The 57671-nt window shown below is 41.0% G+C and carries 59 protein-coding genes, 2 pseudogenes and 3 other annotated features (1 of these 64 running past the window's edge); of the genes and pseudogenes, 46 read left to right on the top strand and 15 right to left on the bottom strand.

What is annotated here, in order from left to right; genetic code table 11:
* The first annotated feature begins 448 nt into the window (after window positions 1–448).
* From MKX49_RS19450 to MKX49_RS19440, 3 genes are all read left to right on the top strand, one after another.
* Window positions 449–940 (top strand): DUF6773 family protein, encoded by a 492-nt coding sequence (locus MKX49_RS19450; protein WP_340877411.1) that lies wholly within the window; start codon window positions 449–451, stop codon window positions 938–940.
* 28 nt (window positions 941–968) lie between these two features.
* A complete protein-coding gene (locus MKX49_RS19445) occupies window positions 969–1166 on the top strand; it encodes a helix-turn-helix transcriptional regulator (protein ID WP_034309784.1) in 198 nt (65 codons plus the stop codon).
* A gap of 108 nt (window positions 1167–1274) precedes the next feature.
* Entirely contained in the window at window positions 1275–1529 is a 255-nt protein-coding gene (locus MKX49_RS19440) for a sigma-G-dependent sporulation-specific acid-soluble spore protein CsgA (RefSeq protein ID WP_034309781.1), read from the top strand.
* Window positions 1530–1572: 43 nt separating this feature from the next.
* Here MKX49_RS19440 and MKX49_RS19435 read toward each other — a convergent pair whose 3' ends face one another.
* Window positions 1573–2232, bottom strand: coding sequence for a hypothetical protein (locus MKX49_RS19435; protein WP_034309777.1), 660 nt, complete (start codon window positions 2230–2232; stop codon window positions 1573–1575).
* A gap of 146 nt (window positions 2233–2378) precedes the next feature.
* On the bottom strand, window positions 2379–3242 hold the full coding sequence (locus MKX49_RS19430; protein WP_340877410.1) for a LysR family transcriptional regulator: 864 nt from the start codon (window positions 3240–3242) through the stop codon (window positions 2379–2381).
* A 129-nt stretch (window positions 3243–3371) separates the two neighbouring features.
* Here MKX49_RS19430 and MKX49_RS19425 point away from each other — a divergent pair, with 129 nt between their 5' ends.
* From MKX49_RS19425 to MKX49_RS19385, 9 genes and pseudogenes are all read left to right on the top strand, one after another.
* On the top strand, window positions 3372–3653 hold the full coding sequence (locus MKX49_RS19425; protein ID WP_340877409.1) for a DUF2798 domain-containing protein: 282 nt from the start codon (window positions 3372–3374) through the stop codon (window positions 3651–3653).
* Window positions 3654–3798: 145 nt separating this feature from the next.
* Window positions 3799–4017, top strand: coding sequence for a DUF1659 domain-containing protein (locus MKX49_RS19420; RefSeq protein WP_063594617.1), 219 nt, complete (start codon window positions 3799–3801; stop codon window positions 4015–4017).
* Between the two features lie 43 nt (window positions 4018–4060).
* Window positions 4061–4279 (top strand): DUF2922 domain-containing protein, encoded by a 219-nt coding sequence (locus MKX49_RS19415; protein WP_053536155.1) that lies wholly within the window; start codon window positions 4061–4063, stop codon window positions 4277–4279.
* Between the two features lie 41 nt (window positions 4280–4320).
* Window positions 4321–4476, top strand: a complete 156-nt coding sequence (locus tag MKX49_RS19410; protein ID WP_034309764.1) for a YvrJ family protein — start codon at window positions 4321–4323, stop codon at window positions 4474–4476.
* A 156-nt stretch (window positions 4477–4632) separates the two neighbouring features.
* A pseudogene (locus tag MKX49_RS19405) lies at window positions 4633–4836 on the top strand (KGG domain-containing protein); the annotation flags it as partial.
* A 169-nt stretch (window positions 4837–5005) separates the two neighbouring features.
* A complete protein-coding gene (gsiB, locus tag MKX49_RS19400) occupies window positions 5006–5452 on the top strand; it encodes a glucose starvation-inducible protein GsiB (RefSeq protein ID WP_048883183.1) in 447 nt (148 codons plus the stop codon).
* 135 nt (window positions 5453–5587) lie between these two features.
* The gene (locus tag MKX49_RS19395; RefSeq protein ID WP_340877407.1) at window positions 5588–6934 is read left to right on the top strand and encodes a DUF3238 domain-containing protein; all 1347 of its coding nucleotides are present in this window, start codon (window positions 5588–5590) and stop codon (window positions 6932–6934) included.
* Between the two features lie 544 nt (window positions 6935–7478).
* A complete protein-coding gene (locus MKX49_RS19390; RefSeq protein ID WP_340877406.1) occupies window positions 7479–8303 on the top strand; it encodes a hypothetical protein in 825 nt (274 codons plus the stop codon).
* 69 nt (window positions 8304–8372) lie between these two features.
* On the top strand, window positions 8373–8831 hold the full coding sequence (locus tag MKX49_RS19385) for a hypothetical protein (protein ID WP_063594613.1): 459 nt from the start codon (window positions 8373–8375) through the stop codon (window positions 8829–8831).
* 222 nt (window positions 8832–9053) lie between these two features.
* On the opposite strand, the gene MKX49_RS19380 is transcribed toward MKX49_RS19385, so the two are convergent.
* A complete protein-coding gene (locus MKX49_RS19380; RefSeq protein WP_340877404.1) occupies window positions 9054–9449 on the bottom strand; it encodes a thiol-disulfide oxidoreductase DCC family protein in 396 nt (131 codons plus the stop codon).
* A gap of 374 nt (window positions 9450–9823) precedes the next feature.
* Here MKX49_RS19380 and MKX49_RS19375 point away from each other — a divergent pair, with 374 nt between their 5' ends.
* From MKX49_RS19375 to MKX49_RS19365, 3 genes are all read left to right on the top strand, one after another.
* The gene (locus MKX49_RS19375; RefSeq protein WP_340877403.1) at window positions 9824–10795 is read left to right on the top strand and encodes an acyltransferase family protein; all 972 of its coding nucleotides are present in this window, start codon (window positions 9824–9826) and stop codon (window positions 10793–10795) included.
* Window positions 10796–11574: 779 nt separating this feature from the next.
* The gene (locus tag MKX49_RS19370; RefSeq protein ID WP_053087427.1) at window positions 11575–12684 is read left to right on the top strand and encodes a D-alanyl-D-alanine carboxypeptidase family protein; all 1110 of its coding nucleotides are present in this window, start codon (window positions 11575–11577) and stop codon (window positions 12682–12684) included.
* Window positions 12685–12907: 223 nt separating this feature from the next.
* A complete protein-coding gene (locus tag MKX49_RS19365; protein WP_202186842.1) occupies window positions 12908–13420 on the top strand; it encodes a DUF3189 family protein in 513 nt (170 codons plus the stop codon).
* Window positions 13421–13622: 202 nt separating this feature from the next.
* On the opposite strand, the gene MKX49_RS19360 is transcribed toward MKX49_RS19365, so the two are convergent.
* Complete coding sequence (locus tag MKX49_RS19360; protein WP_048686532.1) at window positions 13623–13802, bottom strand: small acid-soluble spore protein H; 180 nt, start codon at window positions 13800–13802, stop codon at window positions 13623–13625.
* A gap of 228 nt (window positions 13803–14030) precedes the next feature.
* On the opposite strand from MKX49_RS19360, the gene MKX49_RS19355 reads away from it, so the two are divergent.
* The 4 genes from MKX49_RS19355 (at window position 14031) to MKX49_RS19340 (ending at window position 16516) form a co-directional block, all read left to right on the top strand.
* The gene (locus MKX49_RS19355) at window positions 14031–14483 is read left to right on the top strand and encodes a GNAT family N-acetyltransferase (RefSeq protein WP_340877401.1); all 453 of its coding nucleotides are present in this window, start codon (window positions 14031–14033) and stop codon (window positions 14481–14483) included.
* A 103-nt stretch (window positions 14484–14586) separates the two neighbouring features.
* Window positions 14587–15459 (top strand): AraC family transcriptional regulator, encoded by an 873-nt coding sequence (locus tag MKX49_RS19350; RefSeq protein WP_323598164.1) that lies wholly within the window; start codon window positions 14587–14589, stop codon window positions 15457–15459.
* Between the two features lie 154 nt (window positions 15460–15613).
* Window positions 15614–16069: an SRPBCC family protein gene (locus MKX49_RS19345; RefSeq protein ID WP_340877400.1), complete on the top strand. Its 456-nt coding sequence runs from the start codon at window positions 15614–15616 to the stop codon at window positions 16067–16069.
* A gap of 111 nt (window positions 16070–16180) precedes the next feature.
* Window positions 16181–16516: a ribonuclease E inhibitor RraB gene (locus tag MKX49_RS19340; protein ID WP_340877399.1), complete on the top strand. Its 336-nt coding sequence runs from the start codon at window positions 16181–16183 to the stop codon at window positions 16514–16516.
* Window positions 16517–16914: 398 nt separating this feature from the next.
* On the opposite strand, the gene MKX49_RS19335 is transcribed toward MKX49_RS19340, so the two are convergent.
* Both MKX49_RS19335 and MKX49_RS19330 read right to left on the bottom strand, forming a co-directional pair.
* On the bottom strand, window positions 16915–17718 hold the full coding sequence (locus MKX49_RS19335) for a hypothetical protein (RefSeq protein ID WP_340877397.1): 804 nt from the start codon (window positions 17716–17718) through the stop codon (window positions 16915–16917).
* Between the two features lie 148 nt (window positions 17719–17866).
* Entirely contained in the window at window positions 17867–18664 is a 798-nt protein-coding gene (locus tag MKX49_RS19330) for a hypothetical protein (RefSeq protein WP_340877395.1), read from the bottom strand.
* A gap of 763 nt (window positions 18665–19427) precedes the next feature.
* On the opposite strand from MKX49_RS19330, the gene MKX49_RS19325 reads away from it, so the two are divergent.
* Window positions 19428–19616: a DUF4083 domain-containing protein gene (locus MKX49_RS19325; protein WP_445670136.1), complete on the top strand. Its 189-nt coding sequence runs from the start codon at window positions 19428–19430 to the stop codon at window positions 19614–19616.
* 207 nt (window positions 19617–19823) lie between these two features.
* Here the strand turns inward: MKX49_RS19325 and MKX49_RS19320 are convergent, their stop codons facing one another.
* A complete protein-coding gene (locus tag MKX49_RS19320) occupies window positions 19824–20174 on the bottom strand; it encodes a hypothetical protein (protein WP_340877392.1) in 351 nt (116 codons plus the stop codon).
* 282 nt (window positions 20175–20456) lie between these two features.
* On the opposite strand from MKX49_RS19320, the gene MKX49_RS19315 reads away from it, so the two are divergent.
* On the top strand, window positions 20457–20639 hold the full coding sequence (locus MKX49_RS19315) for a YjcZ family sporulation protein (protein WP_264639326.1): 183 nt from the start codon (window positions 20457–20459) through the stop codon (window positions 20637–20639).
* A gap of 71 nt (window positions 20640–20710) precedes the next feature.
* Here MKX49_RS19315 and MKX49_RS19310 read toward each other — a convergent pair whose 3' ends face one another.
* Together MKX49_RS19310 and MKX49_RS19305 are read right to left on the bottom strand one after the other, a co-directional pair.
* The gene (locus tag MKX49_RS19310; protein WP_340877390.1) at window positions 20711–21550 is read right to left on the bottom strand and encodes an alpha/beta fold hydrolase; all 840 of its coding nucleotides are present in this window, start codon (window positions 21548–21550) and stop codon (window positions 20711–20713) included.
* 292 nt (window positions 21551–21842) lie between these two features.
* Window positions 21843–22619, bottom strand: coding sequence for a 3-hydroxybutyrate dehydrogenase (locus MKX49_RS19305; RefSeq protein ID WP_340877389.1), 777 nt, complete (start codon window positions 22617–22619; stop codon window positions 21843–21845).
* Window positions 22620–22874: 255 nt separating this feature from the next.
* Between MKX49_RS19305 and MKX49_RS19300 the strand changes: the two genes are divergently transcribed.
* The 6 genes from MKX49_RS19300 (at window position 22875) to MKX49_RS19275 (ending at window position 30110) form a co-directional block, all read left to right on the top strand.
* Window positions 22875–23822 (top strand): 3-hydroxyacyl-CoA dehydrogenase family protein, encoded by a 948-nt coding sequence (locus MKX49_RS19300; RefSeq protein WP_340877387.1) that lies wholly within the window; start codon window positions 22875–22877, stop codon window positions 23820–23822.
* Window positions 23819–24994 carry an acetyl-CoA C-acetyltransferase gene (locus tag MKX49_RS19295; protein ID WP_340877386.1) on the top strand — a complete coding sequence of 392 codons (1176 nt, stop codon included), beginning with the start codon at window positions 23819–23821 and terminating at the stop codon, window positions 24992–24994. The genes MKX49_RS19300 and MKX49_RS19295 overlap by 4 nt, the downstream gene beginning before the upstream one ends.
* Window positions 24995–25058: 64 nt before the next feature.
* The gene (locus MKX49_RS19290) at window positions 25059–26729 is read left to right on the top strand and encodes a sigma-54 interaction domain-containing protein (RefSeq protein ID WP_340877385.1); all 1671 of its coding nucleotides are present in this window, start codon (window positions 25059–25061) and stop codon (window positions 26727–26729) included.
* 603 nt (window positions 26730–27332) lie between these two features.
* The gene (locus MKX49_RS19285) at window positions 27333–28718 is read left to right on the top strand and encodes a GntP family permease (protein WP_340877384.1); all 1386 of its coding nucleotides are present in this window, start codon (window positions 27333–27335) and stop codon (window positions 28716–28718) included.
* 32 nt (window positions 28719–28750) lie between these two features.
* Window positions 28751–29446: a CoA transferase subunit A gene (locus tag MKX49_RS19280; RefSeq protein ID WP_340877383.1), complete on the top strand. Its 696-nt coding sequence runs from the start codon at window positions 28751–28753 to the stop codon at window positions 29444–29446.
* Between the two features lie 16 nt (window positions 29447–29462).
* On the top strand, window positions 29463–30110 hold the full coding sequence (locus MKX49_RS19275) for a 3-oxoacid CoA-transferase subunit B (RefSeq protein WP_323599387.1): 648 nt from the start codon (window positions 29463–29465) through the stop codon (window positions 30108–30110).
* A gap of 365 nt (window positions 30111–30475) precedes the next feature.
* On the opposite strand, the pseudogene MKX49_RS19270 reads toward MKX49_RS19275, so the two are convergent.
* Window positions 30476–31050 (bottom strand): annotated as a pseudogene (locus MKX49_RS19270) (DUF6434 domain-containing protein).
* Between the two features lie 632 nt (window positions 31051–31682).
* Between MKX49_RS19270 and MKX49_RS19265 the strand changes: the two are divergent.
* Window positions 31683–32600, top strand: a complete 918-nt coding sequence (locus MKX49_RS19265; RefSeq protein WP_445670135.1) for a M15 family metallopeptidase — start codon at window positions 31683–31685, stop codon at window positions 32598–32600.
* Between the two features lie 81 nt (window positions 32601–32681).
* Here MKX49_RS19265 and MKX49_RS19260 read toward each other — a convergent pair whose 3' ends face one another.
* Window positions 32682–33530 carry an HAD-IIB family hydrolase gene (locus MKX49_RS19260; RefSeq protein ID WP_340877378.1) on the bottom strand — a complete coding sequence of 283 codons (849 nt, stop codon included), beginning with the start codon at window positions 33528–33530 and terminating at the stop codon, window positions 32682–32684.
* Between the two features lie 137 nt (window positions 33531–33667).
* Between MKX49_RS19260 and MKX49_RS19255 the strand changes: the two genes are divergently transcribed.
* A complete protein-coding gene (locus tag MKX49_RS19255; RefSeq protein WP_340877377.1) occupies window positions 33668–34657 on the top strand; it encodes a LacI family DNA-binding transcriptional regulator in 990 nt (329 codons plus the stop codon).
* A 241-nt stretch (window positions 34658–34898) separates the two neighbouring features.
* Here MKX49_RS19255 and MKX49_RS19250 read toward each other — a convergent pair whose 3' ends face one another.
* Window positions 34899–35384, bottom strand: coding sequence for a GNAT family N-acetyltransferase (locus MKX49_RS19250; protein ID WP_340877376.1), 486 nt, complete (start codon window positions 35382–35384; stop codon window positions 34899–34901).
* Window positions 35385–35570: 186 nt separating this feature from the next.
* Between MKX49_RS19250 and MKX49_RS19245 the strand changes: the two genes are divergently transcribed.
* From MKX49_RS19245 to MKX49_RS19190, 12 genes are all read left to right on the top strand, one after another.
* Window positions 35571–37052 carry a sigma-54 interaction domain-containing protein gene (locus MKX49_RS19245; protein ID WP_340877375.1) on the top strand — a complete coding sequence of 494 codons (1482 nt, stop codon included), beginning with the start codon at window positions 35571–35573 and terminating at the stop codon, window positions 37050–37052.
* Between the two features lie 505 nt (window positions 37053–37557).
* Window positions 37558–38994 carry a lysine 2,3-aminomutase gene (gene ablA, locus MKX49_RS19240; RefSeq protein WP_048688615.1) on the top strand — a complete coding sequence of 479 codons (1437 nt, stop codon included), beginning with the start codon at window positions 37558–37560 and terminating at the stop codon, window positions 38992–38994.
* Window positions 38995–38996: 2 nt separating this feature from the next.
* Window positions 38997–39263, top strand: a complete 267-nt coding sequence (locus MKX49_RS19235) for a YokU family protein (protein ID WP_048688594.1) — start codon at window positions 38997–38999, stop codon at window positions 39261–39263.
* 65 nt (window positions 39264–39328) lie between these two features.
* The gene (ablB, locus tag MKX49_RS19230; RefSeq protein ID WP_340877374.1) at window positions 39329–40192 is read left to right on the top strand and encodes a putative beta-lysine N-acetyltransferase; all 864 of its coding nucleotides are present in this window, start codon (window positions 39329–39331) and stop codon (window positions 40190–40192) included.
* A 12-nt stretch (window positions 40193–40204) separates the two neighbouring features.
* Window positions 40205–40444 carry a ferredoxin gene (locus tag MKX49_RS19225; protein WP_063594590.1) on the top strand — a complete coding sequence of 80 codons (240 nt, stop codon included), beginning with the start codon at window positions 40205–40207 and terminating at the stop codon, window positions 40442–40444.
* A gap of 44 nt (window positions 40445–40488) precedes the next feature.
* Window positions 40489–41856, top strand: a complete 1368-nt coding sequence (locus MKX49_RS19220; protein ID WP_048688598.1) for an aspartate aminotransferase family protein — start codon at window positions 40489–40491, stop codon at window positions 41854–41856.
* Between the two features lie 10 nt (window positions 41857–41866).
* Window positions 41867–42565, top strand: a complete 699-nt coding sequence (locus MKX49_RS19215) for a CoA transferase subunit A (protein ID WP_340877373.1) — start codon at window positions 41867–41869, stop codon at window positions 42563–42565.
* The gene (locus tag MKX49_RS19210; protein ID WP_340877371.1) at window positions 42550–43212 is read left to right on the top strand and encodes a 3-oxoacid CoA-transferase subunit B; all 663 of its coding nucleotides are present in this window, start codon (window positions 42550–42552) and stop codon (window positions 43210–43212) included. The genes MKX49_RS19215 and MKX49_RS19210 overlap by 16 nt, the downstream gene beginning before the upstream one ends.
* Window positions 43213–43231: 19 nt before the next feature.
* Window positions 43232–44413, top strand: a complete 1182-nt coding sequence (locus MKX49_RS19205; RefSeq protein WP_340877370.1) for a thiolase family protein — start codon at window positions 43232–43234, stop codon at window positions 44411–44413.
* An 11-nt stretch (window positions 44414–44424) separates the two neighbouring features.
* Complete coding sequence (locus MKX49_RS19200) at window positions 44425–45750, top strand: peptidase (RefSeq protein ID WP_340877369.1); 1326 nt, start codon at window positions 44425–44427, stop codon at window positions 45748–45750.
* A 121-nt stretch (window positions 45751–45871) separates the two neighbouring features.
* Complete coding sequence (locus MKX49_RS19195) at window positions 45872–47365, top strand: amino acid permease (RefSeq protein ID WP_340878576.1); 1494 nt, start codon at window positions 45872–45874, stop codon at window positions 47363–47365.
* A gap of 259 nt (window positions 47366–47624) precedes the next feature.
* Window positions 47625–48275 carry a DUF7010 family protein gene (locus MKX49_RS19190; protein WP_340877368.1) on the top strand — a complete coding sequence of 217 codons (651 nt, stop codon included), beginning with the start codon at window positions 47625–47627 and terminating at the stop codon, window positions 48273–48275.
* A 1-nt stretch (window position 48276) separates the two neighbouring features.
* Here MKX49_RS19190 and MKX49_RS19185 read toward each other — a convergent pair whose 3' ends face one another.
* Complete coding sequence (locus MKX49_RS19185; RefSeq protein ID WP_340877367.1) at window positions 48277–48591, bottom strand: hypothetical protein; 315 nt, start codon at window positions 48589–48591, stop codon at window positions 48277–48279.
* Window positions 48592–48701: 110 nt separating this feature from the next.
* Window positions 48702–48922 (top strand) — a binding site (T-box leader).
* 30 nt (window positions 48923–48952) lie between these two features.
* Window positions 48953–49174 (top strand) — a binding site (T-box leader).
* Between the two features lie 31 nt (window positions 49175–49205).
* Window positions 49206–49428: a binding site (T-box leader), on the top strand.
* A gap of 59 nt (window positions 49429–49487) precedes the next feature.
* Here MKX49_RS19185 and thrS point away from each other — a divergent pair.
* On the top strand, window positions 49488–51395 hold the full coding sequence (thrS, locus tag MKX49_RS19180; protein ID WP_445670171.1) for a threonine--tRNA ligase: 1908 nt from the start codon (window positions 49488–49490) through the stop codon (window positions 51393–51395).
* Window positions 51396–52019: 624 nt separating this feature from the next.
* On the opposite strand, the gene MKX49_RS19175 is transcribed toward thrS, so the two are convergent.
* On the bottom strand, window positions 52020–52646 hold the full coding sequence (locus MKX49_RS19175; RefSeq protein WP_340877364.1) for a LysE family transporter: 627 nt from the start codon (window positions 52644–52646) through the stop codon (window positions 52020–52022).
* 233 nt (window positions 52647–52879) lie between these two features.
* Here MKX49_RS19175 and asnA point away from each other — a divergent pair, with 233 nt between their 5' ends.
* The 4 genes from asnA (at window position 52880) to MKX49_RS19155 (ending at window position 57618) form a co-directional block, all read left to right on the top strand.
* Window positions 52880–53875 (top strand): aspartate--ammonia ligase, encoded by a 996-nt coding sequence (asnA, locus tag MKX49_RS19170; RefSeq protein WP_340878575.1) that lies wholly within the window; start codon window positions 52880–52882, stop codon window positions 53873–53875.
* 212 nt (window positions 53876–54087) lie between these two features.
* On the top strand, window positions 54088–55320 hold the full coding sequence (locus MKX49_RS19165; protein WP_034309678.1) for an MFS transporter: 1233 nt from the start codon (window positions 54088–54090) through the stop codon (window positions 55318–55320).
* A gap of 143 nt (window positions 55321–55463) precedes the next feature.
* Window positions 55464–56096: a LysE family transporter gene (locus MKX49_RS19160; RefSeq protein WP_340877363.1), complete on the top strand. Its 633-nt coding sequence runs from the start codon at window positions 55464–55466 to the stop codon at window positions 56094–56096.
* 103 nt (window positions 56097–56199) lie between these two features.
* On the top strand, window positions 56200–57618 hold the full coding sequence (locus MKX49_RS19155; RefSeq protein ID WP_340877362.1) for an amino acid permease: 1419 nt from the start codon (window positions 56200–56202) through the stop codon (window positions 57616–57618).
* Window positions 57619–57664: 46 nt separating this feature from the next.
* Here the strand turns inward: MKX49_RS19155 and MKX49_RS19150 are convergent, their stop codons facing one another.
* A protein-coding gene (locus MKX49_RS19150; protein WP_053536113.1) for a ribonuclease J crosses the window boundary here: on the bottom strand, window positions 57665–57671 show its end. It continues 1667 nt past the right edge of the window; 7 of the gene's 1674 nt are visible here — the last part of the coding sequence; its start codon lies off the right edge, out of view — the gene reads right to left on this strand; its stop codon occupies window positions 57665–57667.

The raw sequence follows: 57671 nt of genomic DNA, 5'->3' as shown, positions 1-57671 counted from the left end.
GAATTCACGATATCGACGAAAACAACAGGTTTAGCTCTGAAAATGGAGAAATATCGACGTTACTTACAAGTTTATCTCCGAATAAAGAGAAATATCAACGAAAACTGCCGATATATCTCCGAATAAAGAGATATATCAACGAAAACTGCCGATATATCTCCGAATATAGAGATATATCGACGAAAATACAGGTATATCTCCGAAAATGGAGAAATATCAACGAAAACAGCCGATATATCTCCGGAAATGGAGAGATACGAGTAAATCCCCAAAACTTATGAGTAAAACCCTAAATAAGGCTAGTAAGGTATCCGGACTTGATGTGTGGGTACCTTTTTTTATACATATTGCAATTTATAAATTATAAAATGTAATATATATGTTGCAAAAAGTGAAATGAATCATATAATAAGGGTAAGCGATGGAATTAAATGGAGGTCGATTAAAGATGAATCTATTTAAACGAACGAAAAAGATCACGGATGAGCGGATTGAGAATGTAAGAAATAAAATTTATAAAGAAATGTATTATGTCATCTTGGTCATTTGCTTGGCGAGTGCACTTTTCAAATTATATAAATATGGTGCAGGCAGCGGGGAGTTATATCTGGAATTCGCGATCCTTGTTGGAGGAGGGCTGTATTACTTAGCTCGTTCGATTTTCTTAGGTGTATTCTGGGATGAAGTGGAGATGCATGACCGCAACAGCAAAACACCGATGAGCAAGAAGACGGTTCTTGGGGCGGTTGCTTTAGCACTTGTCATCGCTATATTCATGGGCGTGAATAGTGCTGTATCCTATGCCGATGGCAGTTCCCAGGGCGTATGGTATTTTATATTGGTATCGTTTGTATCCGTCATGATCTATTTGCCGATTTTACTTCTGTTTTTTGGCGGTATATACTTGCTGGCGAAGAAAATCGGAATGAAAAATAGCTAAGATAATAAGAAATAGTAGGTGCTGTCCCTTGAAGAATATAAAACTGAAGCTTGCGAGAGTAGAAAAGGACTTGTCACAAGAAGAACTGGCCAAGATTGTCGGCGTATCCAGGCAAACGATAGGATTGATTGAATCCGGAAAGTATAATCCCTCATTAAGTTTATGTGTCGGGATTTGTAAAGCATTATCCCGTACATTGGATGATTTGTTTTGGGAGGAAGACTAATTGGGTATCCATTGACTTGGATATCTTTTTTTTCAGGAATTTATCATCAAAAAATGGGGGAAGGTATAGCATGTAAGCAAAAATCTAACATTCGAGAGGGATGGTTTGATGGATCGTACGATTGGTTACTTACGTGAGATATTGTCTAACTATACGGACCAATATCCTGAAGCGCAGGAAATATATAATAAAATCAAAAGCGGACACTTTCATTCGGAAGAAGAACTCGTCAATAAGCTATCCGGTAAAGAGGCCAGTCTCCTTAACCATATTCTTCCTCAGGAAATCAAGCATGCAAAGGAAGCGAGTGATTCGGAACGGGTCACGCAATTATCAGAGGTATATGAACTGATTATTATATGATGAAACCTTGTCCATGATGATCATGGACAAGGTTTTGTTGGTTTTATTCCATTTCACTAAGTGAATCCATATGACTGGCAATCATGGCGATGATCGTGCTTGCTTCTTCCTTGCTGAAAATGAAATTCGTTTCATCCTTTATCAGGTCATCATCCGCTGTCCTAATCCGATTGATCCGTTTCAGCACACCATCACCCGTCTCCTGAACGATACCGAACTGGTAGGTGACCTCCACTTCATTATCCTGGATATAGGCAGTCACTTCAGGCGTTTCCCAATCTACATCGATTTCGTATATATCGGAATTTTCGCCGTCAGGATCATACAAATCATCATTATCATCATCCATATCCATTTCATATGCATAATCGTAATCATCATCATCCTCATCTTCTTCCAAATAGTTATGGAAGCTCTCATGGACAGCATCGATGATATCTTCAATATCCGAAAGGATGACCTTGCTGATCTGCCCTAAATCCGGATCGAACGATTCCATATAAAATTCTTCATTATACGGATCAAAAAACAGCGAGGAAAAATAATCCCGCTCATCGTCTTCCAGCTCTGTATAAAACTCGATGCGTGGATGCTTAGACCCGCGCTCCACGATCATACTGCCATTGCGATCGTATTTCTCACAAATTGATTTAAGATGATCCTGCAATTCCCCGCTTACTCTGTCAAACCATTCTAATGACATCAACATCCACTTCCTTTCGAGATTATTATTTCCCAGAAAAGCCGAACATGACATGCCATTTAAAGGCAGCTGCAATTTAACTACGCATCAGGAATGTCTGTAATAAAAAAAGAATATAAAGGGAAAATAAGATAAAAGCAAAAACGTTAGATTTCCCTATACCTTTCAATGATGAAGTCAATAAAATACCTGCTGGCGATTGGCAATACCCTTTTATCCTTATACGCCAAAGTAATGGTTCGGATAATAGAAGGAGAGATGCTTTTCGTTACAATATTATAGGGACATTTATGTAAGAGCAGTTTCGGTAAAATCGAAATGCCAAGCCCTTGTTCAATCATGGACATAATCGCATAAGGATCATATACCCGGTATTGTGTATCAGGTTCAAAATCGAACTGTTTAAAAATCATTAATGGTTCATGTACCACTCCCTCATCCAACAGAATATAAGGATCTTTTAGCAATTCCTCCAAGGAGACTTCTGTGAATGATGTTAAAGGATGATCTACTGGCATCGCAGCCACCATCTCATCTTCTTGCAAGGGAATCGTAGTTAAATCCGAAACATTTGAATTCACAAAGCCAAAGTCTACGCTGCCTTCTTTAATCCAGTTTGAGATTTCCGTATAATTTCCTTGATGTAATTCGAAATGTACAGTTGGATAAAGTTCCTTAAAATCCTTGATCAATCCTGGTATCCAATGACATGTAACACTGGAAAAGGTGCCAATTCGAATAAGGCCGCTTTGCAGTCCCTCCATCTCTTTATGCTTTTCAGTCAGTTCCCTATGTGAATTGCAAATCTTCCTGATATATGGCAAAAATTCCTCGCCATCTGGTGTCAGTGTAATACCCTTTCGAGAACGTAAGATAAGAGTGGTGGAAAGCTCTTCCTCTAATGAATGCACCATTTGGCTAATGGCGGACTGCGTATAGCCAAGTTCTTCAGCCGCTTTTGTAAAACTGCCTGTTTCTATGGTTTTGATAAAAGCATAATACGAATTCAACCGAACTGACCCCTTTGCATTAGTAATTCTAATAGACCTATTATAAAAATTGATTTTACTAATGTAAATGGAAGAAATAAAATATAGTTGGAATCTAAAATTAAATCATGGAGTTAAAGCAGAAAAATAATGAAGATTAACGTTAAATACAGAAATATTATTTATGCATGTTTAATGGCTTTTTGTATGTCCTTTTTTATTTCATTCATATTAGTTTCAATAAATAGGGGGTATGATCATCAATTCCTATCTGCATGGTTAAAAACTTGGTCACAGGCTTTTATTTGTGCTTTCTTTGGAGCTTACTTCTTTCCGAGAGTCATACAACAAATAATGAGAAGAATTAATTTTGTAGAAAAACCGCCCATGATTGAGAAGGATTTATTAGTGAGAGAAGAAGACAATGGATGATGCCAGTAGATAATTAAAAGGATTTCCTGATTTTAGTGCTGCCCAAATGATGGGGAGCCTTTTTTGCGTTTCCCTGCAAAATTTCAAGATCATGCTACTTTCATCCTGTAAAAGTTTATATAGAGTGTGAAAGGGGGTGAGTGGCATGGCAAACCAGATTCCAGTTTCAAGTACATTGCGGATCGATTTTGAGACGGGGTTAAATGAAAAAGGGGCTCTCGTTTTCAAGCGGAGGACCTTTTCGAACATCAAGGTCGAGGCGACGGCGGATCAGTTGTTTTCGACGGCTGTTGCAATCACAAGTGTGCAGAATTATCCAATGGGTGAAGTGACCCGGGTGGATATGTATTCATTGATTGGCTAAACGGTATTTGGAAAGAGGCCGGAAGCGGGGGAGGTGATTTGAAATGGCTAAAGTACTGGAATTGATTTTCGTTACGGAGGAAGGAAAGTCAGCGACGATTTCCGTTGATAATCCGAAGGAGCCGGTCGAAGTGAATACGGTTAAACTGGCAATGGAAAAAATCATTGCGGGGAACGTGTTCGTTACATCTTCAGGGGATTTCGTCGATTTGAAAGCGGCACGCCTTGTCGAGCGGAATGTCGAGGAAGTGGAACTCATCTAAGAACGGGTCTTGTTGGTCACCCTGGAAGAGAGGTGAAAAAAGTGGATCAAATCCTGCCGTTTGTCAGTGATATTGGGTTCCCGATCATTGTTACCCTGTATTTGCTTCATAGGATTGAAACGAAATTGGATACTTTGAATGAAACCCTTGTGGAGCTGCCAGAACGCCTGCGAGAAGGAATTCCGAAGTCAGGTTAAGGATAAGCGGGGAGCCTCGTGGGTGATAGCATCCATGAGGCTTTTCCTTTTAAAATGGAAAAGTTTTAATAGATTCTAGTTTTATATCAAAACTATCGGGTATACATAAAACTGTAGCTAGTTCATCAAAAATCCAAATAATAAGGAGGAGTTTTAATGGCTAACAACAATGAAAAAATGAGCAGGGAAGAAGCTGGCCGCAAAGGCGGGGAAGCTACAGCAAAAAATCATGATAAGGAATTTTTCCAAGAGATTGGTCAAAAAGGCGGAGAGGCCACTTCCGAAAATCATGATAAGGAATTCTATCAGGAAATCGGCAAAAAAGGCGGAGAGGCTAGAGCCGATCAACGTGATTCCGATGATTGAAAAATGTGCAGGGAAAAGCAGGACTTAATGGCGGGGAAAAAAAGCCGCCGCTAAAAAAACGATCTGAAGTTTTTAGCTGAATCTAGTTTTATGGCCGTTCAAGCGCGTACATGACATATGTAGCTAGTACATGGAAAATCCAAATAATAAGGAGGAATTTTTAATGGCTAACAACAATGAGAAAATGAGTCGTGAAGAAGCAGGACGTAAAGGTGGAGAAACAACAGCGAAAAATCATGATAAGGAATTCTATCAAGAGATTGGCCAAAAAGGCGGAGAGGCCACTTCCGAAAATCATGATAAGGAATTCTATCAAGAGATTGGCCAAAAAGGCGGAGAAGCAACCTCCGAAAATCATGATAAGGAATTCTATCAAGAGATTGGCCAAAAAGGCGGAGAAGCGACATCCGAAAATCATGATAAGGAATTCTATCAAGAGATTGGTAAAAAAGGCGGAGAAGCGACATCCGAAAGCCACGGCAAGGAATTCTATCAGGAAATCGGCGAAAAAGGCGGAGAGGCACGGGCCAATCAACGTGATGACTCCGATGATGGAAAAATGAGCCGTGAAGAAGCAGGACGCAAAGGCGGGGAAAAAAGCCGCCGTTAAAATATAATCCAGTGAAACTTATACATGACCGAGGGAGTAAACATTCCCTCGTTTTTTTTATGCCAGCACAGCACATCGCAAAGTGTGCTCAGGGATTAAAGTGGGTAAAGAATAACACCTATAAAAGAAGAGGTGATGAAGAAGTTGATTGCCCATTATTCATTTCCCCGTTTAAAAGTAGGCGTAGTTACATTCACAGCACGGCATTCATTGCTTGCTCTTGGTCTTGCGGGAATTGCTTATCTGGTCTCCAATAAGAGGAAGCATCAAGCGGTATTCAAAACGGCTTCATTGATGTGCAAAATTGAACGGAAAGAGGATTCCATCAAGCTTATTTGGCCTGATGCAGGTGGTTACTATCGGGTATTCAGGGGGCGAGAGCTGATTTACAGCGGCTCGGAGCCGAAGATGGCAGATCGGGGTCTGGCTCCAGGAACCATCTATACGTACACGATAGATAGCTTGAATGATAAAGAACAGGCAGTGAACAGGATGAAAATACAGACATCAACGACCGCCGAAAATAAAAAAGAGGATAATATCCTTTTGGATTTGGTATTCACGACAATTGTCGCAAAAGGCCAAGCCAGCCTGGAATGGGAGCCCATCAAGGGAATTAAAGAATATACGATTTATCGAAACGGCGTGGATATTGGGAAAGTGAGTGGATGTTCCTTCAATGATCGGAGTATTAGTGAAGATCAGGAATACACATATACCATTAAAGCGAAGCGGCCCCTACCGCGTTCAGAGCAGGAATCCTATGCCGTGAAATCCCTTGTAGCGAGTATTGTCGGAGCCGTAAAGAAAGGTTCATCACAAGCAAAGGCGGCGATCGAGGAAATAACGAATACCAAAAAGATAGGACCTGTAAAACAGCTTTTGCAGTCAGTTGAAAACGATGTGGATGGTAAAAGGAAAAGAAATTGGCAGCTGCGCTATTCCACTTTTTTACCGGAAGAGTGGCTGAAAAACCCCAATCTGGCCTCAAAGGTTCCCTATTTTAAAGGAGACAACCGCGGGTTTGATCCAGAATCATCCCGTTTCCGGACCAGGGTCGATGTGTACATTCACGAAAAGGAAAGGGAAGCCGAGATTGAATTTTCCAAAGCTGTCGGGAAAAGTGAGGCTTACAACCATGATGGGGATTTCCTTGAGGAGGGAGTGGCCTCGGATGAAGGTGTTATAGTGAAGCGCATATTATCCAATCATGAGAAAACGACAATCCAGCTGACACACTCTGTAGGCAATCCGATCATCATTTCACCTGCCGTGGATTATAAAGTGATCGGGACCTTTTACCGAAATGGCGAAATCAATATCGCCGGCTATCATGATCAGGCCCCGCATCACGAAGTCTACCTAAAGGAGACAGACGACCAAAACTGGGAACCGCTGCACCTAGCGGAAAACAAAGGGCTCGAAATGATGGCGCACCCTACGGCCAATCATTTATGGAGATACTCCACATTCACACAATGAAAAGGACGAAAAGCCAAGATCGCTGTTCGTCCTTTTTTTTGTTTATTAGCCTTTGTTATAGGAAAGCATTGATTTTTTTATAGTCTCGTTAAAATACCTATTCCAAATCTGTGAGAAGATGTGACACAAGATTAAGTCATTATAAATGCGGCAATCCTTGTATGACTATCCGTATACCTTTTTGCTTGAAACCTGCTAGACCAGAGTAGCAGCTATTAAGTTATTTGCAATTATTAGTGAATTTTAGGTAATGATCGCTTTTGTTATATCTTCCAATTTTCCCTATTGGTTTTTGGCTAATTAGTTATTTAGGAAAATTTAATTTAACTAATTATTGACCAAAATTCAAACGAAAATAAAATACAATAAGTAAATTGTACCGATTTATATAAAATATGGTAAAATATATCTAGTGTTATATAATATTTTAATAAAAAATTTGAACTGGTGATGTGTTAGTTGAAAAAAATCATTAGCTGCCTCATATGTTTCTGGAGCTGCAGCTCTTCTTTGGTCACAAAATGTAAACCTTGATAATAAAGAAATGCGCACAAAATTAAAAGACTACGCTACAACACTAGAAAATCAAAAAAAATATGATTTGGTAAATGTTGATCCTTCTTTCTCTCAATATGTTCCAGATAACATCCAAACAGATTCGAAACAAGATGAATTAACCGAAGAGGAATGGGCATTTCTAACTGAAGCTGGTTGGTCAGAAGAAGCTATTGATGGAACAACTAATGAAGAAATGAAAGAGTTTATATCTGAAGGAGCAATGAACCCTGTATATTCTGAAACTACGTATACATTTGTGCCGGAATATGAAATTAGTGGGGATGTACAAGCTCAAAATTTAAAGAATGGTGGAAGTATAACTCTAAAGGTAAGTGCGTCTTATCTTGGAATTAAGAATAGTAATGAAAAACAGTTTAAAATAAATGGTAGTTATAATTGGAATATCATGCCAAAAAATCGGTACGTGGATCTTTTTGCTCTTGCCTGGACTGATAACGCTTGGTATAAATCTACAAGTAAATTATCTCATACTTATTATGGTGCAATACCTATTACTGAATCTGTTACTGTTTTTAAACCTTCTTTAAAAGCGGGTATGTCGTGGAAAGTAGACCTACGTGTTGGATCACATGATGATATAGGGAAATTCACTCAATATATTTATCTACCTAAATCTGCTTCAAGTAAAAACAATGGACCTTTACAAGCAATAGTAGAATATTCTCATGCTTTCACAACGATAACTCCATCTATTGGTGGTGGCTCAGGAGGTTTTTCATATGGAATTTCTACAGGAAAGGGTAAAGACTACGCGGATAATCCTCCTATAAGCAGTGTAAAAAGTTACTAAATAAATAGTTAGAGTAACAAAAAAGAGAGAATAAAACATGTAATGTTCAACATTTGGAAGGGGTATCTTGTGCGAAAGTTAATTATTGGTATTGTGATTATTTCATTAATAATATTTGCCTATTACTACTACATTGCTCAAATTGATAAAAAGAACAATAAACTCGATCTTAACGTCGAACAATCCCTTGAACATCAATTGACAACAAAAGACTATGAGAGTTTTACTTATAAAATTACAAATAATACAAATAAGAACTTTAATTTGCTATTTGCTACAGGTAATGAAATAGACGTAGAATTCAAAACAATAACGAATAGTCCAATTAAAGAGGGTACTATCATTACTGTTGAATCTCAACCGACTAAAAAACATAAAAAAGATTTTAATAAAGGAGACACATGGGAGTATACTATAAAAATTAATTCGAAGTTGCTTTCAAAAGGAGATTATCAATTAACCGCTCAATTTATTCCAAGTAATGCTAGTACTCTTAATAAAGTTGAGCAAATAATAACTCACCCTTAACAAATACATAAACACACTTCATAAATATTGTTCTTTAATGTACTAACCACATTTGTTAAAGAGTCGTAACCGCAATTCTATAACGTAAAAAAGGTAATTCAGCTGAATTACCTTTTTTACGTTATAGAAAGCCAGTAAAGAGACTAATATAACGAAAGCAGAAAATTAAATACCTTTTCCATCTGTGTTTTCATTCCGAGCTTAATAGTTAGGGGCTTCGATTTACAATAAAAACCGCTTTCGAACACTTGGCGACGGCAGCATACAGCTTTCTTCTTTCTTTCCGAACCATTTGTAACGGTTCCTGGCAATGAAATCATAAACGAAGTTCCGAATGAAGCTTGGGACGATGATGAAACCGTAAAGCAATTTCCATGCCCCTTGTAAGCGGCGGCAAATCCTCAAGGCTGCAGACGATTTATAGTAGGCCATACCCTTTTCAATCAGCACCATACTATCTATATCTGCAGGAACAGCATACTTCTTCAGCAACTCTTGTCCTGCCTCACTTTGAAGCGAAGCGTAATGAAAAAGCCCCTGCGGATCCCGCTTTATAATGAACTGGACACTCGAATCGCAAAAGTTGCATTCACCATCAAACAAAATGACCGGATTCATGAACATTCCTCCTATAGAGAGACGTTATCATACTCATGCTTATATAATACACTACCCGTTTTGAAAAGGCGAAAACGTCTGGAACTGCCTGGAATTTTGATGATGGAAGGGATTGTCGTTCCGGCAAGTCATTAACGGGTACGATAGCGCCGTAAGCCAATTGGCGGGTGGACCATGATATAGGCAGTTTTTTGACTGTTATCAAACTGTTATTTTCCATTAACTAAACTGTAAACAAGCTGTGATATGGTAGATACTCCAATGAAGTTCCAAGCCGGCAATCCTATAGTAGAGGAACGCCGGCTTTTTCATTCAAACCATAAATGAGGATTAGAAAATATAACTGGCAGTTTCTTTATAGGAGGTAAGATTTCATGAAACGTGATCCGTATTTTGACAATGCGAAAGCTGTCTTAATCGTACTAGTTGTTTTGGGGCACACATTAGCTAGAATGGTGGAAGAAAACCAATGGATTTTAACTATTTATCTGTTCATTTTTTCATTCCATATGCCAGCTTTTATTTTAGTATCCGGTTACTTCTCCAGAAAGATAAAAAACAAAAAGGACCTCTGGGGGCTCATTAAGAAAATATTAATTCCCTATGTAATATTCCAGGTGATATATACCTTCTATTATCAGAAGGTATTTGATGAACCAATAGACTTCACAATATTGACTCCAAGATGGGCTTTATGGTTCTTAATAAGCTTATTCTGCTGGAATATATTATTGTTTATATTTTCCTCCAGGAAATATGGAATCGTCCTTTCAATCATTGTCTCTCTAATAATCGGTTACTTTGGTGAAGTGAATGAATGGTTAAGTTTATCGAGAACCTTCTTTTTCTTTCCTTTCTTTTTAATTGGACATTTTTTAGAAAAAAATCATTTTGAATGGGTTAAAAAGAAAAGTAATGCCCTTATCGGCTGGGCTGTACTAGGGTTAATCTTTATCGGTATTTATTTCTATGGGGAAATGACTTGGAGGGAATGGTTTTATGGCCGCTTAGGTTATCAGGAATTAATGGAAGGCTCCATTGCCCTCGGCTTTATATATAAGTTACTCGTATATTTAATTATGGGAGCAGCAACTTACTGTTTTTTATGTATAGTTCCTAAAAAACAAACGTTTTTTACGGAAATAGGATCCATTACATTAGGTATTTATCTTTTTCATATGTTTTTCCTGGAATATGTTTACAACTCATTTATTTATGATTGGATCAAAGAAAGTGGCCAATACTATGTTTTATTAGTCATACCTGTAACCATAATATTTATATTATCAAGAAAACCGATAGTAAAAGTGGAATGTGCGTTAATAGGAATGAAAATGAAAACATAACAGAATTCTACCTATAAAGTAAATATCCCTTCAGAGATTGAATGTTGAGACTGTCGACAAACTAGATGAAAAATAAGTCTGCTCAATTTTTATTTGTAAAACAGGGAACGTCGATTGGAACGTAGGGCACTCGCTTTCCGCGGGCGGGCGGGAGCCTCCTCGGCGCTCCTGCGGGGTCTCCCATGCCACGCTTTTCCCGCAGGAGTCTCGCACCTTCCGTTCCAATCGACTTTGTGTTTTGAAAGAAAAACTGTAGGCCAGGCTCATCTAAACCATGTTTAAGACTAGTTTATCCTTCATGTTTTTTCCTGTACTCCTAAATGGATGGAAGAAATTTGCGACACTCCTGCCGAATAACTGGCTAGCCGAGACCCCACAGACGCTTGCGTCGAGGAGGCTTGGCAGACAGTCGGCGGAAAGGGAGCGGGATTTCTGAAATCAACTGGAATTTTTAAAAGAAAAAACTGCAGTCAAACTCGCTTTTCTTAGAGTTTATCTACAGCCAGATCCCTTCCGTTTGAAGGGTTTTTTTCTTGCCAGATATTTAGTGATCTACAAAAAACTTCATTTAATGGAGATTAAATGGAGGCTCCACTAAAAGGGATACAACCCTTTTAAAGTTATTTCAGGAAAGAAAATGAAGGTGATTACCCGAAATGTTTCCAAAATTATTAAGGGGTAATTACTTTTGTATTTCACTTTCAATAAAACAACTTTAAACATTCAGATTTATTTTATTATGACTATATAAGATTTAACTATCATCAAAGGAGCGGCATATGAAAAAGTTTTTCATCATCTTCATTTTGGCTTTAATCCCTTTCGCCTCTACGAAGGTAAGTGCAGAATCTGACTTACCTCTCAATAGTGAAGCCGGGATCATTATTGACGCGAAAAGTGGAAAAGTATTATACGGAAAAAACATGGATAAACGTATGTATCCAGCCAGTCTAACGAAAGTTGCCACGGCGATATATGCTATAGAACACGGGGATAAGAACGAACTAGTGACTGTTAGCAAGAAAGCAGCGAAGGCAGACGGGTCTTCGGTATTTATTGAACCTGGGGAGGAAATAGAGCTTTCCGAATTAATTGCAGGCATGCTGATCAACTCCGGAAATGATGCAGCCATCGCAATTGCCGAGCATATGTCTGGCAGTGAAGAATTGTTCATGGAAGATTTGAATGAGTTTTTAAGAAAAGAAGTAAACATCACCGATACTCATTTTACGAACCCCCATGGATTGTTTGACAAAGACCATTTAACTACAGCCAGTGACCTTGCGAAAATTACCCAATATGCTATGAAAAATGAAACGTTCCGTGAGTACTTTGGGAAGAAGGAGTTACCATGGGAAGTGGAAACATGGGACACAACTCTGATTACCCATCATAAAATGTTAAAAGGTGAACTCCCCTATAAGGGAATAACCGGCGGGAAAACCGGTTTCGTCAGTCAATCCGGCTACACCCTGATTTCTACTGCCACTAGAGGAGAACAGGAATTGATTGCTGTCACTCTAAAAGCTCCTTCAGACAAAATTGCCTACTCTGATACCAAGCTTTTATTCAACTATGGCTTTGAAAACTTTAAATCAGGCAAAATTGATAAAAAAAGCAAACTTTATTCAGCGGACTACTCTAATTCCTACACGCTGAACGAAGACTTATACTATACTCATTTAATCAGTGATCAACCTAATCTTAAAACGAGTAATGATGGAATTCTCTCAATCATGAACCAAGAAGGGGAAGCAATAAAATCCTTTGACCTTAACACGGTCGCTGATGTTAGGAATACAGTATTGCCTGCCCCGATTAAACAAGAAACAATCAATGATAACCTAATAAAATTTTCTGTCCCATCTCTAGGATTGGGAGGCTTTTAGAACCTGTTACTATACATACCCAGCTTATAAATAATAAAAACAATAAAAGAGTACCCTTATCATCCACGACTGATAGGGGTACTCTTTTATTATTAGTCTTGATGATCCAGGACAGGAACAAGATCATGAATTCGGTATAATTCCCTGCCTACAATAGCCAACTGAATTGGAAATGGAGTATATGACCATAATAAGTATTAAAAAAACTATTAGGGATGATTTCATGATATATATCTATAATGATTATGGGGGTACACATACCACGTCTTTGGCTGCCGCCTATCATTTAAAACAATTACCTCAATCGGAAAGAAAACTAACTTCGGAAGAAATATTAAATGTAAAATATTTTAATAAATTAACGAAAAAAGAATTTGGAAAGCTGATTTTTCGCGGGGTCGATGAAGATGGCAATTCCGTTTATACAATGGGACATAAAAGAGAGAAACTCGTTGTTCCGGCATTAAAAGAATTGACTTTACTACTGGAAGAGAAATTTCACTTTAACGAAAAAATTGTATTCTCCAATACATCCCCAACTGTCCCTATTGCCATGTCTATAGGGGGATATTTATCAAGAGCATTAAAAATTGATTTCATAGGTGTGCCATTATTAATTATAGGCACCAAACAATGCTGTGATAATATTTTTCGCTTGGTTGAAAATACGAAACAAATAGGAAAAGCAGCGAATGGGGAAAAAGTGATTATAATAGAAAATGAAAAATATAAGTAATCCTATTAAAAATTTACTTAGCCCATCAAAAATCGTTTTTGAAAGTGCAGGCTGTCAACTGTATAGGGATACAAGCCAACAATTGATGTTGGCTTTTTTTGTTACGCTTCTGGATGGATACATGCTATACAAGAGGTGGTGCTTGCACTTAATCGAACAATAAACCACCACCCGGAAGTGGAGGTTTATTAATGAATCGAAATTACTGTTCTTGCAGGCTGGTTACAGAAACACTTTGTTTTTTATTTGGATCATCAAGGGGATGGATTGTAGCTGTTCCATTTTGTTTATCCACGTGCTCAATGTAGATACTTTCCTCATTATAGGTTACAGTAACCATATTTGGTGAAGAAGCAATTTCTTCTGCTCGTTGTGCGTTCATTATAGCCACCTCCTTTGAATTTGCAACATGTTTAATATTTGTTCCGAATTACTTAGATATACTAGTTGTAATTAAAATTCTTCCAAGAATCCCTTATACCTTACTTAACATACTGGTGCGTGAGTTATATGTATGGCAGTTTTTAATTATTTCGATAACGAAGGATAGTTCAAGATAAAATCAGTTGATATAATTACAGAAAATTAAGAAAGTATAGGGGGATGTAAAATGAATAGTAAAGGATTTTCAATTTCTACTAATAAAAAGTATTTAGATGTAGATGTAATACATGATTTTTTGAATCAAGAAGCTTACTGGTCAAAGGGGATACCAAAGGAAACAGTAATAAAGTCAATTGAAAATACGACCTTATGTTTTGGGGTTTATAAGGGTGAAATAGGAAATGAAGGTTGTGATCAAGTTGGGTTTGCAAGGGTAATAACCGATTTAGCAACCCATGCGTATCTTTGCGATGTGTTTATATTACCTGACTATCGTAAATTAGGATTATCAAAATGGTTAATGGACGTTATCACCGACCATTCCGAACTAAAAGAGGTTCGCAGGTTTATGTTAGCAACGAATGATGCACATTCATTATATGAAAAATTTGGTTTTAATCCGATTGATAAACCAGAGCTATTTATGCAAAAAGTCGGTAAAACCCCATTTCAACAATAAGTACTTTTAACACAAAGGGATTAGACCCTGCATAATCGTGCACAGAAAGTCGGATGTTTCATTTCAACTCCTGCTATTCTGTTGATATAAGGGAGGTCATTGAATGGATTCGCTCAAAAATATGAATGGTGCCATTAAATTCATTGAAGAAAATCTTACGAACGAAATTGACTTTAAAGAAGTTGCAAGGCTCGCTTATTGCTCGGAATATCATTTTAAAAGGATGTTTTCCTTCCTTGCCGGTATTTCACTATCCGAGTATATCCGCCGAAGACGACTTACACTTGCAGCGTTTGAGCTTAAAAATAGCAACATGAAGGTCATTGATATTGCGATAAAGTACGGGTACAGTTCACCAGACTCGTTTGCAAGGGCATTTCAGCATTTGCATGGCATCACGCCATCAGAAGCGAGAAGTAATGGCCATTCACTTAAAGCCTATCCACCGATGTCCTTCCAATTATCCATTAAAGGAGGCAGTGAAATGAACTATCGAATTGAAGAAAAAGAGGCATTTCACATAATTGGAATTAAAAAAAGGGTTCCAATCATTTTTAACGGGGTCAATCCAGAGATTGCATCTATGTGGAAAAGTTTAGACGAGAAAACGATAAATGAACTTAAAAACCTATCGAATGTCGAGCCATTAGGGCTGCTTAGTGCATCCGCGAACTTTTCCGAAGGCCGGTTGGAGGAAAAAGGGGAGCTTGATCATTATATCGGCGCAGCAACAACGAGGGAATGTCCAGATAACTTAACTCAGCTGAAAGTTGATGCATCTACATGGGCGGTATTTGAAGCAGTCGGCCCCTTTCCTGAAACACTGCAAAATGTTTGGGGACGCATTTATTCCGAATGGTTTCCATCCTCTAACTATGAACAAAGAGAAGGGCCGGAAATCCTTTGGAACGAAAATAAAGACATAACCTCACCAACATTTAGAAGTGAAATATGGATCCCGGTTATGAAAAAGTAAGTTTAGCAGGCGAAGAATTTATCGGAAAAGCTGTCTTATGGCAGCTTTTTCTTATGGAGCAAACAGGAAAGGATAAGGGAATGAGAGCTAGGTATAATTTGCTTTAACGAGCTATAATGATGGATAGAAAGTGCTTATATAAGGAGATTGAAAAATGCCTGTTATAGAGTATCAACAATTTATTAAATCCCCAGTTGAATTATGTTTTGACCTAGCGAGGAGTGTAGATATCCATACCAAAACGACAGCGAACACAAAGGAAATGGCTGTTGATGGTGTGACAGAAGGGCTATTAGAGGAGGGAGATACTGTTACTTGGGAAGCCATTCACTTTGGTATTAAACAAAGGCTGAAAGCCAAAGTGACACTAATGGAAAAACCAAATAAGTTTGTAGATATTATGGTGAAGGGTGCCTTCCATTCCTTCGTACACACACATCAGTTTATAGAAGAACCAGGCGGAACTATAATGATGGATACATTTCAATATAAGTCACCGTTCGGTCCAATTGGAGTATTAGCTGATAAGTTGTTTTTAGAAAAGTATATGAGAGCATTTATCGTTTCTCGTGCAAAGGCACTGAAAAAGATTGCCGAGAATATGCAATAACCTTGTTTAATGCCTTACTCTAAATATCATGGGTTGCTGCGGCAGCCTTTTTATGTCCCCTAGTACCAAGAAGAACTAATTCACTGATTAAGAAGGAAGGAGATATAGATAATGAAATTATTCCCTAAAAAATTCCCTAACGATGAAGATGGGCAAGTGTTAAAAATGCTATATAAACAAGGTGTTGATTTTAATGAGCCACAAGATGTAGAATTTTTTATTGCGGTTCCAGACAAACAGAGTGGTGAAGCTGTATTAAAATCATTCAAAGATGACGGGCTTATTTGTGAATTAGAACAAGATGATGAAACAGAAGAGTGGACTTGTTATTGTTTAATGAAAATGTTTTTAAATTACGAAGAAATTATTGATATACAAAAACGACTTGATGGACTAAGTATACCTTATGGTGGGCAAACAGATGGATGGGGAGTAATGATTGATTAATAGCTGTACTTGTTAAAAAACTATCAGTTCATATAGAACTAATGGGTGCTTAGCTGAAGTTCGGAGCTGTCTTTATAACCGGCACCCTAAAGATTAGCGAATGGCTCGGCTCAGCGGTACAACCGTGTTAGGCCCGCGGATACAACCGACCGTTAATTATAATTACGGATCAAATCGTTTGCAGCGATCAGATCTTTTCTTTTGTTTTTATAAGAATAACACAAGCAGAACAAATGTTCCAGTGTAAATGTGTAAAATTATTACTTTTTTTGAATATCACTCTCTCTTGAAGACGAAAGGTCAGGATTAGACTGACGTTGGGTATGTATTGTTTCAGAAAAAGTGATAAAAGAAGAATCGTTGAATTAGAGAGGTCAGGGGGAACAGAATGAGTACGCTCATCTTTTGGGAACAAAAAAAAGTACTTTGATAATTAGGGTATCAAAGTACTTTTCATTTAACAAACTACCAATTCCATGACATATGACATCCAAAGTCAACATGGCATTTATTCTGCTTACAACAATGATCGTAATGCTCATTATCGCAGCGTTTTTTCTTCTTACAATCGTAATGCTCATTATCGCAGCGTTTTTTCTTCTTACAATCGTAATGCTCATTATCGCAGCGTTTTTTCTTCTTACAATCATAATGCTCATTATCGCAGCGTTTTTTCTTCTTACAATCATAATGCTCATTATCGCAGCGTTTTTTCTTCTTACAATCGTAATGCTCATTATCGCAGCGTTTTTTCTTCTTACAATCGCAATGCTCATTATCGCAGCGTTTTTTCTTCTTACAATCGCAATGCTCATTATCGCAGCGTTTTTTCTTCTTGCAACAATCATGATGTTCATTATCGCAGTGTTTTTTCTTCTTACAGCAATCGTGATGTTCATTATCGCAGCGTTTTTTCTTCTTACAGCAATCGTGATGTTCATTATCGCAGTGTTTTTTCTTCTTGCAGCAATCGTGATGTTCATTATCGCAGTGTTTTTTCTTCTTGCAGTAATCGTGATGCTCATTAATGCAGCATTTTTCCTGCTTCCAACAATGATCGTGATGCTCATTGTCGCAGCATTTCTCCTGCTTCCAACAATAATCGTGATGCTCATTGTCGCAGCATTTTTCCTGCTTCCGACAATGATCGTGATGCTCATTATCACAGCATTTTTTCTTCCAACAATGATCGTGGTGCTCATTATCGTAGTGTTTCTTCTTACAACAATCCTCGTGATAATACATAGAAATTCACTCCTTTCTATCTTTTAAAATATAAATAAAGGCAAAGCCTTCTCGATTTAGAGAGGGCTTTGCTAGTCAAGATTAAAAACTACTCAACACCGTTATTTACGGAGCAGGAAGAGTATTAGTTGTTGGAGTAGTTGTAGTTTCACAACGACGTTCATTTACGTCGCAAATACCACCGTGTTTATCTACAATAACTGGTCGAGTCACTGTAATTGTAGTACGTAGTACAATCTTGACTAAAATGGCATTGGTAGTAACAAGTCCCGTTGTGCCGATGACTGGAACGCCTGGTTGAGCAAAGATCCCTTCTATTGTTAATGGGGGTTCTATTACTGTATCCTCAGGGCAAGCACCTGGAAAATCTGTATGCTCTTGGAATGGTAAACTCGTTGATAGTACGGCTGTTGCACGAGTGGTTGCTCCTGGTGCCAAAAATGTTACCGTAATCGTTACAGGAATAAGCCCGATGTTAACGACTTTGTCCCTTATGATTGTCGTGTTACGTGTAACACCAGCTAGGTTCGGTACTACAGATACGGAAACAATAGTGGAACCAGCTGGAATTGCTGGAGTAAACGCAGTAAAAGGAAATGTTGCTTCTGCAACCTTTTGTACCGCTTTTGAGCCTACAACGGAATTGACTAGGACACAGTCGCTGTTTAATGGTGCAGCAAGTTGGCGAGCCGGAGCTTTAAAATTGCAATCGCAAACAGAATCGTCGTGAGACTTACAAACCTTACATGGTTTTTTAAATTTTGAATGACGATCAAATTTTGAATGAGAATCAAATCTTGAATCATCACCGAATCTTGAATCACTCCCAAAACCCCAGTCGCTGTCGGAACATGCAGAACCCCAGTTGCTGTGCATTGGATTACTTTTACCGAAATTTCCCATGAAATCTCAATCCTTTCTTGTAACTATTTTTTTTCGAAAATGAAATGGAGTGTAGTATCGAACCGTACTAACCACTGCCAAAGTTATTTTCGAGTAGTTACAAAATATAGTATTAATAAAATAAGGCAATTGCTTGGACAGGTTACTTATTTTTCCGGACAAACTGCAAATATTCATAGGTTTATAATTTAGCATTAGCGGTTATATCGAACGCGGTAAAGAAATGGACGAATATAAAGGGAAGCAAGAAGCTAAACATTGAAAAGTGATGCCAGCGAAAATACAGATAAACCCAAAAAGGACTTCTTTGCTCGCTTTTTACAAAAAGTGAACAAAGTTAGTCCTAGGCTCTTTTTAAGGCATCTGAAATTTCGTTTTTAAATTTATGAGGTTTATAGAGGGGGAATTATTACTTTTATTTATTGTTATTTCTCTTGAAGACTAAAGTGCCAGGGGAGCGAGACAGCCGAGGTATTATCGGACTGTGAACTTATGCTATAATTATCCAAAAAAGGAGAAATCCTTATGACGGCGTTAATTATATCAATATATATAACTATTACACTTGTATCGCTTTCTTTCGCTGGGCCTTATTCGCCATTGGTGGGACTTGCAGTCGGTATCCCTATACATATCCTAATAGTACTTACACAAATATATAAAGAAATAAAAGTGATATCTAAAAAACTATAGTAATAGTTTTTGTCGACTCTATGTCCTGACCAGTAGATATAAGTTATAGTTAATCCGAAAAAGGAAAGGAGTGGGTTCTTTGGATTTCAATATCGGTGATTTAGTATATCAACTTATTATGTTTATTTTGTTGCTTGGTATGATATTTGCGGTTTACTTTTTTGTTCGTTCTCTTCTTGCAAGGTCAAACAAAACCAATAGCATAGAACAAAAACTTGATAGAGTAATTGAGCTGCTTGAACAGGATAAAAGAGAGTAATTTCTTTTTATCCTTTTCATTTTTTTGTTTCCTGGTTAGGTCCATAAGAAGTCGAATATAACTTAGTGATTTCATCTAGTGCAAAAAAGATTATGGAGCATATAACCGCAAAGATAAAGAAACCTCCCGGGTCAATAAAGTATGTAGCCAATCCGAAACCAATATGTATGAATCCAGATAACCAGAACGTATATTGGAAAACTTCATTTAGATGAATTCAGAAATTAGTGATACTGGTAAACCATAAAAGAAATTTCCAATCAAACTATAAAAAAGCACAACCATAATGATCAGGAAATCTCCATCCAATTTAAAGGATGTTTCTTCAAAAAACGAGACTAGAAATAAACCAATTGTAAAGGTCACTGATGAGTAGAAGGCCACTTTAATTTTTCTGAATTTGTCTTTAAACAGAGATTTCCTAATGACAGGAAATATGAAAGCAATCGTTATAAAAGCGAGTAACGTTTTAATTATTATTGGAGTAGTTGAAACAAGTATGATTGTAAACAGAACAGCCATGGAAAAAACAAGAATATAAGAATTTCCTTTTATCATGAATACCTCGGACCTTTTTACCTTCATTGTACAATAAGCTTGAATTAGTGGGAATTGGATGTCGCAAACAATCATTAATTTCAATGAGTAAATAAGGTGTCAGGCGGAGCTGTATGAAATCTCCAAACAGTAAAAATAGGCGCTGATAAACTGTTAATTTTAGGTCGTGCGGGTGGTTGAAAAAAGTTTCTGGTGATTTTTGTGTCATTATCCTATTTAGAACATAAGTTGAATTAACCCATTTAATTTTTTCCTCCTAAAACAAATAAGGAGATGTTTCTATTGTCAAATTGTGGTCATGATTCAAATTGCGGTTGCGGTAACGATGTTGGTGGATTTGGTGGCGGTTTCGCTTTTATAGTCGTATTGTTTATCCTCTTAATCATCGTTGGAGCTGCTTGTTTCGGCGGCGATAGAGGTAACGATTGCTGTTATCCCGTTCAAGGATATGGCGGTTTCTGCTAACAAATGAACAAAGAAAAGCCGACCTTTATTGGTCGGCTTCCTTTATGCTGATTTATTGGCTTATTCCTTTATTATGAAGTAAGCTTTATGACTGAACCGATAATATTATCCCAGTCTTCACTATGAATTTCATGCCCTGATCCATCAAGTGTCACTAATTCAGCTTGAGGGATGGCTTTCGCAAGAGCAAGTCCGTGCTCGTATGGCAAGGCTGGATCTTCTGTGCCGTGAATGATGAGGACAGGTACGGAAATCTCACCCATTCGATCGAAATATTCGTCTCCTCCAGCAAGCATGGCATGATTGAATCTGCTCGGTATCTGCTTGGCACGGTCTGCCTCTCTTTTTGCCAGTTTATACATTCTTTCCTGCTCATAAGGTTTGGTACCGGCTAAAGTTTTCCATCCATCCGCAAGATAAGCGATGACCGTCTCCCGATTTGACCAATCAATGGAAGCACTTTTTGCATGATGATCCAATATGCTCTGATCCATTGGAGGCAGTTTTTCCATTACAGTCCCGAACACGCTTGATGCAATTAGCGTAAGCGTATTTACGCGTTCCGGATATCTTAAAGCAAGAATCTGTCCGATCATACCGCCTAGGGACATCCCAACGATAGAAGCACGTTCTATGGAATAAGCGTCCAGGACACCCGCGGCATCGTCAGCCAAATCCGTTATTGTATAGTTGGAGGTACCGGGTTCATAAACGGTAGACCGTCCCAGATCCCGATGGTCGTAGCGAATCACAAATCTCCCCGAATCGGCAAGGCGGAGACAGAAATCATCATCCCACCAATCTAATGAAGACATCGCTCCCATGATCAAAAGCACGGCAGGGTCCTTAGGGTTTCCAAAACTTTCAGTACATATATCGACTTTATTAATTTTCAGTATCTGTTCACTCATGTTTTTTACCTCCGTATTAAATATTATCCAATAGCCGTTACCATGGCGCAGATCAATATATACTTTCCGGAGCATGATGATTGGCCTGCGCTTTTCATTATCGCAGTCTAACCCACTTAATAATCATGACGCGGCCTCCTTTTAATAGTTGTGAAATGGGAGGTTTCCCTCTATTACTTTAACATGGGGGATATCTTTCTGCCACCAAATTTTCCCATATTCCCCATACAGAAAACCCCGAATACAGAGCACCTTTTTTGGTGCCATTTATTCGGGGTTTTTAACATGCATTTTATTGAGCGGTATATCCGCCATCTAATACAACTGCCTGGCCTGTGATGCCCCGTGCTTTGTCGCTTGCGAGGAAAATGGCGTAGTCGGCAATTTCACTTACATCGAGTAAGCGGTTTTGTGGGACAAGTGGATAGATGACCTCTTCCAAAACGCTTTCTAACGGTACCTGTCTTGTTTTTGCCAGGTCCTCCAATTGACCGCGGACGAGAGGCGTGTCTACGTATCCTGGGCAAAGGGCATTGACGGTTATGCCAAAAGTGGCGCTTTCCAGGGCGGCGACTTTCGTCAAGCCGATTACACCGTGTTTGGCACTATTGTATGCTGCTTTGTTGGCGAATCCAATCAGGCCGTTAATGGAAGAGATGTTGATGATTCTGCCGAAGCCTTGTTCTTTCATGATTGGCAAAACGTTCTTAATGGAAATGAATGGCGCGGTCAGCATGATTTTGATCATCAGTTCGAATTTTTCAGTTGGAAACTCTTCAATTGGTGCAACATGCTGAAGGCCGGCGTTATTGATGAAAATATCGATTCGTCCATATTTGTCTTTAGCTTGTTTGATTAGTTGGATAATATCCTCTTCACTTGTTACGTCAGCTTTTAAGCCGATAACCTCCAAGCCGTTGTTCCTTAGGTCCAGAGCAGCTTTTTCAACTGTGTCTTGATCAAGGTCGGACAAAACGACCTTTGCTCCATTTTCAGCAAATATCTTTCCGATCTCAAAGCCGATTCCTCTAGCAGATCCGGTAATTATCGCCACTTTATCTTTAACCATATTACATTCCTCCAATAAAAAATGTAATGGTCCAAGTCTGTCATTTTATGTCGTAAATAGGGAAGTATTCCATAGAGTAAACTCTTGGAAATATAAAGGGAAGGTTATAAAAATATGGTTTAGGTTAATGAGTAAGAGTCTATCATGATTTTCAAGATAAAAAAAGAATTTTATTTCCCCATATCGTTGGCATGGATATTGCATATATAAAAAGGTGAGTAAATAAAGGTAATTGAAACGGAAAGGGGAAGCTGGATGATTAAAAAAATAGCCATTATCGGTTCAGGTGTAATGGGTAGTGGGATTGCTCAGTCTTTTGCAGTTAGCGGGTATTTCGTCACCATTAACGATATAAAGGAAGAGCTGCTATACCATGCCCAAAATCGGATTTCTGAGAATCTATCATTACTCATCGAGGAAGGGGCTTTGACTGATCGGGAAAAGCAAGGTGCTCTAGCGAATATTACATACAGCGTGGACTTGGAAGGGGCAGTAAGGGATGCTGATTTTATCATTGAGGCGATTCCGGAAGTCATCGAGCTGAAATTAAATCTATATCAGCAACTGGAGGAAATAATCAAACCGGATGCAATTATTGCTTCAAATACATCGACCTTTCCGATTTCCCAATTGATGGAGAAGGCCTCGTTTGCGGAGCGAATGGTCATCACGCATTTCTTTAATCCTGGCCATTTGGTTCCATTGGTTGAAATTGTTCAGCATGACGAAACGAAGCCGGAAATCGTCAAGACAACCATGGATTTAATGCGTAAAATCGGCAAGTCTCCGATTCTCTTGAAAAAAGAAATAGCAGGATTCATTGCCAATCGTCTCCAGACTGCCTTGATGCGGGAAGCCTTTTATCTATTAAAAGAGGGCGTTGCCGATGCGGAGGATATCGATACGGCGATAACGGCTGGACCAGGTTTCCGCTGGGCATTTACCGGGCCGATCGAGATTGCCGATTTTGGCGGACTTGATACATGGCAGCGTGTTTTCGATAATGTTTCACCGGTATTGGACCAGAGTAAGGAAGCGCCTGATTTGATTCGTGATTTGGTGGCTGAGGGAAAGCTTGGGACGAAGTCGGGAGAAGGCATTTTTACGTATGAAGAATCTACCGTTTCTCAGAAAATCAATGAGAGGGACCGTAATTTTATTAAACTGGGAAAATTAAAAATGGAGAAGGAGGAAGTATTATGAGAGAAGTGGTGATTGTAGGGGCAGCAAGAACACCGGTTGGTGCGTTTGGAGGCAGTCTTGCCAATGTTTCGGCGGTTGACTTGGGAGTTGTGGCAGCTAAGGAAGCGATTAAGCGGGCAAATATTTCGGCTGACATGATCGATGAGGTATTGGTTGGGAATATTCTATCTGCTGGATTAGGGCAAAATGTGGCACGTCAGGTTGCGATTCATGCAGGGATTCCGGAAACAACGCCGGCCATGGCCATTAATAAACTTTGCGGATCTGGCCTCCGTACGGTCATAATGGGAGCACAATTCATTGCCCTCGGTGATGCTGATGTGATTCTTGCCGGGGGGATTGAAAGCATGAGCAATGCCCCGTATTTACTTCCAAATTATCGTTTTGGACAGAAAATGGGCAATGCTGAAGCGGTCGATTCAATGACTTATGACGCTTTAACGGATGTTTTTAATCAATATCATATGGGCGTGACTGCGGAGAATATCGCCGAGCAGTGGGGAATCAGCCGTGAAAAGCAGGATGAATTTGCTTTAGATAGCCAAATGAAGGCTGAAAAGGCGCAGCTTGAAGGACGATTTGCAGAGGAAATCGCATCTGTTGAATATAAACGCAGAGGAAAGACGATCTTGGTGGAACAAGATGAACACCCGCGTCATGGGCTGACGATAGACCAGCTAACGAAGCTGCGTCCTGCATTTAAGGAAAATGGAACGGTTACGGCAGGTAATGCCTCCGGAATCAATGATGGGGGTGCGATGTTAGTCCTGATGTCTAAAGAAAAAGCGGACGAGCTGGGCCTGGAAGCATTAGCGACAATCAAGTCATATGCAAACGCCGCGCTTGATCCGAAAATCATGGGATACGGTCCAGTTCCTGCGACAAGGAAAGCTTTGGCAAAAGCGGGATTGACAATAGATGATATTGAATTGATGGAAGTGAATGAAGCCTTTGCGGCACAGTCACTCGCCGTGCTTAAGGACCTTGAATTGAAGCCGGAGAAAGTGAATGTGAATGGCGGGGCGATTGCCCTGGGTCATCCGGTAGGCGCTTCCGGTGCCCGCATCTTAGTGACTTTATTGTATGAAATGAAGCGCCGGGATGCAAAAACCGGCCTTGCCACCTTATGTATCGGCGGCGGACAGGGAACTGCGCTTATTGTGGAACGGTAATGACTTGGCCTCATTTTCCTATGATATAATGGAGGAAACTTCAGACGGGTTAAGGAGAAGAGGAATGGCCAGCGATAATGAAACTATTCAATTGGAATTAGTGAAAGCGATATTGGAAGAATTGCCTTTTGGTGTTTTGGTAACGAAAAACGAAAAAGAAATCGTTCTATGCAATCGCGTATTATCCGAGGCTTTTGACGAGAATCAATTTGATCGGCAAATACATTTGATTTTAGAAAAAAACCTTGTACCAGCTGTAAATACTCCGATCCGATTGAATGAGAATAATGGGATTGTCAGAAAAGCCATCATTCAAATGGGTAATGAGGAGTATCAGATTTACCTCCTATTATTTACAAATAATAAAAGTGATTTTCTTAATATCGATAATCATGAAGAACTTCTGTTTAAGGATATTATCGAGTTTGCCTATGATGGCTTGGTGATGGTCGATACGGAAGGGTATGTCCAAATGCTGAGCCATGCTTATGCGGATTTTCTTGGGGTCGATCAGGAAAGCTCCATAGGGAAACATGTAACGGAGGTCATTGAAAACACCCGTATGCATGTGGTCGCCAAAACTGGCAAGCAAGAGGTCGCTGAATTACAAAAAATTAAAGATAATTATATAATTGCAACCCGCTCCCCGATAAGGAAACAAGGCAAGTTGATAGGGGCGGTCGGGAAGATTCTTTTTAAGAATGTCGGGCAATTTACCGCTCTTTCCAAGCGGATAAATTCACTTGAAGTTGAGCTGAAAAAGTACAAAGGCGATTTTCGCGAGAGAAATAAGGCCTCATATACGTTTGATCATTTGATGGGAAGAAGTCCCGCTTTCATGGAAGTGAAAGGTCAGGCCAAAATTGCCGCTAAAAGCGACTCGAATGTATTGATTTTGGGTGAAAGCGGAACAGGTAAGGAGCTGTTTGCCCATTCCATTCATAATGACAGCAGACGGGCGATGGGTGTGTTTGTGAAAGTGAACTGTGCCGCCATCCCGGCGGAGCTGCTGGAGTCAGAGCTATTTGGCTATGAAGAGGGATCCTTCACTGGTGCAAAAAAAGGCGGAAAAGCAGGTAAGTTCGAAGCGGCTGAAGGCGGTACGATTTTTCTGGATGAAATCGGTGAGCTGCCACTGCATATGCAGGTGAAGCTGCTCCGTGTTTTACAAGAGAAAGAGATTGAGAGGGTCGGTTCGACGGGAAGTATCCCGATTGATGTACGGGTAATCGCTGCAACGAACCGTAATCTGGAGGAAATGGTCTCGAAAGGGGAGTTCCGGCTTGATATGTATTACCGATTGAAGGTCCTGCAAATCCATGTCCCTTCCTTAAGGGAGCGACCGGAGGACATTGAAATACTGGTAAGTCATCTTGTTGAAAAGTACCAGAATCTCATGAAGAAACGCGTAAGAGGGATGAGCGATCAAGCATTGCGTCTGCTTCGCCTTTATAAATGGCCGGGGAATATTCGTGAGTTGGAGAATATCATTGAACGCGCAATGAATATAGTTGAAGAAGGGGAAATGATACGTTCCAAGCATCTCCCTAAAGAAATAACGGGTCATAAAGAAGCCGTCTCGATCCGCACCTTGGCTGAAGTAATGGATGAAACCGAACGGGCTGCAATCGTTTCCTGTTTGGAAATGACTTCTGGCAATAAATCAGAAACGGCAAAGAGACTCGGAGTGAGCCGAACAACACTGTATGAAAAAATGAATAAATATGGTTTATGATTGAAGAAAGGACCCTTTTGCCAAAGGGTTCAGACTGCAGGCAAATTCGGAGGAAATCGAGTTTGCCTGCAGTTTTTTTTAAAAAACGTGCAAGGTGCTTTCAGAAGTCCGCTCCCTTTCCGCCGAATGTAAGCTAATGCCTGAATCCTCTCCCCAAGCTTTTACTAGCAAATATTTGCGTGTGTTAGGAAATCCGTACATAAAACGAAAGGGAATTTAAAAGTTGTAAGAAAAGTCTTACACTTTTTTGGAGTTTATCTTTGTGTGTACTGAAACCTTTACAGTTTTAAGTGAATTTAGAGAAGGAAATGTTTGAAAAAGCTTTAAAAGATGAGATTTTTCCATGTATTTAAGTTGGCACAATAATTGCATAATTACTTAGTGAATGGCCCATCTGTCATTTTATATTAAGTTTCCACGTAAAATGAAAAGGGATTATTGAAAGCGTTATCAACATTTAGGGGGATCATTCAGCTTGACTTGGGGAAGGCAGGCTTGAATGGTAAAAGCGGAAAAATTAAAAATATGGAATTTAGGAGATTACTAGTTCTATTTAACGGCTTCCGAATTATTTGGGGGCAAGGGAGAAAAGGGGGAATTGAATTGGTGATTCAAATTTTAGCCATTGTGGTGGCGCTGGGACTTTTAATCTTTTTAGCCTACCGGGGCTATCCGGTCATTATCATAGCGCCGGTTGTTACTTTACTGGCGGTCATTTTATCCGGCGGACATTTACTGCCGAGTTATACAGAGACATATATGACGTTTGCGGCTAACTATATAAAAGCGTTCTTTCCAATATTTTTATTAGGGGCCGTATTTGGAAAAGTCATGGAGATGAGCGGTGCAGCTGCATCCATCGCCAAGACCATCGTAAAATCACTAGGCTCCAAGCAGGCCATTCTTGCTGTAGTGCTGGCGTGCTCGGCGCTGACATATGGCGGGGTTTCATTGTTTGTAGTGGCATTCGCCGTTTATCCATTTGCAGCGGCAATTTTTAAAGAAGCAGACATTCCAAAAAGATTATTGCCGGGAACGATTGCACTAGGCGCCTTCACATATACGATGGATGCCCTTCCTGGAACACCTCAGATTCAAAATATTATTCCAACGAATTATTTCGGAACAGATACGTATGCAGCTCCCATCATGGGGATCATTGGCGCGATCATGGTATTCACTGGAGGAATGATCTGGTTAGAGCGTCGTCGTAAACAAGCGTTGGCTAATGGTGAAGGATACGGGGAAGGACATATTAATGAGCCAGAAAGTGCAGAGCAGCAAAACCTGCCTAACTTTTGGCTGTCCATCGTACCGCTCATCCTTGTCGTAGCATTTAATTTTGCTTTCAGCCGCAGTGCCATTTCGGTTAAGCACTGGTATGATGCTTCGATGCTGAAGGAAACTTTCAACATTGCCGATGTAAGCACAGTCACTTCATCCTGGTCTTTGATTGTTGCATTGGCCATCGGTATCATTGCAGCGATGCTTCTGAATGTTGGACGCATCAAGGTCAAATTGGCAAGTGGATTAACAGCTGCGGCAATGGGATCATTGCTTGCCATATTCAATACTGCATCTGAAGTTGGTTTTGGGAATGTGGTGAAAACACTTCCTGGATTCTCGGTCATTCAAAACTGGGTGTTCAATGCAAGCGGTAATCCGCTCGTATCCGAAGCTATTGCCGTCAATGTGCTGGCAGGGATTACAGGATCCGCATCAGGTGGACTTTCGATTGCGCTGGAAGTGATGGGAAGTCACTATTTGCAGGTGGCCCAAAGTGTCGGAATCACCCCGGAAATGCTTCATCGAATAGCATCCATGGCATCTGGCGGAATGGATACGCTGCCGCATAATGGTGCCGTCATTACCTTGCTTGCCATTACTGGACTGACACATCGTCAATCTTACAAGGATATTTTTGCGATTACGATTTTAAAAACAGTGACCGTGTTCATCATAGCTTTTGCAACATCACTGTTTATTTAATAGAATAGTATTAAGAATGGAGATGATGGAAAATGAGTAAATTATTAACATCTTTTGATAGCGCTATTCAACAAATCGAGGATGGAGCAACCATTATCGTAGGCGGGTTCGGATTAAGCGGAATACCAGAGAAACTAATCATTGCTTTGCGTAACAAAGGTGTAAAGGATTTGACGATTGTCAGCAACAATTGCGGTGTCGATGACTGGGGTCTGGGTCTATTGCTTGAAAATAAACAAATCAAAAAAATGATCGCTTCTTATGTTGGGGAAAATAAGTTATTTGAACAGCAATTTTTAAGTGGCGAGCTGGAGGTCGAACTAGTTCCCCAAGGAACGCTGGCTGAGCGTTTAAGAGCGGGCGGCGCGGGAATTCCTGCCTTTTATACAGCTACAGGTGTAGGGACGGAAGTCGCAAAAGGTAAAGAACATAAAGAGTTTGATGGCCGCACATTCATTATGGAAAAAGGAATAGTCGGAGATTTTGCCTTTGTAAAAGCCTGGAAAGCAGACCATTTCGGTAATCTTGTATATCGGAAAACGGCAAGGAATTTTAACCCTGTCGTTGCCACCGCAGGGAAAGTCACGCTTGTCGAAGTGGAGGAGCTTGTGGGTACAGGGGAGCTTGATCCAGATGAAATTCATACTTCAGGGGTTTATGTTCAGAAAGTGCTTGTAGGAAATGACTATGAAAAACGAATTGAAAGACTTACAACTGCTAACGCATAAAAAGGAGGAGTATCGAATGACTAGACAACTAATTTTAGAACGCGCCGTTAAAGAAATCAAAGATGGTATGTGTGTGAATTTAGGGATTGGAATGCCGACCTTGATTGCCAACATGATTCCAAATGACTTTAATGTCATGCTTCAATCGGAAAATGGCTTACTCGGAATCGGGCCTTATCCCCAAAAGGATGAAGTTGATCCGGATTTGATCAATGCAGGAAAAGAAACGGTAACGGCAAAAGCGGGGGCATCATTTTTTGATAGCGCTGAATCATTCGCAATGATTCGCGGCGGCCACATCGATCTAGCCATTTTAGGCGGGATGGAAGTTTCCGAGAATGGGGACTTGGCAAACTGGATGATTCCAGGGAAGATGGTAAAAGGGATGGGAGGAGCGATGGACCTCGTTCAAGGCGCAAAACGAATTGTTGTCATCATGGACCATGTGAACAAGCACGGGGAATCCAAAGTGAAAAAAAGCTGTACATTGCCATTGACGGGAGAAAAAGTCGTCCATTGCCTGATTACCGAACTGGCCGTTTTTCAATTTACAGACGCTGGCATGGAATTGATTGAATTGCAAAATGGCGTAACACTTGATGAAGTGAAAAGTAAAACAGAGGCTGACTTTACAATAAGCTCCTCTATTGAAATCAAAGCGTAAGATTAAGAGGTTAATAAAATAATACATGATTAGACGGCTTTCATTCGCAAACGGGCGAACGGAAGCCGTCTAATTTTTTTGGGGAAATTCCATTTCTATTAATGAAGGAATGACAGGCCTTTTCACCTCAGTTATCAATACTTGGCAGGCAGTCGGCGGAAAGGGAGCGGATTTCTGAAGGCGGGGATGTAAGGATTTCCACTCCAGGCACTCGCTTTCCGCGGGCGGTCTGGGAGCCTCCTCGGCTCTCGCCTGCGGGGTCTCCCTTGGCCACGCTTTTCCCGCAGGAGTCTCGTACCTTCCGTTCCAATCAACTGGAACTTCTAATATTCAAATCACTTTACAGTATAAATGTTAAGGTGACCTTATATTTCATTATTAGGTTCAAATTTGTTGCTTCCAGGAAGTTTTTTGATCTTATTCCAGGCTTCAATTGCTTCTGCACGACTTTTACCTTGATTTTCCGGATCAGCAAAGAAGTCACTAGTGAATTGATTGTATTCAATTGAGGTGCAATCTTTTTCTTGAATGTGGGGTCTTTCTTTCGTTCTTCTTCCTCATACCAAGCATCTACAACATCACGATACGTTTTCCCTGCGTTACTTTTAAAGTAGTTTTGAATATATGTTGAAAAATGAAATATAGGGATAACAGTCTTGAAAAAGGCTCTCACATCTTGACTACAACGATGGTTTTCTGTAATGACTGTATCAAGGCTTAAATGTACTTGAGGCTCAACCGTCCTATTGATTTTTGTTTTTCTAATAGGATTTTTTATCTCTCCTGACCGAAGAATTGTTTCAATTCTATCGGAAATTTCTATCTTTGAACCAGTAGAACTTATCCCGTTTTCCCTGCAAAACATTTGCAATTCCTCTTTCAACCAATAGAAATCTTTGAAACTTTCAATGCTAATATCTTTTGATAGATTAGGTCTCAAACAAAACACTTCCTTAAATTCTATTATATACCATTATAGAACGAATGTTCTTGTTATTCAAAACAACAATTTACGAAAACAGCCTTTAGAAACACAGTCGGCTCATCTTGAAACATGTTGAAGACTAGATTATTCTTCATGTTTTTATACTGTAACCCTTAATGGATGGAAGAAATTTGCGACACTCCTGCCGAGTAACTGGCTAGCCGAGACCCCGGCGACGTTTACGTCGAGGAGGCTTGGCAGACAGTCGGCGGAAAGGGAGCGGATTTCTGGAAATGACTGAAGGATTGTTAAGAAAAAACTGTAGGCTACTCTCGTCCTGAAACATCTTGAAGACTAGATTATTCTTCATGTTTTTATACTGTAACCCTTAATGGATGGAAGAAATATGCGACACTCCTGCCGAAAAACTGGCTAGCCGAGACCCCACAGACGCTTGCGTCGAGGAGGCTTGGCAGGCAGCCGGCGGAAAGGGAGCGGATTTCTGAAATCAGCAGGAACATTGGTTTAATAAATAAAACATATCACTTCTATTCTCTATTAAATAAGAACAAACTTTTCAACTCTGCTACTTTTCCGTTAAAAAGTCTTATATAAACTTTGATGGGAATTTAAAAGGAGGGATGAAAGTGAAAGTAGCATTACGGACATTAATGGAGCGATCAGTGAAAAAGATGGGCAAAGGGATGAATCCTGTTGTGAAGGCAGCAGCATTGGAAATGGTGGAACGTGCTTATAATGAAGGAATCACGGTACAGATAAGTGCAGGTTACCGCTCTTTGGAAGAACAAGCCAACCTTTATGGTCAAGGACGAGTTTACAGCTACAAAGGAAAAAACTATAGTAATCTAGCTAAACCGATTGTGACGAACGCTAAGCCAGGGCAATCCTATCATAATTATGGACTGGCTATTGACTTCTTCATTGTGAGTGATGATGGCAGGAGAGCGATATGGACAGTTAATTCAAAATGGCAGCGAGTGGCTGCCATAGGTAAGGGTTTAGGATTTAAATGGGGCGGGGATTGGAGTTCATTCAAGGATTACCCCCACTTGGAGATGACAGGCGGGTTATCTCATACACAGTTACAAGCAGGAAAAGAACCCCGCCTACCCTTCAAATTAGAAAAGAGGGAAATGCAGAAAACCGGCAAAGGAGATAATCCTATCATTTCGATTCAACAAACGTTAAATGGCCGATATGAAACGAATATTGAGTGTGATGGGTTTTATGGCCCCAAAACTCGAACGGCCCTTATAATAGGTTTACAAATAGAATTGAATAAGCAATTCAATAAAAAGCTTGTTGTCGATGGAAAATGGGGACCTAAAACGAAGAATGCTACCGTCACAATAAAAAAAGGAGCTAGCTGCAATATCACATGGATCCTGCAAGCAGCGTTATATATGGAAGGTTTTAACCCCGGTACTCTTGACGGAGAATTCGGGGGAAAAACCGAGGCGGCATTATTCAAATACCAGAAAGCAAGTAAGATTTCCGCTGATAAGCTTGCAGGCAAAGTAACATGGAATGAATTGTTTGCTTGATGGAAAATCCATACCGTTAGCAGAAAGTAAAGCTGTGCAAGAGCGCATCAACTACCTTTTCCTCATTACTTATACTTCCACTCAAATAGTAATGATGGATTGCAAAGTTCTTAATATTCCTTTGGAGTACGTACCTGTCGCTATTTTAGTATGAGCTTCCTTTGCTTCTTGAGTTGCATTCCCAACAAGGTAACCATGTTTAACACTTTTTAACATGAGCAGATCATTGCCGCTATCCCCGAAAGCAAAGGCATGCTCCCGACTCAGCCCGAATTTGTCTAGCATAAAACGGACAATCTCTTTTTTTCCAGTGCCTAATGGAATGAAGTCTATATCATAACTATCTTCAGGATCGCCGGCAAGGGGATTGCATCGATTGATATTTACCCCTATCCCATACTCTTTGGCCACCCTCTGGATGGTAGCTAAATTCTTCTTGTCGACGGATTCATGTTGTATTTGATAATAATAATTTCTTTTGTAGCGTGAACTTCCCATTTGAGTCTGAGGAATCAATGGTATATTGCCGTTAAGTAGAACATTATAAATTTCATCGACTTTCCCCTTATTAAATTCTTCGATATTAATCTGCGAATGCCAATCTGGATCACTTTCCAAAAAGTTATTTTCCGAGAAATAGGTGATTTCGGTGCCTAAGCCGCTGGCAATAAAATGCGGGAAAAACCTGAATCCACCTTGTTCCATTTTATGTAATATTGATTCGATACTACTCCCAGTGACCCAGCCAAAGACAAGTTCTTCATCCATGCTTTTTGCTTCTAAGTAATTTTCAAGCTCATATACATCTTCCTGTCTCTCGTGACTCATGGAGTGAGGATAATAGGTCTCATCGAAATCACAGAATACAATGTATTTTGGGTCTTCAACCTTTGGCAATAACTGAAACCCGCCCTTTTTATTCAAAAACATAACAATCCCTCCATTCGCTAAAATATAACTTTTTAAAAATACAACTCAGAGAAATTTTGTTAATATATTAGGAACGGTTTAATCATAACTTCTGAAATCGATAACATGTCAACCACTTATTACAAGGATGGGATTAAATGACGAGAATTAGCGAGATAGCCAAGATATGTAATGTCTCTAAAACAACGGTATCCAGAGTCTTAAATAATCATCCATATGTATCGAAAGAAAAAAGGGAACAAATCTTAAAGGTCATGGAAGAGCTTGATTATGCACCGAGTTCGCTAGCCCGGAATTTTAGGACAAATAAAACCCAAACCATTGCAATATCAGTCCCAAGTTTCGATCATCCATTCTTTGCCCAATTGGTTAAAGGAGTATCTCTAGCAGCATTGGAAAATGATTATAAGGTTCTTATTTTTCAAACCTTTTATGATTCGAAAAATGAATTGGATGTTATGGGGAAATTAAAGAATAGAGAAGTAGATGGGGTTATTTTAGGAGCGTTAGAAAATGAATGGAATGTAATCAAGCCTTATTTGAAATACGGCCCAATTTTACTGTGTAATGAATACCATCATTCCGCTTCTATACCGATTATCGGATATGACGAATTCGAAGCGACATACAAAGCTGTTAATCATTTAATAGAAAAAGGCCATAGGAAAATAGGTTTCTGCTACGATACTTCTTATAGTCAGGCCCAGGGTCAAAGAAAAGAGGGGTTTTTAAAAGCGTTAGCGGATCATGATTTACTGCATAATGACGATTGGATATTTGGACATGGATTTAGTATTGAAGATGGATTCCGTATTTGTGATGAAATAGTAAAATTAAAAGAAAAACCTACTGCCTTATTTACTGGAAATGACCAGGTAGCAGCAGGAATTATTAAAAAGGCAACTGCGTTGGGCTACAAAATACCGGAATGCCTAGCCATAGTTGGTTATGATAATCAATCTATTTGCCAAGTCACAACCCCTACCATAACCACAATCGATATACCGATTATGGAACTAGGGCAACGCACTGTAATAGAATTGATAAAATATTTAAATGAAGATTTGAAATTAAAGCGCGACATTATTAAATTACCTACAGAACTTAAAATCAGAGAATCGACCTAACCTTCATAAAGATATAAAAGCTCCATATTCAGTTCATTATCCTTTCAGACAGACACTAAAGAAATTCTAAGGGGTGTAATCCGCCCTGCCTCGGGAATAATTCTTCCTACCCCGGGAATAATCTGACCAACCCCCAGAATGATTCGACTTTCCCGGGAAATAATTCACCTAAACCCAACATAATTCGACTTACCACGGTATGATCCTTCCTGTACAAAAATCCGCTATTCATCTAAAGTATTCATTCTAGTTCCAGGCACCAATCATTGCATTTCATAAAGCTCCCTGGCGGGTATTCGAATTCACATTCGGAGATGAGATTGAAGCCGAGCTTGCGGCAAATTGCGTTAGATGCAGGATTAGTGATCGAAGGGAATGCGTGAATGTATTGGTAATTTCGTTCGGCTTTGATTTTCTCTATCAGTGCCTTCACGGCATGAGATGCGATTCCTTTTCCTTGAAAGGAAGGGAGGACGCTCCAACCGATTTCGTACACGAATTCATCGTTCCGCACTTTTTGCCAGTAGCCAACGGAACCGGCTGCCTTTGCCTCTGGAAACGGGATGATGCTAAACATGCATCCCTTATCACCAATCTGTAGATACCGCTGATGACGCTTCAGGATTTGTTCATTACTTTCTGGTCCGCCAAGATGTTCCATCATTTCTGGGGCATTTAGTTGAAATAGTAATGGAAGGTCTTTATCTTCCCACGGTTTAATTTCCAATCTAGTTTCCGAAATCCGACTCACCCCTGAATTTTATATTTTCTCTTATAATCTTCTTGGCTTAATGCGAGATTCCTTTATTTGACCTTATTATTCTATTACCTTTGTACTGAAGTTTGATTTAAATAAGAATAAAGAGATGAATGTTTCCCATTAAATGCTATAATTTACAGGTGATTCTATCAAATGACAGAGAACGGAGATGAAGAAATGAAATCTTCAGTAAATCAGTTTTCCACTCAATTTGAATGGATATTGAATGTGATCAATGTGGGTGTCCATATTGTGAATAAAGATGGGGATACGGTTTTTTACAATGAAATGATGGCGCATATCGACGGGCTGGATCGTGAGCAGGTGCTGGGGGAGAATATTTTTCAGCTTTATCCTTCATTGACTGATGAATCCAGTACGCTGCATGTAGCCTTGGAAAAAGGCAATGAAACGATTGAGTCCATTCAAACATATGTCAATTTAAAGGAGAAAAAAATAACGTCGATCAATAGTACGTATCCTTTGTATGAGGATGGTGAAATTATTGGGGCAGTGGAAATCGCAAAGGATATTACGAAGGTCATGAATATGTATGACCAAATTGTCGATTTGCGTTCCCAACTGGCCGAGACGCATAGGAAAAATAAGTTCTCTGAAGGGACGGCGACCTATCATTTTAGTGATTTGATCGGCAATAGCCCTGCTTTTAAGCAAGCGATTTCCTTGGCTAAAAAAGCGGCCCGTACACATTCCCCAGTCATGATTTATGGACCAACAGGGACAGGGAAGGAACTGATCGCGCAAAGTATACATAATGTAAGTGCTCAGCGAAATCAGCCTTTCATCGCGCAAAACTGTGCGGCCGTTCCAAAGGAATTGATGGAGGGGCTGCTGTTCGGCACGACGAAAGGGGCTTTTACCGGAGCGATGGATCGCATGGGCATTTTTGAGCAGGCAAATGGCGGTACTCTTTTCCTTGATGAGCTGAATAGCCTCGACCTCGGTCTGCAGGCAAAATTGCTGCGGGTGCTTCAGGAAGGTGAAGTGCGCCGTGTTGGAGGTTCGAAGGAGCAAAAGATTAATGTGAAAATCATTGCTGCGATGAACATTTCTCCGGAAGAGGCGTTGGAGCAGGGAATCATTCGTTCGGATTTGTTTTTTCGCCTCAATGTCGTAACGATCCAGATGCCTTCTCTTTCCGAGCGTAAAACGGATATTCCGGAAATCGTCAATCACTTTATTCAAAAATTCAACAAATCATTTTTTACGGAAGTGCGCGGAATCAGTCAAAAGGCGATGCAGCGGCTTCTTCAATATCCATGGCCCGGGAACATTCGTGAACTGGGACATGCCATCGAGTTAACCTTTAACGTCATGGACGCTGGGGAAGATATGATTGATGAACACCATCTTCCTGCTTATCTTTTCCCTTCAGGAAATTATGCTGCAGCAAATGCACAGAGCCAGCCTTCCCCATTGAAAAACAGGATTGATTTACCTGTCGTTCTTGAAGAAATGGAAAGGGAAATGATCATCAATATGTTCGAGAAATATAACGGGAATATCAGCAAAACGGCAGAAGCCCTCAATATTAAAAGGCAGGGACTGCAATATAAGTTAAACAAGTACGGCATTGAAAAAGTATATACGGCAGGGTCGAAGGAAACCAAGTGAATTCAGTTTTTTTTGGAAACGCTGTCACTGTCGTATCATGATGTAATCTAAAGAGACTTTCAGAATGTAGACAAGCTCGATGAAAATCGAGTTCGTCTACATTTTTTTGCTTGTACAAATTTGGACGTTGATTGGAACGTAGGGCACTCGCTTTCCGCGGGCGGTCCGCCATCGGCACACTCACGCCTGTGGGTCTCCCTTGGACTCGCTATTCCCGCAGGAGTCTCGAACACCCGCTCCAATCAACTATGTTTAAAAATTTGGATAGAACTCCTTTTGTCTACAAACTGGAGGGCTCTTGTGTAAAGAGAGCCTTCTTTTTTATTGCTGGCGCAAAGAATCTGGCTGCAAAAAATTATGCATAATGAAAAATATCTTGCGATTTTAAGCTCGGTTTACCCCCATTTGCTTATGATTTCCTTGTTATCAATGTTGGCATCATTCTTGCGAGAGTATATAGATAAGTTCTAATAATAAGGGGGCATTATTAATGAATTTGATGGGAATGGATGTAAAACATAAAGAATACCTAGGTGGACGCAGGCATTATAATGATATCGAATTATGGAAGGATGTAACGGAAGAGCAGTGGAATGATTGGATCTGGCAATTGACCAATACGATTAAATCACTGGATGATCTGAAAAAGGTCGTCAACTTGACACCGGAGGAAGAGGAAGGAGTCCGGATTTCGACTCAAACGATTCCGTTGAACATTACGCCTTATTATGCTTCTTTGATGAATCCCGATGACCCTCGCTGTCCGATTCGTTTACAGTCTGTACCGCTTTCGGCAGAAATGAACAAGACTAGATATGATTTGGAGGATCCGCTGCATGAGGATGAGGATTCCCCTGTTCCAGGATTGACGCATCGTTATCCGGATCGTGTTCTATTCCTTGTAACGAACCAATGCTCCATGTACTGCAGATATTGTACGCGACGCCGTTTTTCGGGTCAGGTTGGCATGGGTGTTCCCAAGAAACAGCTTGACGGGGCGATTGAATATATCCGGAACACTCCGGAAGTGAGGGACGTCCTGATCTCTGGCGGTGACGGCCTGTTGATCAATGATAAGATCCTTGAATACGTATTGAGTAACCTACGCGCCATCCCGCATGTGGAAATCATCCGGATCGGCACACGTGCACCGGTCGTTTTCCCGCAGAGGATTACGGAAAATTTATGTAATATTCTGAAAAAATACCATCCGGTTTGGTTGAATACGCATTTCAATCATTCACTTGAACTGACGGATGAAGCGAAAAAAGCATGTGATATGCTCTCGATGGCAGGGGTGCCGCTTGGTAATCAGGCAGTCATCCTCGCTGGTATCAACGATAGTGTCCATATCATGAAAAAGCTTATGCATGACTGTGTTAAAGCAAGGGTAAGACCTTATTACATTTATCAATGTGATCTATCTGAAGGGATTGGCCATTTCCGGGCGCCGGTTTCAAAAGGACTGGAAATCATTGAAGCGCTGCGCGGCCATACATCAGGATATGCAGTGCCAACCTTTGTGGTGGATGCTCCTGGCGGCGGCGGAAAGATTGCCTTGACTCCGAATTACCTCCTTTCGCAAAGTCCGGATAAAGTCGTTTTACGGAACTTTGAAGGAGTAATCACAAGCTATCCGGAGCCGAAGAACTATGTTGCCGGCAGTGCGGATGCTTACTTCGATGAAGTGTATGGTACTGCGGATAGGAAAGAAGCCGTCGGGATTTCTGCGCTCATGACGGATGAGAAATTCAACTTGGTGCCAGAGGGCCTTCGTCGTCTTGACAAGAGAAAAGCGTATGAAAGCACTGATGAACATGCTTCCTTGAAGGATCGCCGTGATAAACGGGATGAAATGAAGGAAAAATTAAGGTTGGCCCAAGAAAAAAAGAATGCCTTGGCCGCTAGCGGTTCGGTGAAATCTGATGGCAAGGAGGAATGAAGATGGACTGCTTATGGTGCAATACCCCAAACGTGGAAGAAAGCGAAAAGAAGGATTGTTACTGGATCATGCCTGACGGGAAACGCTCAATAAAAGTCCTTCAAGTTCCGGCCATAAACTGTCCTGAATGCGGAATCTATGTGTCTGATTCGATGAATCAAAAGGTTGATGAAGCCTTATCCATATATGATGTGAGTGAATATCCTGATGAGTTTACGTATGAACAGCTTCTTCAGGCACCTGTCAAAAAATTATTCAATTGGAAATAGAATGCCGGGAGAAGCGGATGATAGGCATCTCTTCTCCCGAATTCTTTAAATAAGGGGGATACATGATGCCTGTTCAAAAGCTGCCTTTTTTCACCCAAATGGAGACCGGGGATTGTTATACGATGGAGCTCTATCATGATCATGCCAATCAGCGCTTACGCATGGATGATTATCGGGGAAATATCAAAAAAGCGATCGATCGGGCCCTTGCCATCGCAAAGGAGCAGGGCTTTACAAAAGTGATACTTAAAGCAAGGAATGAAGATTTATCAGCAGCGTTGGGTCAGGGATTCATGCTGGAAGGAATATTAAGCAAGTATTTCAAAGGGAATGATGCCTATTGCATGGCCTTCTATTTAACGGATGAAAGGCGGACTAGCGACTTTTGGGCCAAGGAAGATATGGTCATCCAAGATGTAACCACAGTTCCTAGACCGATTGCATCCCAGCAAATCCCTGACGGTTATATCCTCCGGTCTGCTACGGAGAAAGATGCACAAGAGCTGGCGAAGCTATATGGTGCCATTTTTGAAACCTACCCTACACCGATGAATGATGAACGATATATCAAGAAAGTGATGGAGGAAGGGACGATCTTTAGTGTTATCGAATATGAAGGAACCATCGTGAGTGCTGCATCCGCTGAAGTGAATGAGATATATCATAATGCTGAGATAACGGACTGTGCAACAATTCCCCAGCATCGAAAGCATGGTTTCATGAAGGTGCTCATCTCCGCATTGGAACAAGAATTGTACAGGAAAAACATTTATTGCTCCTATTCATTGGCCCGTTCATTGTCAATGGGCATGAACGCCGTCTTTCATCAGCTTGGATATGAATATGGCGGCAGATTAACGAAGAACTGTAATATTTGGGATAAGTATGAGGATATGAATATTTGGGGTAAAGATTTATCCCTCAAGTAGGAGGATTTTTCTATGGCTAAATACACATGGGTTGATAAAGAAACGTGCATTGCGTGCGGGGCGTGCGGTTCAACAGGTCCTGAGATTTATGACTATGACGATCAAGGGATCGCTTTCGTCATCCTGGACGATAATCAGGGAATTGCCGAAGTTCCTGAAATCCTGCATGATGACATGCAAGATGCCATGGAAGGCTGCCCTACGGAATCCATCCTGATTCAGGATGAGCCTTTTAGTCTTTTAAGAACGTAATAGATTAATAGATGATGTGTACGAATGTTAAAAGGAGAGATGAAATGGAACGAAATCATTTGATTAAGCCTACTTTAGATCAGGACTATCCCACTATCTCTCATGGGAATGGAATTTATCTTTATGATACAGATGGAAAACAGTATATAGACGGCTCATCAGGAGCGGTCACGGCAAGTATTGGACATGGTGTATTGGATATTGTCGAGGCCATGACGGAGCAGGCCCGCAAGGTTTCTTTTGCATATAGGTCTCATTTTACGAGTGGAGCCGCAGAGGCATTGGCCAAAAAGCTAAGTGAGCTGGCTCCAGGGGATCTGAATTGGTCATTTTTTGTGAACAGTGGATCGGAAGCGACCGAAACGGCAATGAAGATCGCGATTCAACATTGGCAAGAAAAAGGGTTTGAGCGAAAAAATCGTATAATCTCCAGGTGGACCAGTTATCACGGGATCACGATGGGCGCTTTATCGATGTCAGGCCATGTACCAAGAAGAAAACGTTTTGTGCCGCTATTGGAGGATTTTCCTAGCATATCTGCTCCTTATTGCTATCGCTGTCCTCATAATAATGAAACTTCAGGATGCAAGCTTAAGTGTGCAGATGAACTGGAGACAGCCATTCAAAGGGTCGGCTCCGAGAATATCGCAGCCTTCATCGCAGAACCGATAATCGGGGCATCCGCTGGTGCTGTAACACCGCCGGATGGCTACTATCAAAGGATTAAGGAAATCTGCGAAACCTATGACATTCTTTTTATCGCCGATGAGGTAATGACGGGAATCGGCAGGACAGGGAAAATGTTCGCAATGGAACACTGGGGAGTCACCCCGGATATCATCGCATTGGGTAAAGGAATGAGCGCCGGGTATACTCCAATCGCAGCCACGATGATTACTGACCGTGTCATGGAGCCGATTTTAAAAGGCTCGAAATCTATCATGGCTGGACACACATATAGTGCAAACCCTCTATCGGCAGCCATTTCATTGGAAGTGCTTTCCTACATTGAGCGCAATGACCTGGTTCGGGCAGCGGAAGAGAAAGGTCAATATCTGTTTAAGAAGCTGCAAGGCTTGGCTGAGAAATTCGACATCATCGGTGATGTTAGAGGGAAAGGGCTTCTCCTTGGACTTGAGTTTGTCTCAGATCGGGTGTCAAAAACGCCATTCGACTTGCAAATCGGCCTGACTCCAAGGCTTGTCAACAAGGCTTTTGCGAAGGGGTTGATAATCTATCCTGCTGCAGGTGCGATTGAAGGAATCGCTGGTGATGCGGTTATCATATCTCCGCCATTAATCATTACGAATGAAGAAATCGATCGCCTCGTCAAGATACTGGAAGCTTCCCTCGAAGAGTTGCAGCAAGAATTGCACGCGGAAGGTTTGATTGAAGACATGCAGGCTATTTAGGAGGAACGGTATGAAGCAGGTCAGTACGAAGAAAAACAAAATTGTGACCATGGAAGAAGCGCTGGAGCATATTTCCGATGGATGCACACTCATGTATGGCGGATTTGGCGGAGTGGGAACTCCTCCGACGCTTGTACAGGGTATCCTTGACAAGGGCGTTAAGGAATTGACCTTGATTGGCAATGATACTGGATTCCCTGATATCGGCATTGGCCGGCTTGTGACTGCTGAAAGGGCAAAGAAAGTGATCGCCTCGCATATCGGATCCAATCCTAATGCCGGCAAGCTCATGACTGAAGGTAAGCTGCAAGTCGAATTTTCACCGCAGGGTACATTAGCCGAACGGATTCGTGCCGGCGGTGTAGGCTTAGGCGGGATTTTTGTCGATGTCGGGATTGGTACGATAGCCGAAGAAGGCAAGGGCAAGATTGTGATAGAAGGAAAAGAATATTTGGTGGAAACCGCTTTGACGGCAGAGGTCAGCATCGTCCATGCCAAAAAGGCCGATTCACTTGGGAATTTAGTGTACGACAAGACTGCATGTAATTTCAATCCGCTGGTAGCGATGGCAGGGGCCTTCACGATTGCGGAAGTGGAGGAAATCGTTCCTGCAGGCGAATTGGATCCGGAATGTATTGCCACACCAGGCATTTATGTAGATATGGTGATTCCGACAAAAGGGGTGAATTGGAAATGGGCATGGCAGTAGATGTACGAAATCGCATCGCGAAACGCGCCGCCAAGGAAATCCATGACGGATTGATCGTCAATTTAGGCATCGGCATCCCTACCTTGGTGGCAGATCATATTCCTCAAGATATCCATGTGCTGTTCCATGCGGAAAATGGAGTTCTCGGTACGGGTCCAAGTCCTGATCCCGGAAAAGAAGATCCTGCCCTCTGTAATGCGGGAGGTTTCCCGATCACCACTGTAATGGGAGCTTCTTACTTTGACAGTGCAACGGCATTTGGGATGATCAGGAAAGGATACATCGACATCACCATCCTTGGGGCCCTGGAAGTCAGTGAAAAAGGGGATTTGGCGAATTGGATCGTCCCAGGAAAGCGGGTGCCGGGTATGGGCGGGGCAATGGAACTTGCCCAGAAAGCCAAAAAGGTGATCGTCCTGATGAATCACGTGAATAAGCAGGGTGAATCTAAGATATTGAAGACATGTACGCTGCCATTGACGGCAAGAAAGAGTGTGGATTTAATCATTACTGATATGGCTGTCATGGAAGTTACAGAAGAGGGATTGGTGCTTAAGGAAGTCATGGCGCCATATACCGTGGATGATGTGATAAGGAATACAGAGGCATCATTGAAAATCCATGCTGCCGTCAACATCATTGAATAGGTAAGAGGAGGAAAAAAGCTTGAATGAGGTTGTCATCGTTTCTGGAGCGCGAACTGCAGTTGGATCCTTTGGAAAATCACTCAGGAATGTTAAAGCTACCGAATTGGGCCGTCAAGTATTGGAAGGTTTAATGGAGAATTCCGGTTTGGGTAAAGAAAAAGTCAATGAAGTGATTTTCGGACACGGCTATGTCCACGGAGGCGGACTTAACTCGGCACGAATTTCGTCGCAGCTGGCATGTTTCCCACACAGTGTCCCAGGACACGTTGTAATCAAAGCATGTGGATCAGGTTTAAAGGCCATTACCAACGCCGCTTTAACTATCGCTGCTGGTCAAGAAGACGTCATTATTGCCGGCGGAGTGGAGAGCATGAGCAATGTGCCTTATATCGTGAAAAATAGATGGGGCGGTAAATTTGGAAACTTAACGATGGAGGATGCTCTGCTGGCAGATGGATTAATATGTTCCTTGGAAAATGACCATATGGGAATCACTGCCGAGCGCTTGGCTGAAAAATATGGTATCCGTCGTGAAGAACAGGATCAATTTGCTTATCAAAGCCACAAGAAGGCTTGGAAAGCTATAGAAGAGGGTCGCTTTAATAGAGAAATTATTTCGCTTAAAATCAAGGATCGAAAAGGGTTTCAAATCTTCAACCAAGACGAAGGGGTACGCGAGGACATTCATCTAGATCAACTAGCCAGTCTTCAGACAGTATTCAAAAATGAAGGAACCATTACGGCAGGAAATGCCTGTCCTATGAATGATGGGGCTGCAGCTGTACTTTTAATGTCCAAGCAGCAAGCAGAAGAAAAGGGATTAAAACCGCTCTTGAAAATAAAGGCTTTTGCCAGTGCAGGAGTTGAACCTGGAGTTATGGGGATTGGACCAGTACCCGCTACTCGAAAGGCATTGGAAAAAGCAGGTCTATCGTTAGGGGATATCGGACTGATTGAACTTAATGAAGCCTTTGCTGCCCAAGCACTTGCAGTGATCAAGGAGTTAGATTTGAATCCGGATATTGTCAATGTCAATGGGGGGGCAATTGCACTTGGTCACCCTGTAGGAGCAACAGGTGCAAAATTGACAGTCACACTGATGCATGAAATGTTGCGTTCACAAGTTAAGTACGGAATGGTAACGTTGTGTATGGCAGGCGGAATGGGACTTTCAGTAATCTATGAGAATATGTGTAATTAAGGAGGATAATCGTGCCGGATATACAAAAACGGATAAACCAATGGATCAAGGATCATCGGGAAGAAGGAACGAACCTATTGCAAAAAATGGTACAAGCCCCGAGTACACAAGGAAATGAAGCGGGGGCACAGGCCATCGTCGCCCAAAAGCTGCAGGAAATGGGTTTGCAGATCGATAGTTGGGAACCAGACGGCAGCGAGCTGAAAAAGCATTCTTATTTCTATTCTCCGCGCAGTGAATTTTCCAACAGCCCCAATGTGGTGGGTATCATGAAAGGGACTGGAGGCGGACGTTCCATCATCTTGAACGGACACATCGATGTCGTTCCGGACGGAGACCGAGATCAGTGGGACGACGACCCATATAGCGGAGCGATTAAGAATGGAAGAATGTTTGGACGCGGCGTAACCGATATGAAGGGTGGAAATGTATCGCTGATCCTGGCGATGCAGGCTTTGAAGGAAAATGGCATCCAATTAAAAGGAGATGTCATATTTCAAAGTGTAATTGAAGAAGAAAGCGGCGGTGCCGGAACATTAGCGGCTGTCCTTAGAGGGTATAAAGCCGATGCCGCCCTGATTCCTGAACCGACGAATATGAGGATCTTCCCGAAACAGCAGGGTTCGATGTGGTTCCGAATCCATGTTAAAGGCCGGTCAGCCCATGGAGGAACAAGGTATGAAGGCGTTAGTGCGATTGAAAAAAGCATGACTGTCATCAATCATATTCGTGCCTTAGAAGAAAAGCGAAATGCACGTATCAGTGATCCGCTCTATCAGAATACGCCCATTCCGATTCCAATCAATCTAGGTGTCATTGAAGGCGGTAATTGGCCGTCATCCGTTCCCGACCTTGTGAAAGTCGAAGGAAGGATGGGGGTTGCGCCGGAAGAAACGATGGAGCAGGCGAAAGACGAAATGGCTGCCTGGTTATTGCAGCTCGGGGAAGCGGACCAATGGTTCAAGGAAAACCCGCCCGTATTGGAATGGTTCGGGGCACGCTGGGTTCCAGGGTCAATTGATGTCGAGCACGAACTGATGAATGCACTTGTTCATCAATATCGGCAAGTTGCCGGACAGGACCCGGTCATTGAAGCCTCCCCATGGGGAACGGATGGGGGATTGCTGACACATGTCGGTGAAACGCCAGCTATCGTTTTCGGACCAGGAGTAACCGAGGTTGCCCACTATCCAAATGAATACATCCTGCTTGACAACGTGTTCTCCACAGCCGAAATCATTGCGCTTACTCTAATTCAATGGTGTGGAATGGAGACTGAGCAGGATGCGGTCACCCAATCCGGGACTAGGGAGACGATACTAGGAAATGGCAATTAAACTGGATGGCATCCCAGCAAGTGAAGCGAACGATTAAGTTTTTCACAAAGCGGTTGTTAAAAAACTCTTTTATTCTTGAACTTTTAACTTTAAAAGAAAATGAGGTAGGAACCTTATGGACATGAATCTCATTGATAATGAAGAACCGACAGTTAAAAGGAATCCCATTGATAATCAAGAACCGACAGTTAAAAGGCAACTGAAAGCAAGACATATGACCATGATTGCCATCGGCGGTTCAATAGGAACCGGATTATTCCTGGCGAGCGGGGCAACCATCCAGAGCGCAGGGCCCGGCGGTGCCCTCGCTGCCTATGCCTGCATTGGGATCATGGTTTATTTCCTGATGACGAGCTTAGGGGAAATGGCGACATATATGCCTGTGTCGGGATCCTTTTCCACCTATGCCACACGCTTTGTTGATCCCGCATTCGGCTTTGCACTTGGCTGGAATTATTGGTTTAACTGGGCAGTCACCCTTGCCGTGGAAATAGCTGCAGCAGCCATCATCATGAAATTCTGGCTCCCTGATGTACCCAGCCTGATTTGGAGTGCCTTATTTCTTGGAATCGTCTTCACCCTCAACGCCCTATCCATTAAAAGCTATGGTGAATCTGAATATTGGTTTGCACTAATAAAAGTCATTGCCATCATTTGCTTCATCATTATTGGTTTAATGACCATATTGGGGATTTTTGGCGGAAAGGTGATCGGATTTGAAAACTTCACCATGGATGAGGCACCATTCAAGGGAGGATTTTTATCGATCATCTCAATCTTTCTAATCGCGGGATTTTCTTTTCAAGGCACAGAACTGGTTGGTATTGCTGCCGGGGAAAGTGAAGAACCCGAAAAAAACGTTCCGAATGCAATCCGCCAAGTATTTTGGCGCATCCTATTATTTTACATCGGGGCCATCCTGATACTTGGTCTCTTAATACCGTATACAAGTCCAAGCTTGTTGAACGGAAATGTCGAAAACATTTCTGTAAGCCCTTTCACGCTTGTCTTTGAACGGGCAGGGCTGGCATTCGCGGCATCCGTCATGAATGCGGTCGTGTTAACTTCCTTACTGTCCGCCGGAAACTCAGGGCTATATGCATCAACGCGGATGTTATGGTCGATGGCAAAAGATCATCAAGCTCCCAAATTCCTGGCCAAAGTCAACCGCAGGGGGATCCCGATGAATGCCTTGATCATGACATCCTTAATTGGAGGATTCGCCTTCTTGACCTCCATTTTCGGAGACCATGTATTTACATGGCTATTGAACGCATCCGGGCTGACTGGCTTCATCGCCTGGATTGGAATCGCCATAAGCCATTATCGCTTTAGACGTGCCTATGTTGCGCAGGGTGGTGACCTAAACGAACTGAAATATAAAGCAAAATGGTTTCCATTCGGTCCGATTCTTTCATTCACCCTGTGCATGCTCGTCATAGCAGGACAGAACTATGGAGCATTCCTAAGCGGCAGCATCGACTGGTATGGTGTCGCAGTCTCCTATATCGGACTACCGATATTCCTGGCAGTCTGGTTAGGATACAAGATTTATCACAAGACCAAATTAATAGCATTAAAAGATTGTCAATTCGATAAATCAGATGTGGCTTGATACCAATGGAAAAAACCTGAGCTCCCCTTTGGGGACTCAGGTTTTTTTATGAAGATTTGTATCGAAATCGAAATATATCTTCGAAAATCGGAATATATCTGCGAAAATAGGATTATATCTGCGAAAATAGAAATATATCTTCGAAAATCGGAATATATCTGCGAAAAACGGAATATATCTGCGGAAATCGAATTATATCTGCGAAACGGCATTTATCTCATCTTAAATCATTTTTTAAAGCTGAATAATTGGGGAAGTGGTGCAATATTATGCTATGTACGATTATACTGTGGATGAAAGGAAACTGATGATGAAAGAGGCGTTTCGCGGTTCTGGAATTGGAGTCATTTTCATGGCGGTCTTCGGAACACTGTGGGCGGGTACCGGTGTAATGGGATTGCAGGGGTGGGGGTTTCCCTACGTGGAACTCGCAGTCATATTCGTGGGAATCATCATGGTTATCGTTGGCATTTCATTAATACATGCATCACAAAAAATGTCCAATCAAGTTTCAGATGATGGGGCAAGACGTCTTAAGCGTATCGGATTTTTGTTTAATATGGTCTTCATTGCCGAAGGTTTGCTGATCGGGATTGCCATTGCCATCTGTAACTTGATCAATCAGACCGATCTTATACCGGGAGTCATTGCCATTATTGTAGGGATTCATTTTTTACCATTGGCGTCACTTTTCCAAATCAAGGTTTATTATGCAACAGGTGTGCTTCTCTGTTTATTGGCGCTTATTACATGGCTGATAGTGCCAGACACCGTCATGCTTGGGGAGTATCAAATCCTTGCACCGTTATCATTGCTCGGCTTTGGATGCGCGCTAATACTCTGGACCACTGGACTTACGCTATGGCTTGGAATAAAGAATTCAAGTCGAACGATAGCCGATGAAGAATGAATCAATGAAAAAACCCGTCATGGCGAACGGGTTTTTTCATTTGATTTTTCATCCAGGTCAAGAGCCTGACAATTTGAAATGGTTCATTCCAAACGAGAATGAAACTTAAAAGAAAGAATGCAGCCACAGCCAAAAATTTCGACATTCCTCTTTCATTTTTATACATGGCCCCTAAGCTGCATAACATACCAATTAGCAACGCACCGAATCCTGAAATCATAAGCAGCTCGGACGCTTTTGAAAAAGCAAGGGAACAGCAAAATGATAGGATACCAATCACTGCAAATGCGATTGACCAATTGCTTAAACGTTTCATAGAGACTCCTTTTTTACTAATTATACCAATTTGGTGTTAGTAATGGAATGAAAAAAATTGAGGTTGTCACTTATGGGAATATATTGTAATATATATAACAATATAAAATTTTAGAAGCATTGATAAGGACATGAATCATTTTTACGGTCTGCAGAGAGGGAAGGGCAGCTGCGAACTTCCTGGCTTAGGAAACTGATTTACCGCCTTTGAGCCATATCGGTGAACAAGAGTAACTGATATCGTCTAAGCTGCGTTACAGCTCTAGAGCCATGAGTATTTTTTGCTTATGGGAAATTGGGTGGAATCACGGGTAAACGCACTCGTCCCTTACATAGGGATGGGTGCGTTTTTTATTATTATAATTATTGCCATGATAAGGACATGAATCATTTTTACGGTCTGCAGAGAGGGAAGGATAGCTGCGAACTTCCTGGCTTAGGAAATTGATTTACCGCCTTTGAGCTATATCGGTGAACAAGAGTAACTGATATCGTCTAAGCTGCGTTACAAGCTCCAGAGCCATGAGTGTTTTTTGCTTATGGGAAATTGGGTGGAACCACGGGTAAGCGCACTCGTCCCTTGCATAGGGATGTGTGCGTTTTTTTCTATATAAAAATATGGCGATGATAAGGACATGAATCATTTTTACGGTCTGCAGAGAGGGAAGGGCAGCTGCGAACTTCCTGGCTTAGGAAACTGATTTACCGCCTTTGAGCTATATCGGTGAACAAAAAGTAACTGATATCGTCTAAGCTGCGTTACAAGCTCCAGAGCCATGAGTGTTTTTTGCTTATGGGAAATTGGGTGGAACCACGGGTAAACGCACTCGTCCCTTGCATAGGGATGTGTGCGTTTTTTTATTATTAAAAAGGGGTGTTTATGTGATGGGTGAAAAAATGATTAAAGTACAATTCCCGGATGGGCAGCAAAAGGAGTATCCGCAAGGGATCACAGTGGAAAGTGTGGCAAGCTCAATCAGCTCAAGTTTAAGGAAAAAGGCAGTAGCTGGAAAACTGGATAAGCAACTGGTTGATCTAAGTCACATGCTTAATAAAGATGGCGAACTGTCGATCTTGACTCTCGATTCGGATGAAGGATTACAAGTATTACGGCATACAGCGGCGCATGTTTTGGCACAGGCTGTAAAAAGATTATACAAAAATGTGGAATTAGGGATGGGACCAGTCGTGGAAGACGGTTTTTACTATGACTTTAAGTTAGACCATCCTTTGAGCTCAGAAGATCTGCAAGCCATTGAAAAAGAGATGGAACATATCATAAGTGAAAATCTGGAAATTAAAAGGATCGAAGTGACATATGAAGAAGCTGTGAAGTTATTCGAGGGCAGAGGGGAGTCATTCAAGTTGGATATAGCCAAGAACATCCCCAATGGTGAAAAATTAACGCTCTATCAACAGGGGGAATTCATCGATCTTTGCAGAGGGCCGCACCTTCCATCCACATCATTTGTAAAATCATTCAGATTGACTCGTGTATCTGGTGCCTATTGGCGGGGAGACAATCAAAATGAAGTTCTCCAAAGGGTGTATGGCGTGGCTTTTCGAAAGAATAAGGATTTACAGGATCATTTTAAATTCCTGGAAGAAGCGGCCAAACGCGATCACCGTAAATTAGGGAAGCAGTTGGAGTTATTCATGTTTTCGGAGGAAGCCCCTGGAATGCCATTTTATTTACCGAAAGGACAAATCGTTAGAAATGAATTGGAGAAGTTCTCGCGGGAGCTTCAGACTGAAGCTGATTACGACGAAGTTCGGACTCCTTTCATGATGAACCAGCGGTTATGGGAACAATCGGGCCACTGGGATCATTATCACGAGAATATGTACTTCACTGAGGTGGATCAAACAAAATTCGCGATGAAGCCAATGAACTGTCCGGGTCATATGCTTATATTCAAAAACAGTCTTTATTCTTACAGGGATTTACCCATCCGGATGGCCGAATTCGGTCAAGTCCACCGGCATGAATATAGCGGTGCATTGAACGGGATGCTGCGTGTCCGTACATTTTGTCAGGATGATGCCCACATCTATGTACGGCAGGATCAAATCGAAAGTGAAATTAAACAAGTGTTTCATCTGATCGATAAGGTGTATCGCACTTTTGGATTCGAGTATTCCGTGGAGCTCTCGACTCGTCCGGAGGATTCAATGGGCGATGAATCCCTTTGGGAAGCTTCTGAAACAGCCCTGAAAAATGTTCTGGAAAGCATCGGGATACAATATCAAGTAAATGAAGGGGACGGGGCATTTTATGGACCAAAAATTGATTTTCATATTAAAGATGCATTAAAACGAAGCCACCAATGTGCAACAATCCAACTTGATTTTCAAATGCCCGACAAATTTGATCTGACTTATATCGATGAAAATAATGAAAAAGTCCGTCCGGTCGTCATTCATCGTGCCATCTTTGGATCGATCGATCGATTTTTTGGAATCCTGATAGAACATTTTGCCGGTGCTTTTCCAGTATGGCTCGCCCCGGTGCAAGTACAGATCATCCCTGTCTCACAAGTTCATCTGGATTATTGTTTACAGGTTCAAAAAGCACTGAAGAATCAAGGCATAAGAGTGAAAATCGATGATCGGAATGAAAAGCTGGGGTATAAAGTCAGGGAAGCACAAATGGGGAAAATCCCATATATGCTGGTCCTTGGAGATAAAGAAGAAAAAGAAAATGAAGTAAATGTCCGTAAATACGGGGAACAAGAATTTGAAAATGTCACAATAGAAACGTTCATCAAGAATATGGTCCAGCAAATAAAAGAACGCAGCATCTAACAGGAAAGCAGCTTAAATTGGAATTCACGAGTAAAAGCGAGAAACTCACGAGTAAAAGCACGTAATTCACGAGTAAATGGAATAAGAAAAGACAGCCGAATAAATCGGCTGTTTCTTTTTATCTACAAATCCATACCCAGCCAACACCAGGAATGAACTGCTGAAAACAGTTACCCCCCGGGCCGCCTTGACCGCCGCCACCGACAGGGCAGGTTAACCTTATTGTAATCCAACTATATCTATATGATGTACCTCATTTGGTATGCCGCCTTCGAGTATCTGTACCATTCCAGTTAGTATTATTTATCCCCATTAAAATAAAGGTGTGCTGGGTGTTACCCCAAAAACCTCTGAAGCAATGACCTTGCCGGCCTGCGTTTAAATGGCTCTAAATAGTGGCTACTGGAACCAGTGTTTGTACTGGCAGTCTGTCATCATAATAAGGCAAATTAGCATAAGAATTATCGTAATAATATGGAACATTATAAGAGTAATAGCCGTCATTCAAGAAATCCTCCCTTTGTGTTTACCCTTTCAGGACATGAACAATGAGGGATAATAAAATAGGCGGCCTATTTTATATAAAAGAAATTTATTCGAATTCACGAGTTAATGCTCAACTTCTTATGTAAATAAAACCTTGGCTGCCTGGATGGCAAAGTATAGGCCGATTCCTATAAGGGATATCCCCGAAATGATCGAGATGCCCATTAGAATGGGTTTGGATAAAAAGCGTCTGAAGGTGCTGGCGATGATGGCCATTACGAAATCCCAGGTTAAGAGGCCGACAAGGATTCCTGAGCTGTATAAAAGTAAATCATCCATATCATATTTTGAAGCGGAGTTTGCGAGAATGGAGCCGTAAATCCCCAGCCAAAACAAAATGGATAAAGGATTCGAAAGGGACATGATGAATCCTGTCAGGAATGAAGAAAAAAGGGAATCTTTCGCTTTTCGTGCATTCACTTCAATCTTCCCTGCACTTAGCAGGCTTTCGATTCCGGTATAGGTCAGGACGAAAAATCCAAAAAGCCATAAAAATGTCTTCATGAAGGAGTTGTCCAAAAAGTGGACGACACCGAAAAAGACGAGGGCTATAAAAACAAAATCCGCTAAAATGGCACCCCAGCCAAATACCCAGGCATGCCAAAAACCCTTCTTGATTCCTTTGTCCAATTGAGCAGCGTTTATGGGACCGATAGGAGCCGCCAGTGATAAACCTAATAATACAAAGCTGAAAAAAACACCCAATTCATCACCTCATCGTTTATACATCTTCGCTTATTTGAATGTATTCAAACATTTGGACTTGTACCACCTTTTTAGTCCTATTTTTTAAGTTTAGTCCGCCTTGTCTGACCTGGTGTTTTTGTAACAACATAGAAAACTCCTTCATAATGTAATTTAGTCAAATGGAAAGAAGCCAATTTTAGTGCATGCGCTATTCAAAGCGGAATTGGAGGAGAATTATGCCTGAATTATCAATGCCGAATAAATATAAAACAATTCTTGATATCATGCATACTGATATTGCAATAAATGAAATGAAGGATCATTTTGAAGAAGGACTTTCAAATGCGTTAAACCTTATTAAAGTATCAGCCCCTTTCGTTTTACATGAAGGTAATGGCATCAATGACAATTTAAATGGTGTGGAGCGGATTCTTACCTTTGATGCTCTGGATATTAAGAATAAACATATAGAAGTGGTTCAATCTTTGGCAAAGTGGAAAAGAATCACTCTTTCAAGGTATGGTTTGGCTTGTGATGAAGGCATTTACACAAATATGAATGCAATAAGACGTGATGAAAAACTGGATCATTTACACTCGTTATTTGTGGATCAATGGGACTGGGAGAAAGTCATAACGAAAGAACAACGTAACGTGGATACATTAATATCCGAAGTGAAAAAAATATATGGTGCCATTAAATCGACCGAACGTTATATGTTTGAATTCCATCATCTGCTTACGCCTGTGTTACCTGAGGACATTCACTTCATTACGACCCAGGAGTTGGAGCATTTATACCCGGATCTTACTCCGAAGGAAAGAGAGAACGTGGCAGCGAAGAAATATGGTGCAATTTTCATTATGAAAATTGGCGGAGCGTTACAATCGGGGGAAAAGCATGATGGACGTTCACCGGATTATGATGATTGGGATCTAAATGGAGATATCGTTTTATGGAACCCACTCTTGGAATGTGCTTTTGAGGTTTCTTCAATGGGCATTCGAGTAGATGAAAAGTCATTGTTAAAACAATTAAGATTATCCAAAAACGAAAATCGTAAGGTGCTGGATTATCATAAGGCCGTATTGGAAGGAAAGCTTCCGTATTCAATAGGCGGGGGAATAGGGCAATCCAGATTATGCATGTTTTTGTTGAAGAAAGCACATATTGGCGAGGTTCAGGTTTCGGTATGGAATGACCAAATAATAGAGGAATGTGAAAAAAGGAATATTATTCTTTTATAAAGACGAAAGAACTCAAACCATTCTTAAACAGAATGGTTTTTTTGTTTTAAAGGGAATAGGGGTAATTTTGGGAGAAGCGTAACTGAATAAATGTTTCTGCACTATAACATAATAATTTAAGACATCTAATATATGATGCAAAACAAATGGGTTTCACAAATGGTTACCTTTTATGCAATAAGTTGCTTTTATAATGGATGAGGAGTGTAAGTATGGAAGGTCATGAGAAGCAAAATAAAGATGTAAGCGTGTGGTGCTTGATCAGTATGGCATCGATTCCATTGGTTATGACACTTGGAAATTCAATGCTTATCCCGGTTTTGCCCATTTTCGAGGAAAAGGTGGGGATATCTTCATTTCAATCAAGTATGGTGATAACAAGCTATTCCGTTGCATCCATCTTTTTAATTCCCATTGCTGGTTATTTATCAGATCGATTCGGACGGAAAATGGTCATTCTGCCAAGCTTGATCCTAGCCCTTATCGGTGGTTTGATAGCTGGTTATGCGTCATGGAAAATGGAAAATCCCTATACATGGATCATCATTGGCAGGGTATTGCAAGGGATTGGGGCGTCTGGGGCCTCGCCCATCATTTTGCCTTTGGTGGGGGATTTATACAAAGATGATGATGAAAAAACGAGTTCTTGTTTGGGAATCATAGAAACCTCGAATACGTTTGGGAAAGTGCTAAGTCCAATATTAGGTTCCCTGTTTGCTGCATTTATCTGGTTTTTACCATTCTTCTCGATTTCATTCTTCAGTTTAATATCTATTGTTTTGGTCTTTTTCTTTATAAAGGTACCAAAGGAGAAGGATGAGCCGAAAAAATTCAAGGATTTCTGGCATGATACGAAAAAAATATTCAAGAAGGAAGGGAAATGGTTATATACGGTTTTCCTGATTGGTGTCTTTGTCATGTTGGTTTTGTTCGGTGTTCTTTTCTTTTTGTCTGATAATCTGGAAAAAATCCATGATTTGCATGGAATCAAAAAAGGTTTAGTGATAGCGATCCCGCTATTTTTTCTTTGCGTATCTTCTTATGTTGCAGGGAAAAAAATTAAGGGGGAATTACCAATCATGAAAAAGATCATCATGATCAGTTTAGCTGTCCTTTCAATCAGCCTTGTATTTGTCGGTTTTACTAAAAACAGGGTCGTCCTTCTATTGGTAATAACAAGCTTGGTGGGCATAGCAATTGGTGCTTTATTGCCGACACTCGACGCAATCATCACTCAAAATATAGAAAAGGAACAGCGGGGGACGATAACCTCCTTCTACATGTCATCAAGGTTCATCGGCGTTGCGGCAGGCCCTCCGGTCATGTCCCTTGTCATGAAAAATCATATCAATATGACCTATATCATTTCTGGGATCATTGGTATAGGCATCGTATTGATTGTTATGAAATTCATTAGTTCAGACAAAAAAGAAGCTGCTGCCTAATCGGCTTCAATACATCTCAAGAAAGCCGGGCTTTCCCACGGCTTTTTTTGTGAATTGGGAAATTTTTTTGGCATGTGGTTATAGGGAGAGGGTTGTCACATAAAATGTACAAGTCATGAACTAGCTCGAAGGAGTGATGCTTTTTGAGTGTACATTTACTGCTAAGTTACTTTTTCTTAGGACTTACCCTTGCAGCACCGATCGGTCCGGTGAACTCCGCTCGTATCGATAAAGGAATCAAGAACGGGTTTTGGCATGCCTGGATCGTTGGGGCAGGGTCGATGATTGCAGATGCCTTGTTCATGATTTTAGTATATGTAGGAATGGTGCGGTTTTTAGAAATCCCGATCGTCCTGATATTTCTTTGGCTTTTTGGCGGATTTGTGCTTATTTATTCCGGGGTCGAAAGTATATTACGGGTTAATACGATATTATTAAATGAATACAGGAATAGAGATTCTTTAATTTCCTGTTTTTTGACTGGGTTCATCATGTCCGTGACCAGTCCATTGTCCATTTTATTTTGGTTGGGGATATATGGATCTGTTTTAGCTAAAACGGCTTCAAGTTATGGGACATCCCAACTTTTCATTTATAGCGGGATGATCTTTCTTGGTCTTACCTGCTGGGATTTTTTTGTAGCCGCATTAACGAATGGATTTCGCAGGTTCTTAAATGAAAAAAGCTTAATGGCCATTTCGATCATCTCTGGATTATCATTGGTAGGCTTTGGGGTTTATTTTGCTTATCAAGGCATTTCTGCTGTCCTATCATAAAGGAGAATGCTTCAAGTTATTACATAGCTTATTTGAAAACTTCTTCCTTGCATAATTCATTGTGGCATTATCAACACTATGAATGATGGAAGGGGGTAATGTTATGACAACAAAAGCCAATTGCAGTTCAGCGAAAGGAAAGGCTGTCCAAGATTCCAATGCATCGGGTGAACAACAGGGCGACATGAAATGGTGGCAGCTATCATTGGTCGGGGTAGGCTGTACGATCGGGACAGGGTATTTCCTCGGATCGACCATAGGCATTAAAACGACTGGGCCATCCATTGTATTTTCATTTGTATTGGCTGCACTGGGTACCTATATCGTTTATAATCTGCTTGCCAAGATGACGGCTGCCGATCCTCAAGAAGGTTCTTTTTGTTATTATGCCAATAAAGCATTTGGACGATGGGCGGGCTTTAGCTGTGGCTGGAATTATTGGTCCTCCAATATATTGATCATGGGAAGCCAGCTTACTGCGCTTTCGCTATTATCTCAATTTTGGTTCCCGAAAGTGCCGCTTTGGCTATTTGCATCCGGTTTTGCCATTATTTCAATCGTGGTGGTATTGCTGGGAACAAAAGGGTTCGACAGGGTGGAAAACATCCTTGCTGTAATTAAGACAGCAGCAATCGTAATGTTTATCATCATTGCAATATGTGCCGTTTGCGGCTGGTTCGGTCTTGCTGGAGCGAAACCGCCATCATTTCCGAATACGTTCAATGAATTATTCCCAAAAGGGTTAAAGGGGTTTTGGACATCCCTTATCTATGCCTTTTATGCGTTTGGCGGCATTGAGGTCATTGGATTGATGGCGATGCAGCTTAAAAAGAAAGAAGATGCACCAAAGGCAGGGACGATCATGCTCTTGGTCCTTACCATTATATATGTGGTTTCATTGGGGTTAGCCGTAACCATGATTTCGTTAGGGGCATTCAGTGAAAAAGAAAGCCCATTCGTTTCGGCATTGGACAGTTATCACCTGACATTTTTCCCGCACGTTTTTAATGGTGCGATCATCATTGCCGGTTTCTCGACGATGACCGCTTCACTATTCGGTGTAACCAATTTATTGGTAACGCTATCCAATGATGGGAATGCACCCGCATTATTCATGCAAAAGATCAAGAAATTTAAAGATCTTCCGCTGCCGTCACTGGGGCTTGGAGCCTTAGGTCTTTTAGGATCAATCATCACTGCCTTGCTCCTGCCAGGAAAGATTTATGAATACATTACAACATCTGCTGGTATATTGCTTTTGTATAACTGGGCATTCATCATTCTTTCTTCATTCAAAATCTTGGAAAATAAGATGTGGAGTAAGATTACGGCGGTTTTCGGACTGCTTTTAATTTTAGCGGCCGTAAGTGGAACACTTCTTGAAAAAGAGATACGTCCAGGATTTTTCATCAGCCTTTTATTCATCGTGATCATCGGTCTTGCAGCCGTTTTCATGAAGTTCAAGGTATGGAATAAGAACAAGGCAATGGCCGCAAAAGCAAGTAAATCAGGACTCGATTAAAAAAGGAACTCGACAATTCAAAGTCGAGTTCCTTTCGTTTTTGGCGCTAAATT

Origin of the sequence: Peribacillus sp. FSL M8-0224, from assembly GCF_038003055.1 — a bacterium.
Taxonomy (GTDB): Bacteria; Bacillota; Bacilli; order Bacillales; family DSM-1321; genus Peribacillus; species Peribacillus frigoritolerans.
The sequence above is the reverse complement of the archived record's forward strand: the minus strand, read 5'-3'. Positions and strand labels throughout refer to the sequence as shown.

What these genes read in the sequence shown, in the direction of transcription:
- MKX49_RS19450 (WP_340877411.1), top strand. Translation starts at nt 449, where the DNA reads ATGAATCTATTTAAACGAACGAAAAAGATCACGGATGAGCGGATTGAG.
- MKX49_RS19440 (WP_034309781.1), top strand. Translation starts at nt 1,275, where the DNA reads ATGGATCGTACGATTGGTTACTTACGTGAGATATTGTCTAACTATACG.
- MKX49_RS19435 (WP_034309777.1), bottom strand. Translation starts at nt 2,232, where the DNA reads ATGTCATTAGAATGGTTTGACAGAGTAAGCGGGGAATTGCAGGATCAT.
- MKX49_RS19425 (WP_340877409.1), top strand. Translation starts at nt 3,372, where the DNA reads ATGAAGATTAACGTTAAATACAGAAATATTATTTATGCATGTTTAATG.
- MKX49_RS19420 (WP_063594617.1), top strand. Translation starts at nt 3,799, where the DNA reads ATGGCAAACCAGATTCCAGTTTCAAGTACATTGCGGATCGATTTTGAG.
- MKX49_RS19415 (WP_053536155.1), top strand. Translation starts at nt 4,061, where the DNA reads ATGGCTAAAGTACTGGAATTGATTTTCGTTACGGAGGAAGGAAAGTCA.
- gsiB (WP_048883183.1), top strand. Translation starts at nt 5,006, where the DNA reads ATGGCTAACAACAATGAGAAAATGAGTCGTGAAGAAGCAGGACGTAAA.
- MKX49_RS19395 (WP_340877407.1), top strand. Translation starts at nt 5,588, where the DNA reads ATGAAGAAGTTGATTGCCCATTATTCATTTCCCCGTTTAAAAGTAGGC.
- MKX49_RS19390 (WP_340877406.1), top strand. Translation starts at nt 7,479, where the DNA reads ATGCGCACAAAATTAAAAGACTACGCTACAACACTAGAAAATCAAAAA.
- MKX49_RS19380 (WP_340877404.1), bottom strand. Translation starts at nt 9,449, where the DNA reads ATGAATCCGGTCATTTTGTTTGATGGTGAATGCAACTTTTGCGATTCG.
- MKX49_RS19375 (WP_340877403.1), top strand. Translation starts at nt 9,824, where the DNA reads ATGAAACGTGATCCGTATTTTGACAATGCGAAAGCTGTCTTAATCGTA.
- MKX49_RS19370 (WP_053087427.1), top strand. Translation starts at nt 11,575, where the DNA reads ATGAAAAAGTTTTTCATCATCTTCATTTTGGCTTTAATCCCTTTCGCC.
- MKX49_RS19365 (WP_202186842.1), top strand. Translation starts at nt 12,908, where the DNA reads ATGATATATATCTATAATGATTATGGGGGTACACATACCACGTCTTTG.
- MKX49_RS19360 (WP_048686532.1), bottom strand. Translation starts at nt 13,802, where the DNA reads ATGAACGCACAACGAGCAGAAGAAATTGCTTCTTCACCAAATATGGTT.
- MKX49_RS19355 (WP_340877401.1), top strand. Translation starts at nt 14,031, where the DNA reads ATGAATAGTAAAGGATTTTCAATTTCTACTAATAAAAAGTATTTAGAT.
- MKX49_RS19350 (WP_323598164.1), top strand. Translation starts at nt 14,587, where the DNA reads ATGGATTCGCTCAAAAATATGAATGGTGCCATTAAATTCATTGAAGAA.
- MKX49_RS19345 (WP_340877400.1), top strand. Translation starts at nt 15,614, where the DNA reads ATGCCTGTTATAGAGTATCAACAATTTATTAAATCCCCAGTTGAATTA.
- MKX49_RS19340 (WP_340877399.1), top strand. Translation starts at nt 16,181, where the DNA reads ATGAAATTATTCCCTAAAAAATTCCCTAACGATGAAGATGGGCAAGTG.
- MKX49_RS19335 (WP_340877397.1), bottom strand. Translation starts at nt 17,718, where the DNA reads ATGAGCACCACGATCATTGTTGGAAGAAAAAATGCTGTGATAATGAGC.
- MKX49_RS19330 (WP_340877395.1), bottom strand. Translation starts at nt 18,664, where the DNA reads ATGGGAAATTTCGGTAAAAGTAATCCAATGCACAGCAACTGGGGTTCT.
- MKX49_RS19320 (WP_340877392.1), bottom strand. Translation starts at nt 20,174, where the DNA reads ATGATAAAAGGAAATTCTTATATTCTTGTTTTTTCCATGGCTGTTCTG.
- MKX49_RS19310 (WP_340877390.1), bottom strand. Translation starts at nt 21,550, where the DNA reads ATGAGTGAACAGATACTGAAAATTAATAAAGTCGATATATGTACTGAA.
- MKX49_RS19305 (WP_340877389.1), bottom strand. Translation starts at nt 22,619, where the DNA reads ATGGTTAAAGATAAAGTGGCGATAATTACCGGATCTGCTAGAGGAATC.
- MKX49_RS19300 (WP_340877387.1), top strand. Translation starts at nt 22,875, where the DNA reads ATGATTAAAAAAATAGCCATTATCGGTTCAGGTGTAATGGGTAGTGGG.
- MKX49_RS19295 (WP_340877386.1), top strand. Translation starts at nt 23,819, where the DNA reads ATGAGAGAAGTGGTGATTGTAGGGGCAGCAAGAACACCGGTTGGTGCG.
- MKX49_RS19290 (WP_340877385.1), top strand. Translation starts at nt 25,059, where the DNA reads ATGGCCAGCGATAATGAAACTATTCAATTGGAATTAGTGAAAGCGATA.
- MKX49_RS19280 (WP_340877383.1), top strand. Translation starts at nt 28,751, where the DNA reads ATGAGTAAATTATTAACATCTTTTGATAGCGCTATTCAACAAATCGAG.
- MKX49_RS19275 (WP_323599387.1), top strand. Translation starts at nt 29,463, where the DNA reads ATGACTAGACAACTAATTTTAGAACGCGCCGTTAAAGAAATCAAAGAT.
- MKX49_RS19260 (WP_340877378.1), bottom strand. Translation starts at nt 33,530, where the DNA reads ATGTTTTTGAATAAAAAGGGCGGGTTTCAGTTATTGCCAAAGGTTGAA.
- MKX49_RS19255 (WP_340877377.1), top strand. Translation starts at nt 33,668, where the DNA reads ATGACGAGAATTAGCGAGATAGCCAAGATATGTAATGTCTCTAAAACA.
- MKX49_RS19245 (WP_340877375.1), top strand. Translation starts at nt 35,571, where the DNA reads ATGACAGAGAACGGAGATGAAGAAATGAAATCTTCAGTAAATCAGTTT.
- ablA (WP_048688615.1), top strand. Translation starts at nt 37,558, where the DNA reads ATGGATGTAAAACATAAAGAATACCTAGGTGGACGCAGGCATTATAAT.
- MKX49_RS19235 (WP_048688594.1), top strand. Translation starts at nt 38,997, where the DNA reads ATGGACTGCTTATGGTGCAATACCCCAAACGTGGAAGAAAGCGAAAAG.
- ablB (WP_340877374.1), top strand. Translation starts at nt 39,329, where the DNA reads ATGCCTGTTCAAAAGCTGCCTTTTTTCACCCAAATGGAGACCGGGGAT.
- MKX49_RS19225 (WP_063594590.1), top strand. Translation starts at nt 40,205, where the DNA reads ATGGCTAAATACACATGGGTTGATAAAGAAACGTGCATTGCGTGCGGG.
- MKX49_RS19220 (WP_048688598.1), top strand. Translation starts at nt 40,489, where the DNA reads ATGGAACGAAATCATTTGATTAAGCCTACTTTAGATCAGGACTATCCC.
- MKX49_RS19215 (WP_340877373.1), top strand. Translation starts at nt 41,867, where the DNA reads ATGAAGCAGGTCAGTACGAAGAAAAACAAAATTGTGACCATGGAAGAA.
- MKX49_RS19210 (WP_340877371.1), top strand. Translation starts at nt 42,550, where the DNA reads ATGGGCATGGCAGTAGATGTACGAAATCGCATCGCGAAACGCGCCGCC.
- MKX49_RS19195 (WP_340878576.1), top strand. Translation starts at nt 45,872, where the DNA reads ATGAATCTCATTGATAATGAAGAACCGACAGTTAAAAGGAATCCCATT.
- MKX49_RS19185 (WP_340877367.1), bottom strand. Translation starts at nt 48,591, where the DNA reads ATGAAACGTTTAAGCAATTGGTCAATCGCATTTGCAGTGATTGGTATC.
- thrS (WP_445670171.1), top strand. Translation starts at nt 49,488, where the DNA reads ATGATTAAAGTACAATTCCCGGATGGGCAGCAAAAGGAGTATCCGCAA.
- asnA (WP_340878575.1), top strand. Translation starts at nt 52,880, where the DNA reads ATGCCGAATAAATATAAAACAATTCTTGATATCATGCATACTGATATT.
- MKX49_RS19165 (WP_034309678.1), top strand. Translation starts at nt 54,088, where the DNA reads ATGGAAGGTCATGAGAAGCAAAATAAAGATGTAAGCGTGTGGTGCTTG.
- MKX49_RS19155 (WP_340877362.1), top strand. Translation starts at nt 56,200, where the DNA reads ATGACAACAAAAGCCAATTGCAGTTCAGCGAAAGGAAAGGCTGTCCAA.